The sequence below is a fragment of the Peribacillus sp. 05N428 genome (assembly GCF_056397085.1).
Genome location: NZ_JBFTMS010000012.1, coordinates 1 through 56995 on the forward strand (window position 1 = coordinate 1; position 56995 = coordinate 56995).

Annotated in this window: 62 protein-coding genes and 2 riboswitches (1 of these 64 cut by a window edge); of the genes, 25 read left to right on the plus strand and 37 right to left on the minus strand. The window is 41.5% G+C overall.

Going from position 1 to position 56995, the window contains the following annotated elements; translation table 11 throughout:
• Positions 1–175: 175 nt before the first annotated feature.
• Both AC1DIV_RS13215 and AC1DIV_RS13220 read right to left on the minus strand, forming a co-directional pair.
• Positions 176–1384, minus strand: a complete 1209-nt coding sequence (locus AC1DIV_RS13215; protein ID WP_340875194.1) for an ABC transporter permease — start codon at positions 1382–1384, stop codon at positions 176–178.
• Positions 1377–2120 carry an ABC transporter ATP-binding protein gene (locus AC1DIV_RS13220; protein ID WP_048677969.1) on the minus strand — a complete coding sequence of 248 codons (744 nt, stop codon included), beginning with the start codon at positions 2118–2120 and terminating at the stop codon, positions 1377–1379. The genes AC1DIV_RS13215 and AC1DIV_RS13220 overlap by 8 nt, the downstream gene beginning before the upstream one ends.
• Positions 2121–2779: 659 nt before the next feature.
• On the opposite strand from AC1DIV_RS13220, the gene AC1DIV_RS13225 reads away from it, so the two are divergent.
• The 3 genes from AC1DIV_RS13225 to AC1DIV_RS13235 all read left to right on the plus strand — a co-directional run bounded on the left by AC1DIV_RS13225 (position 2780) and on the right by AC1DIV_RS13235 (position 5187).
• Positions 2780–3202 (plus strand): HIT family protein, encoded by a 423-nt coding sequence (locus AC1DIV_RS13225; protein WP_323597925.1) that lies wholly within the window; start codon positions 2780–2782, stop codon positions 3200–3202.
• Between the two features lie 236 nt (positions 3203–3438).
• A complete protein-coding gene (gene serC, locus AC1DIV_RS13230) occupies positions 3439–4542 on the plus strand; it encodes a 3-phosphoserine/phosphohydroxythreonine transaminase (protein WP_048677967.1) in 1104 nt (367 codons plus the stop codon).
• Positions 4543–4668: 126 nt separating this feature from the next.
• Entirely contained in the window at positions 4669–5187 is a 519-nt protein-coding gene (locus AC1DIV_RS13235; RefSeq protein ID WP_034314684.1) for a tryptophan transporter, read from the plus strand.
• 99 nt (positions 5188–5286) lie between these two features.
• Here the strand turns inward: AC1DIV_RS13235 and yhzF are convergent, their stop codons facing one another.
• A complete protein-coding gene (yhzF, locus tag AC1DIV_RS13240) occupies positions 5287–5490 on the minus strand; it encodes a membrane protein YhzF (RefSeq protein ID WP_471806132.1) in 204 nt (67 codons plus the stop codon).
• Positions 5491–5776: 286 nt separating this feature from the next.
• Between yhzF and AC1DIV_RS13245 the strand changes: the two genes are divergently transcribed.
• Together AC1DIV_RS13245 and AC1DIV_RS13250 are read left to right on the plus strand one after the other, a co-directional pair.
• Positions 5777–6139 carry a YtxH domain-containing protein gene (locus AC1DIV_RS13245; RefSeq protein WP_048677965.1) on the plus strand — a complete coding sequence of 121 codons (363 nt, stop codon included), beginning with the start codon at positions 5777–5779 and terminating at the stop codon, positions 6137–6139.
• Between the two features lie 189 nt (positions 6140–6328).
• Positions 6329–6907, plus strand: coding sequence for an HTH-type transcriptional regulator Hpr (locus tag AC1DIV_RS13250; RefSeq protein ID WP_034314691.1), 579 nt, complete (start codon positions 6329–6331; stop codon positions 6905–6907).
• 2 nt (positions 6908–6909) lie between these two features.
• On the opposite strand, the gene AC1DIV_RS13255 is transcribed toward AC1DIV_RS13250, so the two are convergent.
• The gene (locus AC1DIV_RS13255) at positions 6910–7236 is read right to left on the minus strand and encodes a DUF1878 family protein (RefSeq protein ID WP_340875192.1); all 327 of its coding nucleotides are present in this window, start codon (positions 7234–7236) and stop codon (positions 6910–6912) included.
• Positions 7237–7622: 386 nt separating this feature from the next.
• Here AC1DIV_RS13255 and AC1DIV_RS13260 point away from each other — a divergent pair, with 386 nt between their 5' ends.
• Positions 7623–8009, plus strand: coding sequence for a DUF3267 domain-containing protein (locus tag AC1DIV_RS13260; RefSeq protein ID WP_477576571.1), 387 nt, complete (start codon positions 7623–7625; stop codon positions 8007–8009).
• 108 nt (positions 8010–8117) lie between these two features.
• On the plus strand, positions 8118–8300 hold the full coding sequence (locus tag AC1DIV_RS13265) for a hypothetical protein (RefSeq protein ID WP_034314696.1): 183 nt from the start codon (positions 8118–8120) through the stop codon (positions 8298–8300).
• Between the two features lie 111 nt (positions 8301–8411).
• Here the strand turns inward: AC1DIV_RS13265 and AC1DIV_RS13270 are convergent, their stop codons facing one another.
• Both AC1DIV_RS13270 and AC1DIV_RS13275 read right to left on the minus strand, forming a co-directional pair.
• On the minus strand, positions 8412–8495 hold the full coding sequence (locus tag AC1DIV_RS13270) for a YjcZ family sporulation protein (protein ID WP_034314699.1): 84 nt from the start codon (positions 8493–8495) through the stop codon (positions 8412–8414).
• A 185-nt stretch (positions 8496–8680) separates the two neighbouring features.
• Positions 8681–8764: a YjcZ family sporulation protein gene (locus tag AC1DIV_RS13275; RefSeq protein ID WP_034314701.1), complete on the minus strand. Its 84-nt coding sequence runs from the start codon at positions 8762–8764 to the stop codon at positions 8681–8683.
• 199 nt (positions 8765–8963) lie between these two features.
• On the opposite strand from AC1DIV_RS13275, the gene AC1DIV_RS13280 reads away from it, so the two are divergent.
• Positions 8964–9830, plus strand: coding sequence for a peptidylprolyl isomerase (locus AC1DIV_RS13280; protein WP_048677963.1), 867 nt, complete (start codon positions 8964–8966; stop codon positions 9828–9830).
• Positions 9831–9885: 55 nt separating this feature from the next.
• Here the strand turns inward: AC1DIV_RS13280 and AC1DIV_RS13285 are convergent, their stop codons facing one another.
• The 8 genes from AC1DIV_RS13285 to cysK all read right to left on the minus strand — a co-directional run bounded on the left by AC1DIV_RS13285 (position 9886) and on the right by cysK (position 18904).
• Positions 9886–10068: a sporulation YhaL family protein gene (locus AC1DIV_RS13285; RefSeq protein WP_053344914.1), complete on the minus strand. Its 183-nt coding sequence runs from the start codon at positions 10066–10068 to the stop codon at positions 9886–9888.
• Positions 10069–10167: 99 nt separating this feature from the next.
• On the minus strand, positions 10168–11106 hold the full coding sequence (yhaM, locus tag AC1DIV_RS13290) for a 3'-5' exoribonuclease YhaM (RefSeq protein WP_063591870.1): 939 nt from the start codon (positions 11104–11106) through the stop codon (positions 10168–10170).
• Between the two features lie 178 nt (positions 11107–11284).
• On the minus strand, positions 11285–11983 hold the full coding sequence (locus AC1DIV_RS13295; RefSeq protein ID WP_340875189.1) for a (2Fe-2S)-binding protein: 699 nt from the start codon (positions 11981–11983) through the stop codon (positions 11285–11287).
• Positions 11976–12800, minus strand: coding sequence for an ABC transporter ATP-binding protein (locus AC1DIV_RS13300; RefSeq protein WP_340875187.1), 825 nt, complete (start codon positions 12798–12800; stop codon positions 11976–11978). The genes AC1DIV_RS13295 and AC1DIV_RS13300 overlap by 8 nt, the downstream gene beginning before the upstream one ends.
• Positions 12801–13111: 311 nt before the next feature.
• Positions 13112–13525: a hypothetical protein gene (locus AC1DIV_RS13305; protein WP_318291125.1), complete on the minus strand. Its 414-nt coding sequence runs from the start codon at positions 13523–13525 to the stop codon at positions 13112–13114.
• 35 nt (positions 13526–13560) lie between these two features.
• Positions 13561–16581, minus strand: a complete 3021-nt coding sequence (locus tag AC1DIV_RS13310; RefSeq protein ID WP_340875184.1) for an ATP-binding protein — start codon at positions 16579–16581, stop codon at positions 13561–13563.
• Between the two features lie 20 nt (positions 16582–16601).
• Positions 16602–17804, minus strand: coding sequence for a metallophosphoesterase family protein (locus AC1DIV_RS13315; protein ID WP_340878464.1), 1203 nt, complete (start codon positions 17802–17804; stop codon positions 16602–16604).
• Positions 17805–17980: 176 nt separating this feature from the next.
• The gene (gene cysK, locus AC1DIV_RS13320) at positions 17981–18904 is read right to left on the minus strand and encodes a cysteine synthase A (protein ID WP_048677955.1); all 924 of its coding nucleotides are present in this window, start codon (positions 18902–18904) and stop codon (positions 17981–17983) included.
• Positions 18905–19213: 309 nt separating this feature from the next.
• On the opposite strand from cysK, the gene AC1DIV_RS13325 reads away from it, so the two are divergent.
• Complete coding sequence (locus tag AC1DIV_RS13325) at positions 19214–19402, plus strand: YhzD family protein (RefSeq protein WP_048677954.1); 189 nt, start codon at positions 19214–19216, stop codon at positions 19400–19402.
• A 98-nt stretch (positions 19403–19500) separates the two neighbouring features.
• Here AC1DIV_RS13325 and AC1DIV_RS13330 read toward each other — a convergent pair whose 3' ends face one another.
• Positions 19501–20298, minus strand: a complete 798-nt coding sequence (locus AC1DIV_RS13330) for an enoyl-CoA hydratase (protein ID WP_133348856.1) — start codon at positions 20296–20298, stop codon at positions 19501–19503.
• Between the two features lie 93 nt (positions 20299–20391).
• Positions 20392–22008, minus strand: a complete 1617-nt coding sequence (locus AC1DIV_RS13335; protein ID WP_340875175.1) for a long-chain fatty acid--CoA ligase — start codon at positions 22006–22008, stop codon at positions 20392–20394.
• Between the two features lie 533 nt (positions 22009–22541).
• Between AC1DIV_RS13335 and AC1DIV_RS13340 the strand changes: the two genes are divergently transcribed.
• Positions 22542–23420, plus strand: a complete 879-nt coding sequence (locus AC1DIV_RS13340; protein ID WP_340875173.1) for a dimethylarginine dimethylaminohydrolase family protein — start codon at positions 22542–22544, stop codon at positions 23418–23420.
• 197 nt (positions 23421–23617) lie between these two features.
• Here the strand turns inward: AC1DIV_RS13340 and AC1DIV_RS13345 are convergent, their stop codons facing one another.
• The 9 genes from AC1DIV_RS13345 to AC1DIV_RS13385 all read right to left on the minus strand — a co-directional run bounded on the left by AC1DIV_RS13345 (position 23618) and on the right by AC1DIV_RS13385 (position 29806).
• Positions 23618–24013 (minus strand): hypothetical protein, encoded by a 396-nt coding sequence (locus AC1DIV_RS13345; RefSeq protein ID WP_323597920.1) that lies wholly within the window; start codon positions 24011–24013, stop codon positions 23618–23620.
• A gap of 169 nt (positions 24014–24182) precedes the next feature.
• Complete coding sequence (locus AC1DIV_RS13350) at positions 24183–24827, minus strand: sulfite exporter TauE/SafE family protein (RefSeq protein WP_095392715.1); 645 nt, start codon at positions 24825–24827, stop codon at positions 24183–24185.
• Positions 24828–24848: 21 nt separating this feature from the next.
• A complete protein-coding gene (locus AC1DIV_RS13355) occupies positions 24849–25664 on the minus strand; it encodes an urease accessory protein UreD (protein WP_340875164.1) in 816 nt (271 codons plus the stop codon).
• Positions 25661–26278: an urease accessory protein UreG gene (gene ureG, locus AC1DIV_RS13360; RefSeq protein ID WP_048687385.1), complete on the minus strand. Its 618-nt coding sequence runs from the start codon at positions 26276–26278 to the stop codon at positions 25661–25663. The genes AC1DIV_RS13355 and ureG overlap by 4 nt, the downstream gene beginning before the upstream one ends.
• A gap of 48 nt (positions 26279–26326) precedes the next feature.
• On the minus strand, positions 26327–27013 hold the full coding sequence (locus tag AC1DIV_RS13365) for an urease accessory protein UreF (protein WP_340875160.1): 687 nt from the start codon (positions 27011–27013) through the stop codon (positions 26327–26329).
• Entirely contained in the window at positions 27006–27452 is a 447-nt protein-coding gene (ureE, locus tag AC1DIV_RS13370; protein WP_340875157.1) for an urease accessory protein UreE, read from the minus strand. Before ureE ends, AC1DIV_RS13365 begins: the two co-directional genes overlap by 8 nt.
• Positions 27453–27461: 9 nt before the next feature.
• A complete protein-coding gene (ureC, locus tag AC1DIV_RS13375) occupies positions 27462–29171 on the minus strand; it encodes an urease subunit alpha (protein ID WP_340875155.1) in 1710 nt (569 codons plus the stop codon).
• Between the two features lie 4 nt (positions 29172–29175).
• Positions 29176–29490: an urease subunit beta gene (locus AC1DIV_RS13380; RefSeq protein WP_340875153.1), complete on the minus strand. Its 315-nt coding sequence runs from the start codon at positions 29488–29490 to the stop codon at positions 29176–29178.
• 13 nt (positions 29491–29503) lie between these two features.
• Positions 29504–29806 carry an urease subunit gamma gene (locus AC1DIV_RS13385; RefSeq protein ID WP_340875149.1) on the minus strand — a complete coding sequence of 101 codons (303 nt, stop codon included), beginning with the start codon at positions 29804–29806 and terminating at the stop codon, positions 29504–29506.
• A gap of 330 nt (positions 29807–30136) precedes the next feature.
• Here AC1DIV_RS13385 and AC1DIV_RS13390 point away from each other — a divergent pair, with 330 nt between their 5' ends.
• A complete protein-coding gene (locus AC1DIV_RS13390) occupies positions 30137–30589 on the plus strand; it encodes a DinB family protein (protein ID WP_034314737.1) in 453 nt (150 codons plus the stop codon).
• 419 nt (positions 30590–31008) lie between these two features.
• Here the strand turns inward: AC1DIV_RS13390 and AC1DIV_RS13395 are convergent, their stop codons facing one another.
• From AC1DIV_RS13395 to AC1DIV_RS13415, 5 genes are all read right to left on the minus strand, one after another.
• Complete coding sequence (locus AC1DIV_RS13395) at positions 31009–31281, minus strand: transcriptional regulator SplA domain-containing protein (protein ID WP_222620128.1); 273 nt, start codon at positions 31279–31281, stop codon at positions 31009–31011.
• A 115-nt stretch (positions 31282–31396) separates the two neighbouring features.
• The gene (locus tag AC1DIV_RS13400) at positions 31397–32263 is read right to left on the minus strand and encodes a Cof-type HAD-IIB family hydrolase (RefSeq protein ID WP_340875145.1); all 867 of its coding nucleotides are present in this window, start codon (positions 32261–32263) and stop codon (positions 31397–31399) included.
• A 147-nt stretch (positions 32264–32410) separates the two neighbouring features.
• On the minus strand, positions 32411–32767 hold the full coding sequence (locus tag AC1DIV_RS13405) for a YlbF/YmcA family competence regulator (RefSeq protein ID WP_034314741.1): 357 nt from the start codon (positions 32765–32767) through the stop codon (positions 32411–32413).
• Positions 32768–32840: 73 nt separating this feature from the next.
• The gene (locus AC1DIV_RS13410) at positions 32841–33980 is read right to left on the minus strand and encodes a DUF445 domain-containing protein (RefSeq protein ID WP_477576560.1); all 1140 of its coding nucleotides are present in this window, start codon (positions 33978–33980) and stop codon (positions 32841–32843) included.
• 240 nt (positions 33981–34220) lie between these two features.
• A complete protein-coding gene (locus tag AC1DIV_RS13415) occupies positions 34221–34427 on the minus strand; it encodes a hypothetical protein (protein ID WP_162259522.1) in 207 nt (68 codons plus the stop codon).
• Positions 34428–34464: 37 nt separating this feature from the next.
• Between AC1DIV_RS13415 and AC1DIV_RS13420 the strand changes: the two genes are divergently transcribed.
• From AC1DIV_RS13420 to AC1DIV_RS13445, 6 genes are all read left to right on the plus strand, one after another.
• Positions 34465–35490, plus strand: coding sequence for a YheC/YheD family endospore coat-associated protein (locus AC1DIV_RS13420; protein WP_340875142.1), 1026 nt, complete (start codon positions 34465–34467; stop codon positions 35488–35490).
• A 3-nt stretch (positions 35491–35493) separates the two neighbouring features.
• Positions 35494–36564: a YheC/YheD family endospore coat-associated protein gene (locus tag AC1DIV_RS13425; RefSeq protein WP_340875139.1), complete on the plus strand. Its 1071-nt coding sequence runs from the start codon at positions 35494–35496 to the stop codon at positions 36562–36564.
• Between the two features lie 3 nt (positions 36565–36567).
• Entirely contained in the window at positions 36568–37935 is a 1368-nt protein-coding gene (locus tag AC1DIV_RS13430; protein WP_048687401.1) for a YheC/YheD family endospore coat-associated protein, read from the plus strand.
• Complete coding sequence (locus tag AC1DIV_RS13435; protein WP_289349250.1) at positions 37932–39128, plus strand: YheC/YheD family endospore coat-associated protein; 1197 nt, start codon at positions 37932–37934, stop codon at positions 39126–39128. Before AC1DIV_RS13430 ends, AC1DIV_RS13435 begins: the two co-directional genes overlap by 4 nt.
• Before the next feature lie 63 nt (positions 39129–39191).
• Entirely contained in the window at positions 39192–39395 is a 204-nt protein-coding gene (locus tag AC1DIV_RS13440) for a YheE family protein (protein WP_034314751.1), read from the plus strand.
• 85 nt (positions 39396–39480) lie between these two features.
• Positions 39481–39669, plus strand: a complete 189-nt coding sequence (locus AC1DIV_RS13445; RefSeq protein ID WP_034314753.1) for a hypothetical protein — start codon at positions 39481–39483, stop codon at positions 39667–39669.
• A 63-nt stretch (positions 39670–39732) separates the two neighbouring features.
• Here the strand turns inward: AC1DIV_RS13445 and AC1DIV_RS13450 are convergent, their stop codons facing one another.
• The gene (locus AC1DIV_RS13450; protein WP_052137500.1) at positions 39733–40557 is read right to left on the minus strand and encodes an MBL fold metallo-hydrolase; all 825 of its coding nucleotides are present in this window, start codon (positions 40555–40557) and stop codon (positions 39733–39735) included.
• A 283-nt stretch (positions 40558–40840) separates the two neighbouring features.
• A riboswitch (SAM riboswitch) is annotated at positions 40841–40945 on the plus strand.
• A 69-nt stretch (positions 40946–41014) separates the two neighbouring features.
• On the opposite strand from AC1DIV_RS13450, the gene AC1DIV_RS13455 reads away from it, so the two are divergent.
• The 4 genes from AC1DIV_RS13455 to AC1DIV_RS13470 all read left to right on the plus strand — a co-directional run bounded on the left by AC1DIV_RS13455 (position 41015) and on the right by AC1DIV_RS13470 (position 44733).
• A complete protein-coding gene (locus AC1DIV_RS13455; RefSeq protein ID WP_340875133.1) occupies positions 41015–42031 on the plus strand; it encodes a methionine ABC transporter ATP-binding protein in 1017 nt (338 codons plus the stop codon).
• Positions 42018–42686: a methionine ABC transporter permease gene (locus tag AC1DIV_RS13460; RefSeq protein ID WP_048687408.1), complete on the plus strand. Its 669-nt coding sequence runs from the start codon at positions 42018–42020 to the stop codon at positions 42684–42686. The genes AC1DIV_RS13455 and AC1DIV_RS13460 overlap by 14 nt, the downstream gene beginning before the upstream one ends.
• 56 nt (positions 42687–42742) lie before the next feature.
• Positions 42743–43564 carry a MetQ/NlpA family ABC transporter substrate-binding protein gene (locus AC1DIV_RS13465; protein WP_202186550.1) on the plus strand — a complete coding sequence of 274 codons (822 nt, stop codon included), beginning with the start codon at positions 42743–42745 and terminating at the stop codon, positions 43562–43564.
• Positions 43565–43626: 62 nt separating this feature from the next.
• On the plus strand, positions 43627–44733 hold the full coding sequence (locus AC1DIV_RS13470; protein ID WP_340875130.1) for an iron-containing alcohol dehydrogenase family protein: 1107 nt from the start codon (positions 43627–43629) through the stop codon (positions 44731–44733).
• Positions 44734–44854: 121 nt separating this feature from the next.
• On the opposite strand, the gene AC1DIV_RS13475 is transcribed toward AC1DIV_RS13470, so the two are convergent.
• Positions 44855–45892, minus strand: a complete 1038-nt coding sequence (locus tag AC1DIV_RS13475; RefSeq protein WP_340875128.1) for an NAD-dependent epimerase/dehydratase family protein — start codon at positions 45890–45892, stop codon at positions 44855–44857.
• 181 nt (positions 45893–46073) lie between these two features.
• Here AC1DIV_RS13475 and AC1DIV_RS13480 point away from each other — a divergent pair, with 181 nt between their 5' ends.
• Together AC1DIV_RS13480 and AC1DIV_RS13485 are read left to right on the plus strand one after the other, a co-directional pair.
• A complete protein-coding gene (locus AC1DIV_RS13480) occupies positions 46074–46958 on the plus strand; it encodes a PucR family transcriptional regulator (protein WP_340875127.1) in 885 nt (294 codons plus the stop codon).
• Between the two features lie 113 nt (positions 46959–47071).
• The gene (locus AC1DIV_RS13485; protein ID WP_053534052.1) at positions 47072–48217 is read left to right on the plus strand and encodes an ABC transporter ATP-binding protein; all 1146 of its coding nucleotides are present in this window, start codon (positions 47072–47074) and stop codon (positions 48215–48217) included.
• A gap of 57 nt (positions 48218–48274) precedes the next feature.
• On the opposite strand, the gene AC1DIV_RS13490 is transcribed toward AC1DIV_RS13485, so the two are convergent.
• Together AC1DIV_RS13490 and fumC are read right to left on the minus strand one after the other, a co-directional pair.
• The gene (locus tag AC1DIV_RS13490; RefSeq protein ID WP_034314767.1) at positions 48275–48517 is read right to left on the minus strand and encodes a hypothetical protein; all 243 of its coding nucleotides are present in this window, start codon (positions 48515–48517) and stop codon (positions 48275–48277) included.
• Positions 48518–48626: 109 nt separating this feature from the next.
• A complete protein-coding gene (gene fumC / locus AC1DIV_RS13495) occupies positions 48627–50009 on the minus strand; it encodes a class II fumarate hydratase (RefSeq protein ID WP_340875125.1) in 1383 nt (460 codons plus the stop codon).
• Positions 50010–50335: 326 nt separating this feature from the next.
• Positions 50336–50449: riboswitch (SAM riboswitch) on the plus strand.
• Between the two features lie 86 nt (positions 50450–50535).
• On the opposite strand from fumC, the gene AC1DIV_RS13500 reads away from it, so the two are divergent.
• Together AC1DIV_RS13500 and metC are read left to right on the plus strand one after the other, a co-directional pair.
• The gene (locus AC1DIV_RS13500) at positions 50536–51648 is read left to right on the plus strand and encodes a methionine biosynthesis PLP-dependent protein (protein WP_340875124.1); all 1113 of its coding nucleotides are present in this window, start codon (positions 50536–50538) and stop codon (positions 51646–51648) included.
• Positions 51645–52826, plus strand: a complete 1182-nt coding sequence (gene metC / locus AC1DIV_RS13505; RefSeq protein WP_053534051.1) for a cystathionine beta-lyase — start codon at positions 51645–51647, stop codon at positions 52824–52826. Before AC1DIV_RS13500 ends, metC begins: the two co-directional genes overlap by 4 nt.
• Before the next feature lie 87 nt (positions 52827–52913).
• Here the strand turns inward: metC and AC1DIV_RS13510 are convergent, their stop codons facing one another.
• The 3 genes from AC1DIV_RS13510 to AC1DIV_RS13520 form a co-directional block, all read right to left on the minus strand.
• Positions 52914–53162, minus strand: a complete 249-nt coding sequence (locus AC1DIV_RS13510; RefSeq protein ID WP_034314776.1) for a type B 50S ribosomal protein L31 — start codon at positions 53160–53162, stop codon at positions 52914–52916.
• 136 nt (positions 53163–53298) lie between these two features.
• Complete coding sequence (locus tag AC1DIV_RS13515) at positions 53299–55317, minus strand: ABC transporter ATP-binding protein (protein WP_340875121.1); 2019 nt, start codon at positions 55315–55317, stop codon at positions 53299–53301.
• Positions 55314–56995, minus strand: the 3' portion of a protein-coding gene (locus AC1DIV_RS13520) for an ABC transporter ATP-binding protein (RefSeq protein ID WP_323597900.1). Its footprint extends 70 nt past the window's final position; only the last 1682 of its 1752 coding nucleotides appear in the window; its start codon lies beyond the right edge, outside the window; the stop codon is at positions 55314–55316. The genes AC1DIV_RS13515 and AC1DIV_RS13520 overlap by 4 nt, the downstream gene beginning before the upstream one ends.

Below are 56995 nucleotides of genomic sequence, written 5' to 3' on the forward strand. Positions count from 1 at the left end.
CGCGTCGAGCCAAGATTTTATTCCACGCTTCCTCCAGCCCTTACCTCACGATAAGTACCTTGCGCTTCCTTAGTGGTTGGTCGATGTGTACCCCCACAGTGGACTTTCACCACCTAGATAGATGCCATGCCTGGCACACAAGAAAAAGCTGATTTTATGAAAAATCAGCTTCTGCTTAAAAGTTTTTTATTTTCTTTGTTGCATAAATTTTAAAACCGAATATGAAAACAAGCCCCATTGCCAAGGCGGCTAAAGCGGACATCCATTCCCCTTTCACTAGCAGGACCAAACTGAAGACAAGGTCCTCAAATAATAGGAAATAGGAAATTAGTTTTATGACTGCAGATTCTCTCATTTTTGCTGGCAATGGATACAATGAGACCCATACTTTCCACTCATGTGCCTTCCAAACCGGCAGCAGTTGCAGGGCTGTCATGAATAAGAACATGAACGTAACAATCAAATGTGCAAATATGTTAGTGAATACACTTAAAATCACGGATCCCATGATCGTTAAACGAAAACAAAGTCCCACATAATCATTGGATCGCAGAAGGGTACGAGCGTAAAGATAGGTATAAGTTGATTTATCACCATACGGAATGAGTGCTAATAGCCAGTCCATCCATTTCCTTCTCGCTACCTTCCCTTTCAAATGAGGAACATCAGTAAACATGTTCGCTATTCGATAGAAAGAATTCATCCGTTTGTTTTCCAGTTCCACCAGCCGTTCCCACTTCAGCACGAAACCTTTAGTCGCGCTTCGGTAATACATGTAAAGTGCTAACAATAATAAGAAGGTTATAAGTGCAAACAGTATATTTGCCCTTGAACAGATGAAATAAAGAATCACACCATTAAGTAAAAAGCGGATGAGAGAGTCCCAATGGCTCACAGATGTATCCTGATATTTCAATACCAGCCAGCGCATGGTCAAATTCAAAAACTTCAAAATAAGCAAAACGGCCAGGATGATCCCAAGGTCCTTACCTCCTGCACCCGTAACCTTCGAATACATCGGTATCGATGCAATCAGGACAACCAGAAGAATAAAGCCCTGCATGACCCAGCTTATTATCAATGAATTCTTGAAATAACTTCTCAACTTCGTTTCAAGCGGAAGCAGGAATACCGTATCGGGTTCTTTCAAGAAAGTATTTATCGGGCTTCTGGTTACAATGATCGATAAAACAAAGGCCATGATCAATGCAGCAGGGAAATCACTGTTTAACGTCTTCACCCAATCACTGTAATAATAAGCCAACCCACCAAGAACCAATACCATGACAAAAACAAGATGGCCATTAAAAATATAACGAAGATATTTTTGCGTTTCATTTATATAGCCTAAATATCTTTCCTTCCAGAGATTTTGACTATTCATGACCGATTTCTTCTTTCGTCAATTGGATATATAAATCGTCCAGAGTTGCCCCTGGCATGGAAAATTGTTCACGAAGCTGCTCAAGATTGCCTTTCGCCCGAATCTCTCCATTATGCAGTATGATGAAAGAATCACAATACCTCTCGGCTGTCGCCAGAATGTGTGTAGACATTAAAATTCCCGCTCCGCTCTCTTTCATCTTCCTCATCAAATCAAGCAGGGATTGAATGCCTAGTGGATCAAGACCTACGAAGGGTTCATCGACGATATATAAAGACGGCTGTACTAAAAAGGCGCACATTATCATGACCTTTTGCTTCATTCCCTTTGAAAAATGGGCCGGGAACCATTTAAGCCTTTTCTCCATATGGAATTCCTTTAACAGAACGTCCATCCTCTCTTTAAATGTGGCTTCCGCCAAACCATGTGCCATGGCTGTAAGCTTTAAATGCTCCTCAAGTGTAAGCTCATCATACAAAATGGGCGTTTCTGGAACATAAGTGAATTGTTTTCGATATGTATCCGGGTCCTGAGCTAGTGTTTTACCATGAATCGAGACGCTTCCGCCTTTCGGCTCCATGAGTCCGATGATATGTTTAATCGTCGTACTTTTCCCAGCCCCGTTAAGCCCAATTAACCCAACGAGCTCATTTGGCTGAATGTCAAAACTTATTCCTTTTAAAACGGGCGTTTTCGTGTATCCGCCCACTAGCTGCTTTATTTCCAATAAGGACATATAAACGATCCTTTCTATATAGAGGTTCTTATTTCCATTTTATCAAATTCTCCTGCTTTTATATAGTCGAGTGTTCCCGGAACTAAATTTCCATAAATAACTAATTATATTTTTGCTGCATGATGGTCATCATAAATAAGGAAGAAGGGGTTAGTCATTACGTGTGATTCACATCATATTGTAAATGAGGTGTCAGTTAAAGACGTATTATACTGAAATACCCATTAGGTTTATTACAAATGATTTACATCATATTGTAAATGAGGTGTCAGTTAAAGACGTATAAACTGAATTAAACCATAAGCTTCATAACAAAAATCGTTTCGAGCAAGGAGATGGTTCTCTTGCACGTAAAAGCAGAAAAATCATTCAATAATTATCAATTATGCTTTAAAAGTTGATGAAACTTTAAAGATATAGGAGATGGTTGCTTTGAATGGAAAATCTCTATTTAGATAATAACCATATTTTACTACAATGTAGATGAGGTGTTTGTCGCAGAGAATTTATGCTAATGCGAATTTTGAAGCAAAACCCCCTTTTTCGACAGGCAGGGTGCAACTTAATGTTGCATCCTGTTTTTATATTTTTCCTTTTCTCAAGGATTCAAGCTATGGTACGATTAACCAAATACATTAACTTTTAAAGGAGCGTTATTCATGAGTGATTGCATTTTTTGCAAAATAATCGATGGGGAAATTCCAAGTAGTAAAGTTTTCGAAAATGAACATGTTTTGGCCTTTCTCGATATCAGTCAAGTAACGAAAGGCCATACTCTGGTAATACCTAAAGTACATAAGGAAAATCTTTATGAGTTGACACCTGAGATTGCCCAGAACCTTTTTGAAGTGGTGCCGGAAATTGCCCGCGCCATGAAGCAGGAATTCCAACCGGTAGGCCTGAACCTTTTAAATAATAACGGTGAAGCTGCAGGGCAGTCCGTTTTCCATTTTCATATGCATTTAATTCCTCGGCATGGGGAAGGTGACGGCTTTGGTGCAGTTTGGAAAACCAATACCAGCGACTATACACCGGATGACCTGAAACAAATTGCTGACTCCATTGCACAGCATATAAAATGAGACCGCATTAGCCTGTGAAGAAGGTTTCTTTCTCCTGACTAAACGCTGGTTGCATCAAAAACAATGATTCCGAGTTGGTCCTCACTTTAAAGTGCAGGACCTTTTTACTTTGGCCTATCATTAAAACGAATTGTCACTTAAAATTCTAAATTTTCCTCCTATTGAATTTAGTTTTCTGGTAGGATATATGAATAGTCTCAAATACTTTATCACATAGTCGCATAGGAGGAAAAAAATTGAAACGTGCACGCAATTTTAACGCTGGGCCAGCCGCCCTTCCTTTAGAAGTTTTACAAAGAGCCCAAAACGAGTGGTTGAATATTGAGGATTCCGGTATGTCAGTCATGGAATTAAGCCATAGAAGTTCCGAATTCGAAAAAATTCATAACCATGCCATTCAATCATTAAAAGATCTTATGGAAATTCCTGAAAATTATGAAGTTCTCCTGCTGCAAGGAGGGGCAAGTCTACAATTTTCCATGATTCCCATGAACATTTTGAAAGATGGAAAAAGGGCAGATTATGTCCTCACTGGTTCTTGGTCGGAAAAAGCATTAAAAGAAGCCAAAAAGGTTGGTGAAACGGCCGTAGTCGCTTCATCCAAAGATGAAAAATATACGTTCATCCCTAAAGTGGAAGATATCAAATTGAATGACGATGCTGCCTATCTTCATATCACAAGTAATAATACGATTTACGGAACACAGTGGAAGGATTTCCCGGAAACAGGCAACATTCCTCTAGTAGCCGATATGTCGAGTGATATTCTCAGCAAAAAGATTGATATTAGTAAATTCGGCATCATCTATGCTGGAGCACAAAAGAATCTAGGTCCGTCGGGAATCACAGTCGTTATCATCCGTAAAGATTTAATAACGGATAATGACAAAATCCCATCCATGATGAACTATTCAATCCATTCGAAAAATAATTCTTTATACAACACTCCTCCGACATTGGCCATTTACTTATTGTCCCTTGTGTTGGATTGGGCAAAAGATCAGGGCGGAGTAGAAAAGATTGCTGAAATCAACGAAGAAAAAGCAAAAGTCATTTACGATGCCATCGACGGCAGTGATGGTTTTTATAAAGGCCATGCCCTACCGGACAGCCGTTCATTAATGAACGTAACGTTCACGCTTCCGTCTGAAGAAGCTGAAGTGCAATTCCTTAAAGAAGTGAAGGAAGCCGGATTCGTAGGACTGAACGGTCACCGTTCCATCGGCGGCTGCAGAGCATCCATCTATAATGCGGTCCCTCTATCCCATTGCCAGGACCTTGCTGATTTCATGAAGAAATTCCAGGAATCGTATAAAGCGAAGGAAGCTCAAACTCTTTAATTCAAACAAATATAACTTCTAAAAAAATAGGTCTTATGATATACTATTTTAAACTTCTTGCAACAGGCAATAGTGCATTGTTGAAGAAAAGCTGTTAGTTGAGATGAGAATAGGAGAGATGAGTAAATGAAAACGAAAACCCTTGTGTCACTGTCCCTATTAATCGGGATTGGGGCTGCCCTGCATTTTATCGTACCTGGATTCTTCCTTGGAATGAAACCGGATATGATGCTGTTGATGATGTTTTTGGCGATAACCCTGTTTCCCGCTAAGAAGAATGTATTCATTGTCGCCCTGGCAGCAGGAGCCATCTCTGCCATGACAACTACATTTCCAGCAGGACAGATCCCAAATATCATAGACAAATTGGCAACAGCCTTTCTGTTTTACCTTTTATTCATCAGTCTAAAGAAGTTTTCAACATCCGTTGTCACCGTTAGTATCTTGACTGCCGTTGGAACATTGATTTCCGGCGCTGTCTTCCTTGGTTCGGCTTATTATATCGTTTCCCTTCCAGGGCCTTTCGTTGCACTTTTCGGCGCTGTTGTGCTTCCTGCCGTATTGTTAAATACAGTTGCGATGGTCATCATTTATCCAATTGTGAACGGCATCGTAAGAAAATCAAATATACCCATTAATGCTTAAGCAGCAGGATCATCATACCTAAAAAAGCACCGGAATGTCCGGTGCTTTTTTTTCCAATCATATGAATCTGGAATTCTAGTCAGAATCACCCTCCAATGATCAATGAATCAACATCCACATAAACCAAATGAAAAGCAGTAAAACCCCGGGGAGACCCATAGCGAAGGCTCTAGCCTGGAGCACCCTCCTAGGCGGATAGATGCCAGGAGTTTTTGCTTGCCTTAGAAAATAACCCATCCCGCACAGGCATACCAGGCCTAATAAAAAAATGATTTTCATTATTAACCCACCAGTGCCATCCATGTTCCGACAGCTTGTTTTTATTATCTATATGCCGCTCTTCCCTTTATATGAAGCATTATTATTAAAGCTTCAAGTTATTTTTAAATATTATATATTGGCTCTCTAAGTTTAAAAAAATATTTTTGTGATATAAAGATAAAATGGTCGATTCTCTTCCATAAGGATGAAAATTATGGTATTTTGATATCAATAGTATTTCTCTCCCTATTTATCATAATTTCCAATTGATGCAGCAGGGATTCAGACCATGGAAAGCGAAAACATATTATAAAATGAGGTGATCCTAATGAAAGCAAAATCATTACTAATTGGCTTTTTGACCGGAACAGTAGTAGCTGGTGCGGCAACCTTACTTTCGACACCAAGTTCAGGTAAAGACCTACGGACCCGCATCAAGACGAATACCGACGAAATTAAGACTACAATTGATGAATTAAAGGTAAAAATGCAGAATATTAAAGATGACACGATGGAAGCTTCACAAATCAGTAAAGAAACGGTAAAAACATTCATTTCGGATGTTCAGGTCGTCATCGAGAACTGGAAGCGGGAAATCGAACCCAATAAGAATGAATTATTGAAGAACGTTCAGGAAATTGAAAATTCATTGAAAGAATTGGAAGCGGCCGCCCCTACTTCTAAAAATTAATAGCTGACATCGTCACATAAGCTTGATTCTCCATTTTTCCCAATAAATTACATGGTTTATTGGAGAAGAATGGAGAATTCATTAAAAAACTAAAATTTTCTAAAAATTTTGCAAATATTTATCTTTATTAATTTTTATTTTATTGTCATAATAAATATATAGAATCTTATAAGTAGGTGAGCCCATAATATGCAGAATAAAAATTATTCTATGAAAGAAGCAATGATTTTTAGTCAACGAATTGCACAATTAAGCAAAGCATTATGGAAATCGATTGAAAAAGATTGGCAGCAATGGATCAAGCCCTATGATTTAAACATCAATGAGCACCATATTCTATGGATTGCCTACCATCTTAATGGCTCTTCCATTTCAGATGTTGCGAAATTTGGGGTCATGCATGTTTCTACCGCATTTAACTTTTCAAAAAAATTAGAGGAACGCGGATACTTAACATTTTCAAAAAAGGAAAATGACAAAAGGAATACGTATATAGAGATCACAGCGGAAGGTGAAAAAATTCTACTTGATTTAATGGAGACATACGACCCAAGTAAGAACTCCGCTTTCTCGGGTGCACTTCCATTGCGTGAGCTTTATGGCAAGTTTCCGGATATGATTGAAATGATGGCCATCATCCGAAATATATACGGTGAAGACTTCATGCAAATCTTTGAACGATCCTTCGATAACATCGATCAGGAGTTTACGGACGTGGAGGGTAAAATCACAAAAAAAAAGATAGAGAAAGAAACTGAGCCAGTTTAATCTCATACTCTATCCATTTCCTTCATGAATGATACATATAAACCTTGTGAGATGCATGCATCAATGCATTCCTTTGTAGTTATTTTTGGATTAACCTTTCTTTCAAATTGATTAAAAAGCGGTCGAAAGTTCATATACCCTTCCGCTTTTTCTATTTCATAGCGTTTGCTCAAGATATCACATGCTTCCAATAATTCTTCCGCTTCCTTCTTCGTGAAATTTTTTTCCACAAATAGATAGTCCAACTTGGCCTCCGGATTGCATATAAGGTTTAATAAAAGCCGTTGATGAAAACGGAGTATTTCCATTTCTTCATTTATATTTTTCATACATCACTAATCCCCATTCAATTTAACATAAAAGACTTATAACCAATTTTTGATTTTCCACACTCGGTAATCCGCCTGATCCCCATTTCAAAACCTGCCTTAAACGCCCATAGCATGCTTACTCACCAAAGTGATTTTATCTTAAACATAATCCAAGAATTCCATTGCTTTTTCCACCCATTCATCGTAATGTATGTAAGTATATTCAACAGCTTTGGAGGGCTGATTTCGAAATGAATTCGTGGAAAACAATTGACGTGGCAAAACAATATGGGAATTGCCGTCTGCTCTTTTTTTCAGTTTTTACTATATTGATGTCTTTTGTTCTGATCTATACATTATTAAGTGTCTTTTCAACCCATGTTATTTTGTATGGCGATCAAACAATGGTATTTTTTAGCCTATTGCTCTTATTATATCCTGTTCACAAACTATTACACTATTTACCTTTACGATTATTATGTAAAAAAGTGAAAACTTCATGGTCCTTGAAGTGGAACCTGGTGTTAACATGCAGAGTCAATGTGCATGATCCGATTCGAAAGCATCTTTATCTCTTGACCCTTATGTTGCCTTTCGTCATTATGTCAGTCACATTGATTAGTTGTGCCCTTAGTTTTCCGCATTACATCCATTATTTCACTATTTTATTATCCCTGCACACCGGCTTATGCGTATCGGATTTTATTTATATAAAAAACCTTGTTGGTTCCCCAAGGCATTCTTTTATCGAGGAACATCTCGAAGGATACGATATACTTATTCAAAAGTGATTTCTTATTCATTCATAATGATGACTGCTAAGATTTTTAGGTATCTTTTTTCATTATAATTTGGTATCGTATTTATACATGATGTTTTGCAAGGAGGGATTTTAGGTTTTGATCTCGTTCTGGTTTATTATTTTTGCTATTTTGATCCTTTATAATATTAATAGAATGACAAACTCTTTATGCATTCAAAAGGAAATTGCTGAAGACCGGCAGCCTAAAGTATTCAGGACCATTAATGTATTAATTACTATTATGTTATTATCCTCCTATATTGAAATTTTGTATACGTAGAGATGAGCAACAAATGATGTCCATCATTTGTTACATACATTGGTGATACCCGGAGCATTATCCACATAAAGAAAAAGGGCGAAGCAAAAGCTTCGCCTTTTGTTTATGAGTTTATAACCAAGAAGCTCCAATGATGACTAACAGGATGAAAAGAACGACAATTAGAGCAAAGCCTCCACCTATTCCTCCAGACATTGATCTTCCTCCTTTCCATTCTTAAGTAATAATAATTTAATGCACACTCTTCTATCCGCCAAAAGGAATCCATTCCTTTCATAGCTTGAAAATCACTTAAATCTTTTTTGTTGAGCGGCTACCCTATCCTATTCAACTCCATGGCAAAAGGAGTGGGCTCTTTCCATTAGTAATTTTGCAGCCGATTAGCAATAGGCTGCTCCTACAATTATTAATAAAATGAATAACACCACTAACAAAGCGAAGCCTCCGTTAAATCCATTACCCATTATGCTACCCCCTTTTGTTGTCCTCGATTTATCATATGTAATGGATTAATATCCGGGTAGGCGTACACCCATTTTTCAAAAAATCTTATTCAAGCACCAATATAATATTTTTTGTAAAGTAACCAGAATATGTTATAGTTAATTTTGTGGAAATACGAAAAAATAGCAAACCAGAAACTTATAACTAGGAGTTGTTTTTATGAAGAAGTGGGCATTATCGATTGCTGTTACTGCAGGGCTGATCGGACTTACAGCATGCAACAGCGACAAGGAAGCAGTCGTGGAAACTAAAGCGGGGGATATAACCAAAGAAGAATTTTACAATGTAATGAAAGATCGTTATGGTGAAACCGTTCTTCAAGAACTTGTTTATGAAAAAGTTCTTTCTGAAAAATATACAGTAACGGATAAAGAAGTTAAAGCTAAAACGGACGAACTTAAAGCGCAAATGGGTGAAAATTTCGAAACGGCCCTGGCCTCTTCCGGATATAAGAGCGAAGCTGATCTTAAACGTGCACTTAAAATTGGCATGCTTCAAGAAAAAGCAGCCGTTGCCGATATAAAAGTTAAAGAAGCTGATGTGAAAAAAGCTTATGAAGACTATAAACCACAAATCAAAGCGAGACATATTCTCGTGGAAGACGAAAAAACGGCCAATGAAGTTAAAGCTAAATTGGACAAAGGTGAAGACTTTGCCAAACTTGCCAAAGAATATTCAACGGACACAGGCACAGCTGAAAAAGGCGGGGAGCTAGGCTGGTTCGGACAAGGTGAAATGGTACCTGCATTTGAAGAGCAAGCTTACAAAATGAAGAAAGATGAAATCAGCAAGCCGATTAAATCCGATTATGGCTACCACATCATCCAACTTCTTGATACAAAAGAAAAAGAATCATACGAAGATATGAAAAAAGATCTTGAATATGATTTGAAAGTCGCTCAAATTGACCAAACTAAAGTTCAGGACATTCTGAATTCTGAAGTCAAAAAAGCGGACGTGAAGATTAAAGACAAAGATTTAAAAGATGCCATCACTTCTGGTGACGCAGCCAATGCTGAAAAATAATTGAATAGTAAAAAGCGACAGGACTTTACCTGTCGCTTTTTTTTCATCATTCGGGCTATGCTCCCTGATTTATATCCTTTTTACGCCTCTCACGCTCTTCTTCCATGCGTTCAATGTATTTCTGACCTTCCTTTTCAATCCAAGCATCATCTATGAGGCGTTCCTGCCTAGCTGTCCAAATTGACATGACTGCACTGACAATTATTCCAATAAACACGAACCAGATCCAAATTGGCATGTCCATTCCCTCCCAAAAAATCTACTATTCATTTACTAGAGAATATGCACGAACAAAAAAAATATGCCTCTTTCTCCATCGAGAAAGAAGCATATTTCATTAAAATGTCGGTTTATAGAATGAACGATTATCGAGCGCGAAGACTCTTTCCGTAAATTCACCCGGCTTCACTTTTTCCAAGGCGCGGTCCATCATATTTATCTTGGCATCCATATTATCAATATAATGCAGCACTTCCGCTTCCCTAACCATTGGCGGCTTGGGACTGCCCCACTCAGCTTTACCATGGTGGCTTAATATCAAGTGCTTGAGAATCATGATTTCTTCCGCTTCAATGCCCAATTCCTCTGCAGCTTTACCGACTTCATTCACCATGATGGTGATATGCCCCAACAAGTTCCCTTCCACTGTATAAACAGTCGAAACAGGTCCAGATAACTCATGCACCTTTCCAAGGTCATGCAGAATGACCCCTGCATACAAAAGATCCTTATTGAGGGAAGGATATAGGGTTGAAATGGCCTTAGCCAGCCCTAGCATCGATACAACGTGATAGGCCAGTCCCGACATATACTCATGATGGTTCTTGGTGGCAGCAGGGAACGTCAGGAATTCATTCTGATATTTTTTAATGAGATGCCTAGTCACCCTTTGGATATTCGGATTCCTCATTTCAAAAATGTATTGAGTGATGGTTTCCATCATTTCTTCCTGACTTAAAGGAGCCGTTTGAATTAAATCGGCTTTCGTGACACCATCAGTATCTGAAGTAATTCTAATATTACGGATTTTCAATTGGCTGCGTCCTCGATAATTCTGGACTTCCCCCTGAACTTTCACTGTTGCTTCCGCACAGTATGTTTTCTCATCAGCCTCGGAAACATCCCATAGCTTTGCCTCTATCTCCCCGGTTTTATCGCACAATATCAATGTTAAAAACGGCTTTCCATTACTTGCCACCGCTTTTGTACTCGTTTTAATGTACATATATATATCTACTACTTCACCAATTCCGTAGTGTATGATCCCATTTCCCATGCGACTGCCTCCGTTCAATTAAATATCAACATTATAACATACCAATCTTGTTAGTGCGTTTAGTTTTCGTTAATAAGTGATAGACATTGGACAGGAAAAGCTAAAGCTTTGCCGTCTCTTATCACTCCACAAGAAAACCAGGCTTAATCCCAAGCCTGGCTCTCCAATCAAATCTATTTCAACAGTTTTTGTTCGGACAATACGCGCACTTCTCCTGGCCATCAATTCGGTAATATAAACAGCATGTCACCCGTTTATAAGGGTTCATGGACTCCGGAACACTTTTTTCCCCAATGAATCGTTTAAAGGGGGAACGCGTTTCAATATTCAGCCATACTTCATCGTCAAGAAGCATTTCAATGTCCTTTTCAACTCGCGTCTTTATATCAGTTTGCTTCAATAACTCACTATACATCCATACCGTATAGCTCCAAATATTTTCCCAAAGTACTAGTTTCGATATTTTAGCAGTTCCGGAAAAGAAGCGAATGGCATCAGCACCAAAGCTGTTCAATATGGAATGGAGGGCAGAAGGGCTTTCCTTTTCCGTGACATTGCTCCAACTGTTGGTTTTCAGCAAAAAATTCGGGAGCCAATGCTCATCTTCCGGATCATCCAAAACACCAAAGTCCTGAAGTGTGCCTTCCCAGATAAGCCGATGTTTACTTAACATGTACAATTGTGCCGTGACAAAAAAAGCATAGCGTCTGAACCACATTGAAATGGCTATCCTTGACGTTTCCGCCCCAGTCCGGGCTTGTGCATACTGAATAAGCTCATCAGCATGATTGAAGGTCTTGGAAACTTTGGCTTCATCTCGAAAGGATATCCGGTATCCCTGAAGTTCTTTTTCAATGGATGGTGTAAGGTTATGCATTGGCCAGCGCTTTTATCTGAGTTTGTGCGTAGCGCCCTTTACCAAACGGGACGCACATGGGACTGCCGAAAATTGGATCAAAGGATATTTGACATTCCATGCTGAATACCTGCTGTACCAATTCAGGCGTGATGATATCCTCTGGCCGTCCTTGAGCATGTATCGCCCCATTTTTAAGTGCCACCAGATTATCCGCATAACGGCAAGCTAAATTCAAATCATGAAGCACCATCACGATCGTTCGGTTCTCAAACTCATTCAAGTCGAACAATAAGTCCAAAATCTCGATTTGATGGGTCATATCAAGATATGTAGTCGGTTCATCCAACAATATGACATCCGTATCCTGAGCAAGCGTCATGGCTATCCATGCCCGTTGCTTCTGCCCTCCCGATAATTCATCGACTGCCTGATCCTTTAAATCGGTCAGATTCGTTGCTTCAATCGCCTTTTGAACTTTTTCTTCATCCACGGAACTCCACTGTTTCAACCAACTTTGATAAGGATATCTTCCTTGTTTAACAAGTTGATAGACGGTAAGCCCTTCAGGAGCAACCGGGGATTGCGGAAGAATCGCCATCTTTCTCGCTACATCCTTCGATGACATGGTTGAAATCGCTTTGCCTTCGAGCATGACCGAGCCGGATTGAGGTTTTAACAATCGGGCTACAGACCTTAGAAGTGTTGATTTTCCACATCCATTAGCACCGATGAATACGGTGATCTCCCCTTTGGGTATTTCTATATTCATATCATTTATTATTAATTTATCACCATAACCGAGCGATAAAGACTGAGTGTTAATAGCTGGTCGCATTAAAATACTCCCCTTTTAGTCTAATAATACCAGTTTAATGAAAATGATTCTCACTGTCAATCTTAAAAAGGAATATAAACCAAAAACTCCATGTCCCGTTCCTCTTAAATGAATCATTAAAGTGATTGCTCCTTTAAAGATATGAAGCTTCCTTTGGAAACATTAATCTAAAAAAAAGCACATTATACTTTCATTTATCACTGCCTGCAGCTTCCGAACGATAGTCCATTCTCCCCCTTTGCGAATTACTATCGGAATTTCCAAACTCCATTTAGCGGAAAATAAAAAAAGCCCTCCATATGGAGAGCCTGTTAACCGACAAGCAGGCGATTTGTACAATGTTCCAAGGATTCATCCCTAATGAAGGTAAATAAATCCTGATCGATAAAAGGAATTAATCCTTCTGCAATATTCCATGCATTGACCTCTATTTGATAAAGGATTTCTGATTTTCCTGTACGGTGCAGCTCCTCACTAAGCACAGCAAGATCAGGGTCTAATGCGTGCCCCATCTCATGTGTGAGAATCACCCATGTATATTCCTCAAGCCTTGCAAGCGAGCCTAGGGAGCGTTCACACTGAATTTCAATATCTCTCTCATATAAAGTGATGCTATGACCTATGGCAGAATATTTTCCCCCAACACATCGTTTGCCAGGAAACTCCTTTTCGATGATTAACTCCAAAGAAGAATCATGGCGGCTTACAAACTCATTCCTATTCAATGACTTCACTCTCTTTATCTATAGTTTAAGACCCATTATATTTCGGGGATGATCAAATCATTCATATTTTGGCGCAATACGGGGCTGGATAGACGAATCACTTGATTTTCACTAAAGTACTCCATTATATATCGGTGGCATGTAAAAAATAAGATTTGCCGCTTTTCCGAAACTTTTTTCAATAACTCAAGCATCCGTTTTGTCCTCTCCGCATCAAAATTGACGAAACTATCATCAATGATGAGAGGGAATGAATCATTTTCAAAAGTATGATCAGCAAGTGCGAGCCTTAAGGAAACATAAATTTGCTCAGCTGTCCCGCGGCTGACCTCTTCAACCCTGAAACTCAAACCATCACTGCGCTGTACCAGAATCCCTTCTCCCGACTGATCAAGGATGATTTTCCGGTAGCTTCCATTCGTTAAAAAGGAAAAATGCCGCTCGGCATCAGCGATCACCTTCGGCAGGCGCTCCCTTTTATATCGGTCCAATGTTTTATTCAATAAGCTTTTGGCTATTGCCAATTTCGCCCATTCCTTCGCCTCTTCGTTAAAAGCAGCTTTTTCTTCATGAAAACGATGAAGTAAATCATCATAAATCCCTGAAACTTCAAGCTGTTTTATCTTATGCTTCGTATCCGCCCGCTTCTCTAATGAAAGGGATTTCGCCTTTACGGAATCCTTCCGTTTCTGTTCTAAATTCTCAAATGTATAAGTATTGGTCCCCTGTTTTAAATAAGATTGGATTTGATCAGGCAGCATTCTGGATTGCCCAATTTGAATGGTAATCAAATCAAGCTGCTTTTGTAAGGTGATTTTCTTTTCGGACAATGCAGCAACATGCCTGAATTCTTCCTCGTCCTTAACCTTCGCTAACTTAAAAAGCATTTCCATTTCTGCATCAAGATAGCCATTTTCCATCGTCAGCTGCTCGATTTCGTTCGTCAAACGGCTTCTTTCCTGCATCCATTGCGTTAACTGAACGGAGAATTCAACCGCTTTATTCAACTCCCGTTTCAATTGGCCAATCGCTTCCCTCCATGTGGAAGGTTCAAAATCAAGGCTATTTGCAAAATGAAATAAAGCCTTTGATTTACCCTCAAATTCTGCCCGGAGAAAATCATGCCTCTTGATTGTTTCATATTTCCTATCAACGGCTTCCTTCCATTTCTCAAGAAGTTCAAATACAGATTCAAGATTGATTTCCATTCCGGGATAAGACAGACCCCAACCGCTTAAGATGTTCCTCAATTCTTTATCCAACCGGTCCCTGCTAGCTTCCCAATCGGCATACTCCTGAATCGTCGATTCAAACGCTTCCTCCCTTTCTTCATATTTGAAACTTTCACTTTCAAAGCGCCTTTGGAGACGTTGGTCCAGTTCAAGCAGCCGCCCCATCGATTCTCCTTCACTCCCTTTATTGGTTTCACTCCCAATTGCAGCCCTTTTCCTTTTCATCTCATCCAATTGCCTGATATACCCGGACGATATATCATCACCTTTAAAGAGATACCTGGAAACCGCAAACAGAACAGCTACGGCTAGAAGTATCACACCCAACAAAATCTGTTCACTGAAATAACTCCCGATTGCACCTAAACATAGGAGCATTATTAAACTGCCATTCATGATATGTGAACGTTTGCGATTATCCGCTTCCTTCTTCCTCTGTAATCCCAATTGCTTTTCAAGTTCAAGTATTTGTTCATCAAGAATAAGGGATTGTGCTGCTTCAAATTCGATGTTATTCTGCTTGTTGTATAAGGACTCCAGCTCGATTCTTTTTTCATCTGGCAGTAACTGGGCCTTTATCTCCTTCAAGCGGGCTTCTGTCGTTTCCAGACTTCCCTTTTGCAGTTCATATTTCTCATCGAGCTGTTTTTTATCATTTTGGAGCTGATGCTTTTCCCTTTCGGCCCTTTTCACCTTTTCCTTCATGAATGTACTGATATCCAGTTTTCTTATTTCCTCATCAGAAACATCCAAGAATAATTCCTGCTTCACCTTTTCGATATTCTTTTCTTCCAACAGCCTTTCGTGTTCCGCTTTTTTCATATCCAGCTCGAGCTTCTCCAGCAATGTTCCTTGATCGATTGCATGTTCAATTTGCTCTTTATGCTCCTTGATGAATGGATTGATTTCGATTTCCGTGAGTTTTCCCTCAAGTTTGTCCTTTTTCTCAGTCAATGCCGCAAGTTGGGCTTTCATGGGCATTCCAACTGCCTGTAGCTGTTCAAGTCTTTTTAAGCCATCAACAGGAAAACTCACTTCCGGAATTTTACTTATTTCAGCCTCTAGCTCCCCCTGTTCTTCAACCAAGGGTTTAATTCGCAAAAATGTATCCACGTTAACAAGGTTTTCTTCAATCTCTTGAATATCTTCCGTGACTTTAGAGAGCTCCTCCTTAAGTTTTGCTTCTTCCTGAAGTAATGCCGTATATGACTGCTGTTCTTCTTCTGATGCTTTCACCTTTTTCTGCAATTCCTTAAGTTCTTTCAATTTCACATTCAGCAATGGTTTTTGGCCTGATGGCTTGAACCTTGAATCGAGCTCTTTTTGCAATTTCGTTTCGGCTTCAAGAAGTTTATCATTCCCGATCAGCCCGGCTGAAAGCAGATATTTACTCATCGTACCTTCACTTAGTGAATGTAATCCCTGCAGGCCTTGAAGGTCGAAAGAAAAAATGGCTTGGTAATAGTTTTTATCAACGCCATGAAGAATCTCATTCAATTCTTCCTCGCCGCCGACCCTTCCATCCTCGAAGGTCAATTTCACATCGCCAGTAGCTTTTCCCTTCACACGTTCAATAACGATTTCCCCGTCTTTTTTTGTTATAAGGCTGAGCCTTCCCCCATATTTGGCATGCATTTTGGGCTCGTAACGCGGTTCGTTTTGAACCTTTGTCGGAAAACCAAATAGCATACTATGAATGAAGGACATGATGGTTGACTTGCCCGATTCATTTTCCCCAAAGAAAATCTGCAGCTGTCCCAATTCAGGAAAACGCTGATTTTCCAGTTTGCCGTAACCATAAACATGGAGGTCTTTAATAATCAAATCCGTTCCTCCTCCTACACTCATTTATTCGCTTCAAAAATGTGCAAAAGCCATCTTTCCGCTTCATCCAACAGTTCGATCTGCTCTTCCGGCTCTATTGAATCGAGAAACCTTCTTGCTCCCGGATGAATGTAAAGCGGGGCAAGAGCAGCCTCCGTATCATCAAATTCAGAAGCAAGCCTGGATACCTCAGCCAGAAATGGCGATATACTTTCATTTGACCTATTCATAGGAATGGACTGGATGAGTTTGATTTTATACACCCAGACAAATGATTCCTCTTGGTCCTCCTCCTGCAAAATCCGGGTCAATTCTTCAAGATATTCCCCGGAAGCTCCTGCTGCATCACCTGCATCCAGCTTCAACTCCAAAAGAAAGCTTCTCCCATCGAAACCCTTCCGTTCAATTACTTCCTTGCATTGCTTGAACAGTGCATCAAATCCACCTTCTGCGGATCGTTCAATTGTTTCGCTTTCCCATATCACCTCAGAGGTTTCAATAAAAGAATGGCGCTTCATGTCCCCATCGAATTCTATAAGCATGCACCCTTTAACGCCTGACTCCTTTCTGTTCCTGCCTTGAATATTTCCTGGGTATATCACAAGCGGATCTTCCGAAACAACCTGATGTTTATGAATATGGCCTAATGCCCAGTAATCGAAATCTTTGGCAGCAAGTTCCTTCAATGAAAAAGGGGCGTACGGGCTATGTTCGGAATTGCCTTCCAAATTCCCATGAAGCAAACCTATATGATAATCGGCCCCTTCAGCTTTTATGTAGGTTTCGATCATTCTCTCCCTTACTTGACGGCGTGGATAACTGAATCCATAAAGATGGACAGTCGTCCCATCGATTTTTTCAAACCGTTTCACTCCGGTTTGCCCTGAAAATACGTGGACATTATCCGGCAGCTCCACAGTAATCCATGAGCCGCTGAGGTGATCATGGTTACCATGAATGATATAGGCAGGGATTTGATGCTGCTGGAGCTTTTCCATTTCGGTCCGAAAGCGGACCTGTGTCCGGAGACTCCGATTTTCCCCATCAAATAGATCCCCCGATAACACGATAAAGTCAACCTGACGGGAAATTGCTTCATTAATGATAGTTTGAAAAGCTTTAAACGGGCTTTCCCTTAATTCCTTTAATATAGATGACGGCATATCCTTCAACCCTGAAAAGGGACTATCCAGATGGAGATCCGCCGCATGAATGAACTTCACACCGCTCAAAAGTATCACCTCGATTTCTTTCAACATTTCACATTCAATTTTAACATGAACAGAACATACTTTCCCATACATTATTTTTATTACGTCATCATGCAGTATGGGCAAATTCAACAGGAAAAAGACCGAATGGCGAACATTGTTTCATTCACGGCATTCGGTCTTTTTCATCAATTAAAGATATCCATACTTAAATAGCGTTCACCATTATCCGGTGCAATGCATAATACTCGTTTTCCACTTCCAAGACGCCGGGCTTCCTGCAGGGCAGTCCAGACAGAGGCACCTCCTGAAGGCCCAATCAATATCCCTTCCTTCGAAGCCATATCCTTCATGGTGGAAATCGCATCTTCATCAGCCGCTTGAACGATTTCATCAAATACCTCTGTATTTAAGATGGCAGGGATAAAACCAGGGCTCGTACCCACTAACTTGTGGGGACCAGGCTTTCCTCCCGAAAGGACTGGGGAACCCTTAGGCTCGACAACGACAACCCTTAAATCCGGCAGATGTTCTTTCAAGGCTTCACCTGTACCGGTTATCGTTCCTCCCGTTCCAGCAGTAGCGACAAAAACATCCAGGTCTCCATCCATCTGATCCAGAATCTCGACTGCTGTCGTCACTCTGTGAATATCAGGATTGGCTTGGTTTTCGAATTGCTGCGGAATAAAGCTATTAGGAATCTCTGCGGCGAGCTCCTCGGCTTTACGAATGGCTCCCGGCATCCGCTCTGATGCAGGGGTGAGGACAACTTCCGCTCCGTATGCCTTTAAGATATTGATTCTTTCTTTCGACATATTATCCGGCATGACCATAATCGCCCGATATCCCTTAGCCGCGGCATTCATGGCAAGCCCAATACCTGTATTCCCTGATGTTGGTTCTATGATCGTAGCCCCGGCTTGAATGATACCATCCAATTCTGCCTGCCTGATTAAGTTGAAGGCAGCCCGATCTTTTACACTGCGGCTCGGATTGAAATACTCAAGTTTCACGAATACCTCAGCGTCACCCTCCGCTGTTAAATGATTAATCCTAACAACAGGTGTATCTCCTATCAATTCAGTGATATTATTAACGATTTTTACCGTCATTCAAAAAAACCCCCTTCGATCCATCCACTTCCAACATGCACTTTTACTCAAGTTTATTATATCATTTATGATTTTTCATTTTAAAGAAAGAATTCCTCTAGTATAAATAGGTTTTGTTTTCATTCTTTCCAAGCTTAAAGGAAAAAAACGATGAAGTTAGTTCGATATAGTTACTTTTTCAAGATATTCAGCTATGTATCAATATTCCTTGTCTTAATAGATTCACTCACATAACAATAGTCAAAATTGACAGATAATGATAAAATTTTTATAACAGTTGATAACATTTTTGATAAGGGAGTTTTGAAAATGAGCAGAATATACAAATTAACCGTTTTTGAACCGTCAGGGGAAAAACTATTGGATGAATCATTTACAGCCGAGAATGATGAACAAGCAAAAGAATTGGGACAAAATCTATTGAAGGAAAAAAACTATCAAGATCAAACACATCGCTGTACATCGCCTTCAGGCGCTTTATTGCTTTTTCATCGCTGATTGAAAATGGAAGCGCAATCACTGAGAATATGATCGAGTTTTCCATACTTTCCTTATATAAAAAAAGGCCGTCACTGGAAAGTGACGGCCTTTCTTATTCATTTTCCAATGAAGTTCGGTTTCCTTTTTTCCACGAACGCTTTTATTCCCTCTTGGTGGTCCGCTGTTTGGCGCATTTTCATCTGAGCAGCTTTTTCAATCTCTAGCATCTTAATTAATAGTGGGCGATTTTTTTCACTAAGGATCTTTTTCGTTTTAATCATGGCCTGCACCGGGCTTTGCAGCCAAGATTGCACTTTTTTCTCTACCGCATGTTCCAAGGTTCCGTCTGCCACTTCATGAATGAGGCCCTTTTCTTTTGCTTCAAGCGCTGTAAGCACTTTACCTTCCCAGATCAATTCTTTTGCACCCACTTCACCAAGACGGCGTTCAAGGAAGAAGTGTCCGCCGCCATCAGGGATTAATCCAATCCCGATGAAATTCATCGCAACCTTACTTTCCGAATCGGCAATAAGGTGATCCGTTGCAAGAGCTATACTCAACCCTAGCCCTGCAGCTGCACCATGAATGGCACTGATGGTCAATTTAGGCATGAAGTATAGGGTGGTCACCAATTCACTGATTCCATCCATCAGCTCATCGAAAGCGCTTTCTTTTCCAGGCGAGAGCATCATCTTAATGTCACCACCAGCGGAAAACGCTTTCCCATTCCCTTTTAAAATGACGACGTCCACTTCATCATTCTCGCTTACTTCCTTCAGGGCATTAATGAAATCATGCAGCATTTTCGGATTTAGAGAATTCATTGCCTCCGGACGGTTCATTGCAACAGTGGCCGTCCTGTCCGAATATGTGACTAAAACAGTGCCTGCAGGTGATGTCGATTCAATACTCAATTTATTTCCTCCTCTTTCGTTCTATGAATCTATTATATATTCATCAACCATTATGAGAATAGGGTGAAAAGTTATAATTAAACAAATATTACATTATTTATTGATATATTTATCCTGAAGCTGATCACGCAATGCCCTTTTCAAAAACTTCCCAACGCCGGTTTTCGGGATTTCATCCAAAAAGACCACTTCATCCGGCAGCCACCATTTTGCAAACTGCGGTTTTAAAAATCCGATGATGTCTTCCTGGGACACTTGCCCCTTGTATGCCTCCTTCAGGACAACACAGGCGATCGGCCGTTCCTGCCACTTTTCGTGAGGCACTGCGATTACCGCCGCCTCAAAGATTCCTTCATGGGCCATTAAGGCATTCTCTATATCAACGGAAGAAATCCATTCACCGCCGCTTTTAATCAAATCTTTAGTCCGGTCGACGATTTTCACGAATCCTTCTTCATCAATCGTGACTACATCCCCCGTATAAAGCCAGCCATCTTTAAACGTATCCCCTGACCGCTCATCCTTAAAATACTCATTGGCAATCCAAGGACCCCTAATCAGCAATTCTCCCATTTCTTTTCCATCAGGCTTCACTTCGCCATCCTTACCGATCACTTTAATTTCTATCATTGGCGAAACAAGGCCCTGCTTGGCCTTCAACTCATAAAGTTCTTCTTCAGGGAGGTCTTCCTGATAGCTTTTGGGTTTCGATATAAATACGAGCGGGCTTGTTTCAGTCATTCCATATGCATGCAGGAATGGTATCCCATACTTTTGTTCAAAGGTTTTAATCATGCTTTTCGGAGCAGCCGACCCTCCGCATAAAACGGCACGAATGCTGCTCGTATCATGGCTGCCTTCTTCCAGCTCCTTCAATAAGCCCAGCCATATCGTCGGAACCCCTGCTGCGATAGTAACCTTCTCCGTCTCTATAAGCTCCGCCAAAATCTTTGGGGTGAAATAGGGTCCTGGCAAAACCATCTTCGTTCCAAACCAAACACTGGCAAAAGGCATGCCCCAGGCATTCACGTGAAACATCGGCACGACAGGAAGGGCCACATCACGCTCGCTTATTGCTGTAGAATCGGCAAGCCCCAGTGCAATCGCATGCAGTAAAATTCCGCGATGAGAATAAACCACACCTTTGGGGTTCCCGGTCGTGGCGGACGTATAACATATGCCGGCAGGTGCATTTTCATCCAAGGTTTGGATGAATGGCTGTTTCGGATTTCCTTCGGCTAATAATTTTTCATAATGATAAACAGGTGAAAGGGTCGTTTCAGGCAGCTCATCTTTATCCGTCATAATGATAAACCCTTCCACTGTCGTTAACTCATCTTTAATTGCTTCCAAAAGGGGGATGACATCCGGATCTATCAATAATAATCGATCCCCCGCACTATTGACGATATAAGAAACATGTTGAGGGGACAAACGCATATTGATTGTATGTAAGACAGCACCATGACAAGGGATCGCAAAATAAGCTTCTAAATGCCGATGATGGTTCCAGGCAAGCGTTCCAATACGGTCACCTGTTTGAATACCGAATTTTTCAAGATTACTGGTCAGCCTTCTTGTACGCTCAGCAATCTCAGCATAAGTAAATGTGTGAATGCCACCATCCGTACGCGAAACTACCTCTTTCTTCGGAAAATATTTTTCAGCTCTCTCAATGATTTGAGTCATGATCAATGGAGTATCCATCATTACAATCTCCCCCTTATATTAAAAGCATGCTCATTATATATTCGACTAGAAAAAAAATAATCCTTTTTCCCTAGGTACCTTTTATGATTATTTTGAATCTTGCTTTATTTGATGATATTTTGAAATCAGTTTGACGACAAAAAGCGGATTCTGAAAAGGAGCGGATTTCTGAAATCAACTGGAATGTAATTTAAGAAAAAACGTAGGCTCATTCCGAAAAAATTTTAGATTAGGTTATTCTTCACGTTTTTTTCTGTAATCCTTAATGGATGGAAGAAATTTGCGACACTCCTGCCGAATTACTGGCTAGCCGAGACCCCACAAACGCTTGCGTCGAGGAGGCTTGGCAGACAGTCGGCGGAAAGGGAGCGGATTTCTGAAATCAAACAGAAACATTTATTAAGAGCAGATTGTGAAAAGTTTTTTTAAACCATCTAAATCCAGTGGTGCAGTTCCATGACAATTTTTTATGTTTCTTTCTAGAAAAAAGAGGAAATAGTAAAGATACAATTATATTTAGAGGGAGCTCATTTATGGTAAATAAAATAAACGAAGAACTAGAAGCTTATTGTGCGAGTGAATATTCAAAGCTATCACGGGTAATCGTCTGTGAACCTCATTATATGGAAATCCGGGAGATCATTAACGAAACACAAAAAGAGTTTCAAGAAGAAAATATCGATCAAGCGCTTGCCTTGGAGCAGCACGCACAATTTACAAAAGCTCTAGAACATGAAGGGATAGAAGTCATAAAACTTCCGCCTCAATTTACATATCCGGAACAAGTCTTTACGAGAGATATCGGTTTCACTCTTGGCGAAACCGTTTACGTAGCTGAGTTGGCAACAGGTATCAGGCAGGGTGAAGAACAAATATTGAAATCCTGGCTCGAAACGAATGGTATTTCATATTTCAACCTCCTCAAAAATCATATTGAGGGCGGGGATGTCCTTATTGACGGAAAAACCATCTATATTGGAATCAGTGAAAGAACGGATGAAACATCCGTCAAGCATCTTCAAACCTTATTACCGGAATACGAGGTCATAGCGGTTCCTTTCATTGAAACATTCCTTCATTTAGACTGTGTTTTCAATATCATATCACCGACAGAGGCGCTTATTTTTCCAGAGTCCTTTACAAAAAAAGAGATGGATATATTAGCTTCACGTTATGACATGATTGAAGTGACGAAAGAAGAACAATTCACTTTAGGAACCAACGTGCTTTCGATTGGGAATAAAAAATTATTCAGTCTACCCTGTAATAAACAGGTAAATAGTCAGCTTCGTGAACGCGGATATGAAGTCATTGAAGTCGATATAAGCGAAATCATCAAGTCCGGTGGCTCTTTCCGTTGTTGCACCATGCCACTATTGAGGACAACAAAAAAGAAGACTGATTCAGCCTGAGCAGAATGAAAGAAACCGGACTAATATGGAAGTCCGGTTTCTTTCTCCTTTTTGTTGTCAAATATTAATTTTCAATGGAATTTGCGACCACCCCTTAAAAGGCTGGCTGCATTATATAACTCTGATGATAGTCGGGCACATGAGAGTTCAAAAATGCTTGTCTGGAAGTCTTTGAAAGTAAGGATCTCTTCTATACATCAATTAAGCAGTCTTAATATAATTTCAGAATCCTTTCTATTTAACTGTACATACTGGCTATGTTCATCCTTTGTCAATTCTACAATATTTTCATCCGTATTAACCCAGGCATAATATACGGAAATTTCACCTTCGTTTTTCTGATCATTAAAATAAAAGATGAAGTCCGCCTTAGGATGATCCTTCTCCAGCGCGAATTCTTCCCAATCGGCATTCTTTATTATTTCTTTGGTTTTTTCTGTTTTCCCCAATTCTATCTTTTCTTTATATGCTTCGAATTTGTAGTGTTTACCTTCATATTTTTGAACGGAAATATGTTCTTGCTTTGTTGTGCAACCTGAAGCCAGCGTTATTGATAATAAGCAAAGGCCAACCAGGAGCGGTTTCCTTTTCATGACATGTCATCTCCTTATACCCCAATGGATTAATTATCCAATATTTTTCATTATACTAGCCCACGCAAAAGAGTAATAGGATGTTTGTCGAATTACCAACAGTAAAAAACCCTCAAGTTTATAACATGAGGGTTTTTGAACCTTTATCCCTTGGGCATATGTGCTGCATTCAACCAAACCATACAGAAAATAATTCCTCGTTGATGCCTAGATTGTACATATAATAGATTCCGAAAAGCGTGCTTATCACACCTGTCAATCGGATGAGTAAGTGATTGACTTTTTTGGAGGAAGAGCTTGTGACAAAGGGGATGCTTAAAATCGTAGTGAACAGAAGCATGCCTATACAAGTACCTACACCAAATATGATAATGTAGATTGCCCCCTGCCACGCTGCATCTATCGTACTTAAAGTAAGAAGGACCATTGCAGCACTGCCTGCAAGTCCGTGGACAATTCCCACTAACATCGATTTCAGATATGTAGCCCGGCCTGTATGGTCATGCTGCTTCGTTTGCTTCCAAGAAAAAATCGTCGTGATACCTAAATATACCAGCATGATTCCCACAAGAAATTCCAATGACATTGCCCAAGCTTCCGGAATTTCGTTTTTCAAAAGGATTAGGATTACACCGAACACCAAAAGAGTAAGTGTATGCCCTATTCCCCAAAATACGCCTGCAAGTGAAGATTTCCATATTTTCTTGCTTTGGCTCGCAATCGTAGAAACGGCAATGATATGATCGGGTTCCAGAGCATGCTTAATGCCTAATACAAATCCAATCGCTAAAACAAGCAATAAACTCATTTCCATAAAACATCGCCTTTCCCTTTACTAATATTTACGATAAAAAATTGGATCCTTCCGAAGGATCCTCCTTCGGAAGAGATCCTCACAAACTGAAAATGCCTTTTCTATCTGTTGAGTTTGATTTGCCAATACCCGCAACATCAAACCACGTATTGGCAGCCGGGAAAAACCTATTCTAACATTGCTTCCTAATGGAGAAAGCATTTCATCGAGTTCGGTAATGAATTCCCCATCCACCTCTTGATTTATCAATAATAGCGAGCCAAAATGACTATATCCTTCCAATAAAAGTACAGTGTCCATCTCGTCTGAAGGATTCAGAAACAAGTGGTCCATCAACAGCCTTTTACCATCCTGAAACACGTTCATTTTGGAGCGGATCCAATCATATGTGAATGCCCCTCTACTCTCTGACCATCCTGGTGTAAATATATCAGTCATCAACAATCCCGCTCCGCTTTCCATATGTATCGTCGTATCCTGAATATATCGAGCAGATTCATAGGCAATTACAGGGTCCTGCACATAGGTAAGGAAACTTTCCTTTTTTAAAACTAACTCGGTTTTCTGCACTGCCGGCTCATCCCTCGTTTTGTATATCTTTGTCGCAGACTGCGTCGTCAATGTTATTGTAGCCCCTTCTTCCAAACAAAAAAGCTGATGGTACTTGTCACCACCTACATAGCCGCCTCCAACATGAATGAGAAAATAGGTAGGTGAAAGTTCATCAAAAAACACAGGACGGGACAATTTGAATGCCCCGTCATAATAAGTATCACTCACTATCGTTCGAGCATTTTTCAGTTCCGCCTTTAAGCGAATGCTGCCTGTCCAACTCACTGCTCAAGACCTACTAGAAACGCCTCTGACTTTATCCAGTTCACGACATCAGTCAAACCCTTTTCGTCTTTTAAGTTAGTAAAAAAGAAAGGTTTATCCCCTCGGGTCGTTAATGTATCCCTCTCCATCACTTCCAGGCTTGCTCCTACATAAGGGGCCAAGTCCGTTTTATTAATGATGAATAAATCCGATTTAATCATTCCCTGGCCACCTTTCCGGGGGATTTTCTCCCCTTGTGCGACATCAATGATATAGATAGAAAAGTCGACGAGTTCAGGGCTGAAGGTCGCCGCTAAATTATCACCGCCGCTCTCCACAAAAATCAAATCCAGTTCCGGATGGAGTTCCATCAACTCATCAATGGCTGCAAAATTCATCGAGGCGTCCTCACGTATCGCTGTATGAGGACAGCCGCCGGTTTCCACACCAATGATCCGATTTTCAGGAAGTACACCATTTTTCATTAAAAACAGCGCATCTTCTTTTGTATATATATCATTCGTTACAACTGCCATGCTGAAGTCATTTTCCATTACCCGTGTCAACTTCTCGACAAGCATTGTTTTTCCGGCACCAACTGGGCCGCCTACACCTATTTTGACTACTTGTTTCATCTATTATCGATTTACCTCTATGAGGCAAACCTGTCACCTCTTTTCTGGTTAACTCATAAATAGTCTTACATGTAAATTCTCATGCCTCATTTGGGCGATTTCCAATCCCGGCAGTGTCCGTCCGAGTTCATCCTCCGGAAGTGCTTTAATGAATGCAACGGCTGTCTGGATGACCTCATGTGACCACAATAACAAGGATTGTCCAGTTGTCTGCCCCAAAGGGATTCCTCTTACTGCATTTTGGATAAGCGAGGACACGGCTGCATACAAACAGGCATAAATGGCCATTTCTACGGTAAGGTTCAGTTCGGTACACACAAGCGCAAATACAATGGCCGGATGACCATAGCATTGCTTTCCTTGGATTTTCTTCAAGTATGCCAATAACGCTTCGGATGGGTATAAGTTCGAGCATAGTTTAGCCATCTGCTGTCCAATTCTTTTCGAGGCTTCCCTGGATTCCCGAGCGGAACATGCGGCGTAAAGCAACTCATCCAGATCCCATATACCTTCAGCCCTATGACTACTTACGAATTCATATGCAAGCCGGCACCCCAGTCCATCTGTATAGGTTAAAGATTTAGAAATGTATACCTTCAAAAACGCCTTTAAAGAAGTTGCATCATGGACCTTCCCTTCTTGAATGTAGGTCTCCATTCCGAATGAATGGGAGAACGACCCAGAAGGAAAATTGGAATCACAAAGCTGGATCAACGGAAACAAACGTTCAATCATGTGAATGGCCGATATGACGGAATGCCTGCTTCACCTTTCTCTTTTCACGACGAAACGGTATATCAAGTTCCATTAAAAGCTCTTCCACCAGGTAATCGTATTGAACAAGCATTTCATCTCCTACAAATTGGGCAGGTAAGTGGCGATTTCCCAATTGATGCGCTACATCGCCCATCTGCCCTAGAGTTGTAGGCAAGATCGTCAAAATATCGTCATCTATCGTATGGATAACGATCATATTATTTTCATCCATATAAAGGATGTCGCCATCCATCAAATCCTTGTTTTCTTTAAGGCGTATCCCAATTTCATTTCCATGATCCGTTTTAACCCTTAGTATCCGTTTTCTTAATGCATCGCTTTCCAGATAAACCTTTTCCATATGTTTCGCTTTTTTTTCAATAAACTCTATATTTCCCAATACTTTTTCAACTATCATGTCATCACCTCAGAATAAAAAGTATCGTTGCGCCATCGGCAGGATTTCCGCTGGCTCGCACGTAATTAAATCACCATCCACCGTCACTTCATATGTTTGCGGATCAACTTCTATGACGGGGGTCTCCCCGTTTAATCTCATATCTTTTTTTGTAATATTACGAATATTCGAGACAGTCTTCACTATTTTTTTCAACCCCAGGTCATCATGAATTCCCGCTTCATATGACGCTTTTGATAGGAACGTAATCGAAGTACTCGCAACGGCCTGTCCAAAACTTGCAAACATCGGGCGGTATAGCACGGGTTGAGGTGTCGGAATAGAAGCATTCGGGTCGCCCATCATACTGTGCGCGATCATGCCTCCTTTTAGAATCATGTCCGGTTTAACCCCGAAAAAGGCAGGATCCCATAGCACCAAGTCTGCGAATTTCCCTTCTTCCACAGATCCGACGACATCAGAAATCCCATGTGTAATTGCTGGATTTATCGTATATTTGGCAATATAACGCTTAACGCGGAAATTGTCCCCTTCCCCTGTATCCTCCAGCATTTTGCCACGCTGCTTTTTCATCTTATCGGCCGTCTGCCATGTTCGCAGAATAACTTCTCCTACACGCCCCATCGCTTGGGAATCGGAGCTGATCATGCTAAAGACGCCCAGGTCATGAAGAATGTCTTCAGCTGCGATAGTCTCTTTTCTTATCCTGGAATCGGCAAAAGCGATATCTTCAGGTACGGATGGATCCAAATGGTGGCATACCATTAGCATATCCAAATGCTCTTCCAACGTATTGATGGTATATGGACGGGTAGGGTTCGTCGAGGACGGGAGAATATTCGGATAACTAGCCGCCTTGATGATATCAGGGGCATGCCCCCCACCCGCTCCTTCGGTATGATATGTATGAATGACACGGCCGTCGATCGCTCTGATTGTATCCTCGACGAAACCACCTTCATTAAGCGTATCGGAATGAATCGCCACTTGAACATCGTATTCGTCAGCCACCATTAAACTTGTATCGATCGCTGCTGCCGTCGTGCCCCAATCTTCATGTAACTTCAGCCCGATCGCACCAGCCTCTATTTGCTCAGCAAGCGGTTCTTTGGAGGAGGAATTACCTTTACCCAAAAAACCGAGATTCATAGGGAAATGATCTGCTGCTTCGAGCATTTTATGTATATTCCAAGCTCCCGGAGTACACGTCGTGGCGTTCGTTCCCGTTGCAGGTCCGGTTCCCCCACCGATCATTGTCGTGATCCCGCTTGACAGTGAAGTCTCGATTTGCTGCGGGGCAATGAAATGGATGTGGGCATCAATACCACCAGCTGTAACGATTTTTCCTTCAGCTGCAATTATTTCAGTAGCTGCTCCTATCACCACTGTCACCCCATCCATCAATAGGGGATTTCCCGCTTTTCCTATAGTTGCAATATTTCCATCCTTCACGCCAATGTCCGCTTTATAGATGCCTGTATAATCGATGATTATCGCGTTGGTGAAAACAAGATCCATCACCTCATCTCTTGAAGCGGTTGGATGCTGCCCCATACCATCACGCACCACTTTACCCCCGCCAAATTTCACTTCATCCCCGTACTTTGTAAAATCCTTTTCTACTTCTATGAAAAGCTCGGTATCTGCCAATCTAATTAAATCCCCTGTTGTCGGACCAAACATATCGGCATATTGCTTACGTGACATTTCATGGCTCATATTTTCACTCCTTATCAAGCGGACCATTCGTTTTATTGCTTAATCCATAAACTTCCCTCTTGCCGCTGAATGGGACCAGTTCGATTTCCTTCGCATCGCCCGGCTCAAAACGGACAGCTGTACCAGCAGGAATGTTCAGCCTTTTCCCAAAAGCATTCTCACGAATGAACTCCAGTCCAAGATTCACTTCATAAAAGTGAAAGTGTGAGCCAATCTGTATCGGGCGGTCTCCCCTGTTGATGACTGTTAGGACCGTTGAAATCTTTCCCTCGTTACATACGATCGGTTCTTTTTTCAAGATATATTCACCTGGTATCATGGCCTCTTCCTCCTTACTGAATCGGATTATGAACAGTCACAAGCTTTGTACCATCCGGAAACGTTGCCTCAACTTGAATATCGTGAATAATGTCAGGAATCCCATCCATAACATCTTCAATTGAAAGAATCGTCCTGCCAAATTGCATCAGTTCCGATACTGATTTACCATCCCTGGCCCCTTCAACTATTTCGTAGGTAATCAAGGCAATGGATTCCGGATAGTTCAATTTCAAGCCGCGATCTTTTCGCCTTCTTGCCAAATCCGCCGCCACTACAACCATTAACTTTTCCTGTTCCCTTGCCGTTAAACGCATACCCTCTCTCCTTTTGCCAATCTATGCCGTTAAAATACCTACCCCTTAAGTTCGGCTGCAACTCTTTCAATGCGCCGTTTCAGTCAATTACCATTATCCGACCCAACATTCCGGCCCTTAACTTTACATAGTTATGTAAGTTTATCTAACATTATTTTAATTATAATAAATTATCTGACAATTACAACCCTTAAAATGAATTTAATTGTAAATTGATAAGCCTTCCCCTTTTGAAAAGACTTAGCTAAAATTTGATAATACTGAATTATCCTTGCTATAATTTCATGGGATAACGTTTAGAAAAAAACAAGATTGAAAGGGGAATGTAAAATGAATTATGTTAAAAATCAACTGACAGCCATGCGCAGCAATCTTTTAAAAGAAATTGAGGGAATCAATCCAGAGTTCATGGATGTACAGCCTGAAGGTTTTAATAATACAATCCATTGGCACATTGGACATGTACTTTCTGCAGCGGAAAAATTTTTATTGAACTCCAGCAGCAATTTGCCAGAGAATTACGGGCAGCTATTCGGATATGGTTCAAAACCTGCCGACTGGACCGGAGATGTACCTACCGTTGAAGTATTAAAGCAACAGTTGCATGAACAACTTGATCGACTTCTTGAAATTCCGGAAGAACGATTGACCGAAAAAACAGCACAGCCTTTCAACGGAATGGAAACAGTGGGAGAATTCATTAATTTTGTAGTCTTGCACGAAACCAATCATATAGGCCAAATTCACGCAATGAAATTATTCATAGAATCCAATAATAACTAAGAGTAAGTAACTGTCACCCTGTTTTTCTTGAAATGGGAGTGGCAGTTCTTTTATTTAGGACGAAAAATTACAGTTTTGGTGCGTTTGCACGTACGTTTGGAGCATATGCTCGTGAGTTTTTTAGCTTTTACTCATAAAATTCTAGCGTTACTCGGTAATTCGGAGCTTTAATTCGTGAATTCGGAGCATTACTCGTGAGTTTTAAGCTTTTACTCGTGAGTTTGCAGTAAATACTCGTGAATTTGGTGCAAATACTCGTGAATTTTAAGCTTTTACTCGTGAGTTTGCAGCAAATACTCGTGAATTCGAGCGTTACTCGTGAGTTTGCAGCAAATACTTGTGAATAAAATTAAAAAAGGCCCCCGCTTTTTATAGCGAGGGCTTTCGTCTGTTCACCCGTAAAGCTGAGTAAACGCCTCTCAAGTCATCTGGTCCTGGTTATCCATATAATCACTGTATGCTTTTTCCGCTGAGGCTTCCGAAGTGAACAAAGCATCATCATCCTCGATCGTATGAAATGTATCGTTCAGGAACAAGGCAACTGCATTGGGATCTTTGGGGTGCGGAACAATTTCCGCTGCCCTGATATTCGAAACTGTAGGGACATGGGGATTATTATAAATCACAAACACCTCGTCACCGACCTGCACTTCTTTTGCATTGATTACACCCATTGAATTCTTCCTTTCCATTACTGATTTTCCTTTAGTTTATGGAAAGAAACTTATAATTATTTATGAAAGATGACAGACCTCGCAAGTGGCGTTATCTGAATGGGGCCCCTTCAACATGAAGGAGCCCCGCCATTCACTTAAGCATATTCATTTTTTGTAAAAATTCGATCGGATGCTGTTTCCGGAAAAATTCCCTAAGCATATAGGCAACACCATCTTGATCATTGGAGCGCGTCACCCATTTTGCCACTTTCCGTACTTCCTCATCCGCATTGCCCATGGCAACTCCCAGACCAGAACCGGCAATCATATCCATATCATCCAATCCATCGCCAATCGAGACGATCTCCGTTCTTTTCACCTTTAAATGGTCCGCTAAATACAATACACCACTCCATTTAGATACACCCTTCGGAACGATTGTCAGTTTATGTCCTGGGTGTAAGACTGCATCCACCTCAGGGAACATTTCCTTTATCAATTTCAACATATCATTTCGAGCATTTTTTTCTGGAAATATAATGTCCATCTTCGTCGGGGCCATCGGCTGATCAATAAGCTCTTCACTGATATCATCCACATAATTTTGAGCATAAATATTTTGGTCATTCAAATACATAACCGATTTACCAAGCAAATTCTCCGGGAGGTTCACCCGATTGCCCAGCGAGTATTTTTCATGAATGAGCAATATTTGGCACGTGGTCTTTTCAAGCATTTGCACTAGCTCTGCAGTCAGTTCTTCTGATATTCTTTTTACCATTATCGGCTTTTCCACGGAAGCTCCGACAAAGGCTCCTTGCTGAGCAACGATCATCGGATTTATTTTTAGGGCTTTGGCCACTTTTTTTGCTGAGTGATAGTTTCTTGACGTCACAAGTGCAACATGGACACCTTTTTGGTGAACATAATCTATTGCTTCTTTAGTCGATTTATTTAAACGGCCATTCGACTGGAGCAATGTCCCGTCGATATTGACCGCAAGTAGTCGATATACCATGCTGATCTCTCCCATCTGTTGTATCCTCTTTCAAAATTTATGACTAAAATTTCGAGAATAGAACAAATAGTGGTTCACGCCCCTTGCACTTGTGCTTTCAGGGAACAAAAAAACCCCCAACCATTAAAGAAGGGAGTCTCCAACTGCTTATTGCTGTTGCTCAGGCAAGCCATATAAATCTTCAAGCGGCTTCATGATAATTTTATTGAGGTCTGCGATGACCATGCTCATCCGTTGTTCAGCTTCCATCAATTGTGAAATGGTTGGGTTTTGTTGGACAAGCTGTACCGTCTTTTGTGCTTGCTCAACCTCTTCCGGTGCAATCTCCTGTCCCATCATTTGCTTTTGCTGCAATGACATCTGCAGATTACGGAAGTTTTCAAACATTCCTTTTGTTGCTTCATCCGAATTCACAAGATCATATAAGCGTTGCAAATCGGCGTATTCATTGCTTGCCCTAATCGCCTTTTCCATTTCATACGCTGCATCATATACGTTACTCATTTATTTCCCCTCCCGGTAATCATTGTATTCCTACACCTTTTCCACTATAACAAATCCGATTGAGAATTACACGTCATCCTATTAAAACAGTTACGAAACCTTGAAATAAACCGATGATTCCACCAAGCAAGGCCCCAAGGTATGTGATCATCGACAATTCCTTCTTAGTGATGGAAACGACCATTTCCTCAAGACGGGACACAGAAAAGGACGAAACCTGTTCTTCCACGATATCGTCCAAATGAAGTTTTTGGAATAGCGGCTGGAAATGATTGATTACGTACTCGGCACCTTTTTCCACAAAAATCGGAACGCCCTTTTCCACAATGGTGTCCGAGAAATTGACAGTCAATTCTCGAACCGGCTTATTCAGGATCGAAGCGACAGGCAGTATTTCAACCGTTTTTTCGGTAATCCATTGTTTTATCGTTTCTCTCCCGATCATTCCCTCGATTTTCTCTATATCCCATTTCTCGAGATTTCCCCACTCTTTCACCAACATCACTGACAATATATCAATCGTTCTCGATTGTTCAAAAAATTTAATGATTTCCGGCTGAATCTTGTCAATTAACTTTTCGTTTCCAATGAACATCTGAATTAAATTGATCAGCTTGCCCCGTTCCTTGAAAAAATCATCCAACATGTCTTCAAGACGGCGTTTGCCTTCCGCACTGTCAAAATATTCTTTTCCCTTTTTCACGATGAAACGTGACAAATCAGGAATCGAGTCGAGGGCTTTTTGCTGAAGGTGCGGAGGGACGATATCTTTCAAGCTCTTGCTCATGTTCTCTTCCGACCATATTTCATATTTACCAAGAATGAATGTTTGTAATCGCTGTTCTAACGTAAATGAAGAATTCTTCATTCCCAATTGATCAAGTAATTGAGCAGTACTTTTTTGTGTGGACAATGCTTTCTTTACTTCTGCCTGGACGAAAATTTTCATATTCTGTATAGAGGCATCATTGATGACTTTACTTTGAATGCTCTCTGGTGTGATTAAATGATCGACCACCAATTTGCCTAATTGTTTAGCTAACTCATCCTGCCGCTTAGGAATCAACCCTGGTGTCAACGGCAGCTGCTTCCCATAAATATGGATTGGCTTATACGGTCTGAATAGCATTCTGATAGCCAATAAATTAGTGAAGCCACCTATTACTGCACCAACGATGACCATAAACAGTATCTTTAGCCAAAACTCACCCATGAAATTTCTCCTTTTATTGCTTGAAATAAAGGCTTTATGACACCTTCTAATTAAAAAATCATAGAATGTGTTATCCACATTTGCCCATCATTTAATTATTAAAGGATATCAAACTTAGTGCAAACGGGGAATTATTATGAACCTTAACCATCAGAAAGTTTACATTACGGTAAATCCCGCAGAGACTAGAAAGAAGGCGCTATTATTTATCGAAGAAAAATTATTTGAGGAATGGGACCTTCAATTTGGAGAACCCGTAACGATAATGGCTGGATGCCGTTCCGTCCCGGTACTTGTCCAGCCATTCCCGTCATCCCAGCCTACATTGAAACTTTCATATGATATGAACCAAATTTTATCCTTACCCGTTTTTTCCGATCCAATCTCCGTCTCATACCATGCGGATGAAAGGTCAATTAAGATAGGCCCATTCTTCGCTTCACTCATGAACCAGACTCCCTTGCAAGACGGGACATTCGGCGAGATGGAAAAATTTTATCAGGAAATGAAATCATATTGTAATCAGCAGGGCATCCCCTTCTATTTAGTTAAACTGCAGTCTCTTCAAGATGGGGTTGTGGAAGGCTACCTGCCAGGGCAAGGTGGCTGGAAAGCCTTGCCCCTCCCCATCCCTGATGTATTTTATAACCGGATACATTCGCGTAAACTTGAGCAATCGTCTTCTTTCAAGCTGTTTAAAACTGAACTGGAGGAACGGTCGATTCCGATGTTCAACGGAAGGTTCCTCTCCAAACATGATGTACACGAACTACTGATCTTAGAAGATGAGCTTTTGCCAAATTTACCAGAGACGATACTGTTTAACGAAAAGGAAACTTTCTTGACATTTATAGAAAAGCATTCGGTAATCTACTTTAAACCCGCATCAGGCAGCCAAGGCAGGAATATTTGCAGATTAACGCAAGTAGCTGGAAAATGGAAAATCGAGCAATCCGGACATCTCCAGAATGTACATTTTGCTGATACGGATGAAAAGTTGTTTGAAACCTTAAAAAAATTTTCCAGAAAACGATCCTTCATTCTTCAAAAAGGGATTTCCCTATTCGAAACCGATCAGAGAAAAGTTGATTTCCGCATACTACTTCACCGGAACGAACAGCTTGAATGGAAAGTTACATCAATGGTTGCCCGGATTGGGGATCCTGGTACTATTGTTTCCAATCTTGCACAAGGCGGATTGATGAAAAATGGGCCGGATTTTCTAAAAGAAGCATTTGAACTTCAGGACGCCAGCCGCATATATCAAAAGCTCGTACGCCTGGCTAAAAACACTGCACAGGCCTTAGTCGAAAACCTTGACGATTCATTCGGTGAGCTAGGGATCGATTTAGCACTGGACACCGATACCCATCCATGGATCATCGAAGTGAATTCAAAACCTTCGAAAAAATTTCAAGGCAACTATGAAACCTTTCGTCCATCAGTAAAATCAATCATAGATTTCATGCTTGCCCTTAACCCGAAAACCATCCATAAAAGGAGTTGCTAGCACGTGTTAATAGGATTAATGGCCGCGTCGGATACTCATGAAAACAACTACTTCACCGAAATAGCCAAAACCGCTAAATCATTTAATATGAAAGTTTGCAAATTCTCACCGGTAAATATTGATATGGATCTAAAAAAAGTGAGGGGCGAGCGTTTTGATGCCGAGAGCGAAACTTGGATCGCCACATCTTTTGATTTACCTGATTTTGTATATGATCGCTGTTTTCACGGTTTAGTTCGTGAGTCAACGGAAACTCGACACAAAATCGAGTGGTTAAAAGATAACTCGAATTTCTTAGGACTGGGACTTCCTGGTAAGTGGGAAGTGTACCAAATCCTCAAAAACCATCCACACCTACAGGCATTTTTTCCAGAAACCGTACAAGTGACGACACCTGAAGATATTATAGGACATTTGGAACGCCTGGATAAAATCATCATCAAACCTGAATTCGGTGCAGGCGGTACAGGAATCTATCTCCTTTCAAAAACCGAAGACGGGACTTTGGTTTCCATGACGAAAAAGGGCACCAAATATGACCGCCCATTCTCCTCCAAATCTCAGCTTAACAAATGGCTGCAGCATTTATTAAATCGATACCGTTATCTTTGCCAGCCATATTTAGAACTTTGCACCCAAAATAATGAGCCATTCGATTTACGGATTTTACTTCAAAAAAACGAGAAGAATCAATGGATGGAACGGGGACGCGGAATTCGTACGGGACAAAAAGACGGAATTACTTCAAATCTTGCCACAGGCGGGGAAGCCATTTCATTGGATAACTTCAACAAAAGAAACCCGGAAACGATTTCGATTGCTGTCGAACAAAAGATTCATCATATCCTTCGCACCCTGCCCGTTGAAACCGAAGCTGTCTTTGAAAGATTATTCGAGTTGGGAATTGATCTAGGCATCGATAAAAAAGGCCAAATATGGATAATGGACATTAACTCGAAGCCTGGTAGGAAAATCATTCAGGCACTACAGCCGGAGACCATGAAAGATATTCATCGAGCACCGTTTCAGTATAGCCAGTATTTAGCCGAACAGCTTCAGAAAGCAGGTGAATAGGAAGTGAGAAAGACTTATCCTGCCGAAATTGCCGCTATCCCTGGCAATGTTCTCTACTACCCTTCAGAGCTTGGAGATTTGGCAGAGATTGAATTAATTTATTTCGGACGGCATTCATGTCCTGCCATCGTCAAACAAAACCCGGCAGTCAATCAAACAATCGTGCTATCGAAAAGTCTTGCGGAATCTCTACTATTCGATCATACCGATATTCCCCTTCATTTATTCATATACGGCAAGAGCATCCATATCGGACCGCTTGTCGGAATCTTTTCCTCAGGCTTCACGGGCATTTCAAACAAACCTTTAGGGGAGAGATCTGAATTTTTCGCAAAGCTCCTTTCGCTTAGCAAGACCACAGGCTGTATTCCCTTTGTTTTTGGAGAGAATGTAATCAATTGGGATGAGGAGACAATCAAAGGCTATGTATTTGATAAAGATGACTGGAACATTTATGAATTTCCTTTTCCTAATGTCATCTATGACCGGCTACCAAATCGGTTGACGGAAAACCGTGATGGACCTAAAGAAGTGAAGCAGAAATTCCAAAAAATATATACCATACCATGGTATAACCCCGGATTTTTCAACAAATGGGATGTAAATGAAAGGTTATGCGCAGATGAGCGGGCACTGCCTTATTTGCCGGAAACGTATCCATTTCAATCCATATCCGTGGTGGAAACCCTTCTTTCCCATTACCGGCAAGTTTATATAAAGCCCATTCACGGCAGCCTCGGTCTAGGGATTCACCAAATTCTTTATGATAAGCATGAGAATGTTTACTATTGCCGCTATACAAACGAAGCAAAAGAAAATAAACTGCAACGGTTTTCGACATTGGAATCCATCGTTAAACACATTTTTCACGACCGCCCGCTCGAGAATCTGATCGTGCAGCAGGGCATCCCATTAATTCGATCTGAAAAACGTCCAGTGGATTTCCGGGTTCATACGAACAAGGACAGTAATGGAAAATGGCAGGTGACCGCGATTGCCGCAAAAATCGCCGGCGCCGGCAGCGTCACGACCCATATTAAAAGCGGGGGTGTCATCAAAACGGTTGCCGAACTGTTTGGAGATGACGATGAGGCGACAGAAGTCGAACGAAAGCTATCGGAAGCCGCACTGATTTTAAGTGACAGTATAGAAAAGAACTTGGACGGCATCATCGCAGAAATAGGATTTGATTTTGGATTGGATAAAAAAGGGCAGGTTTGGATGTTTGAAGCCAATTCCAAGCCTGGACGTTCCATCTTCTCCCATCCAAAACTCAAGGATTTCGAATTGCTGACCAGAAAGCTAAGCCTTGATTATGCCATTTATCTTACGGAACAGACGATTACAAAATCAATCAGAGTGCCGCAATGAACATTTTTTATGATATCCCCACTGAAAATTGGCACCACACTCATGAGAATGCGGAACTTTTCGCCGGCTCTGCCGAAGAAGAAATCAGCTATAAAAAGAACCATTCGAATCAACCTCTAATTCCAATCACAATATTTCCGGGTAACCGGATGCTTACCGTCGGAATTTTAACTGTTTCCAATCCCAAAAAGGAATCAGGTTTGGGTGGAAACCTGACCCTTTTTCGGGACTTATCATTATATTTATTGCAACATGGAATATTGGCGTATGTATTCACAGGAAATGCCCTTCATTCCGAGTCGATGAAAGGGTATCTTTTTTCCTCCATTTCAAACAAGTGGATTGAATGTAAGGTGCCCTTCCCTGACATCGTCTATAACCGTATCCCCTGGAGGAGCTATGAGGCGTCAGAGGAATTCCAACATCTTATCACACATTTTAAAGATTACCGAATGACTCTATTCAACCCCTGTTTTATAGATAAATATGTGATGTTCGAAGCATTAACTGAAGATGGATCCCTCACCAACCACCTTCCGCCCACCATGGTCTTACGAAACAGCGGTTGCCTTGATTCTTTCCTGGAGACATACAGGCATATATACCTTAAGCCATGCAAAGGAAGCCAAGGGAAGGGCATTTATACCATTATCAAAAATGATGATGATACCCTATTGTTCAATAGCTTAAAGCATAGTGAGTCCTTCCCTGATTTTGCTTCCTTCTGGGATACAAAAAAAAGGGATTTATTAAAAAGGAGCTATCTTGCTCAACAGGCGATCATACCAAAAAAACTCTTTGGACATCGTTATGATTACCGGATTCTCGTCCATTATGAAAAAGGTTTTTATAAAGTGACCGGCAAAGCGGTAAGGATGTCGCAAACTCAGGAAATCACCACCCACACTCCCCGAGGCGGAAAGCTTTTTCCTTATCAGGACATTAAATCAAAAAACCTGGATCTAAAATTAGCGAATATCGCCCAAAAATGCGGAGAGATACTTTCAAAAAAGATCGGGTTTCTCGGAGAGTTTTCCATTGATATAGGGGAAGACGAATCGGGCTCGCTTTTCATATACGAAGTGAACTCAAAGCCGATGCAATTCGATGAAGAAGAAATTGAAACAAACAGGCTTTTGCATTTAAAAAATCTTTTCATTGAATTAACTTTTCCCAACCTGAAAAGAAAATAACACCTCCAGCTGCCGTTTTCCATTATAATCGAATGAGAAACAGTATATATGGAGGTAATACATATGATCACTCATTTTCAATGGGAACCATTGCATAAGAATCTGCCAGGATGGAAAATTTCCTTTTATTTCAACAAGCAGGCAGTCAAAGCCTTGTATCATAAAGATGGATCCATCGAGTGGACAGCCAATCCGCCTTCCGAAACAGATGAAACTAAACTCAAAAGCATGATACATGATTTAATGATCTTCCATGTATATGAATGAAACCCCTTTACATTTATGAAATCGCTTAACAGAATAAAAAAAACTCCTTTGCCTAAACTAAAGAAAAGGCTAGGAGGGATTTCTTTTGGATAAAGAAAAAATGACATTTTTGAAGGATACCGAATATGATGGCAAGGACTCCGTTTACCTGGATATCGACCGTATCATCAATGAAGGAATGGCGGGCGGAAATGTGTATGAAGTCGCTAACCTTCAGAACATCGAAGAAGCACATGATTTTTATGATGAAACAGATCCCAATGTCAATAAATGAATAATGTGGGCTCTCTTATGGAGAGCTCTCTTTTATATCAGTCAGACCGTTAAACGGTAGCATTCAAATAGTCCCATTCTCCCTCGCACTTAAAATATTTTTGTTTAATATCGATGTAATGATATGCTCTGAATCCCATTCATGCCCAGATATCTCGATAAGGGGATAGCGATTCGGTAAAACGACCTGCTGGATTTCATGAACGGTCAGCCCTTGAGAATGCAAGCGTAAAATTTCCCCTTGGAGGTTTTCCAGATAATCCAGTTTTTTTCGAAACATCTCCTTCCCATCAGGAACATGCCCAGCATGACAGCAAAACACTTCCCCGAAGTCATATTGAAGCAATCTTTTTATGGAATCGATGATCACCGGGACAGACTCTTCCCGTAAGACAAGCTTTGTTTTTGGGGTTACGAAAAGGTCTCCTGAAAAAAGCACGCCATTATTGTGATTCAAATACACCATATGGTCCTTTGCATGACCTGGGGTAAAAATCGGCTCCCACGTTTGGGTACGGGAATGAATGGCCTTCCCTAGCGGCTCAGCTTTAAAGGCGTCTCTCTTTCCCCAGAAAATTTTGCGATATTCAGGATATTCAGCATCCTTTGCACAAACCTCAACCGACATCGGGTGAATGAAAAGAGGGACCTTTTTATGTTCCTTTATCCAGGCAGCGCCCCCCGTATGGTCTTCATGATAGTGCGTCAGGGCCACTGAGTCGAAGTCTGCGGATTCATAGAATGGAATAAGCTCTTCCAATAAAATCTGCGCGCCAGTATCTATCAATAGGCCATCCGTTAAAAAGACATACACACTCATCCCCCCCTTGTTCCCGCCAGGAGTCCCATGCACGCAAACCACATCATTTATCGTCTTGATCTCTATCATTCGGTTTCCTCCCCATCATTGTACAAAAATAGTTTTACCTTCCTTTTTTTAACTTTACTATAATAAATGTAGTACCACTTTACCTTTTTGACAAGGAAATATTGGAATAAATAGCCTCGATGAAAATGCTGGATTATTGCATAATAGCCCATTTTCCATGAATCGTTTTAACGGACCGTACCAGATTTATTGACAAAAAAATAAAAGAAACGATTGACATTGCCGGATTTTACAAATAATATAGATTATATTATAAAACTTGAAATATTCTAAAATAATAATTTACTTATCAAGAGTGACGGAGGGATCAGGCCCTGTGATGTCCGGCAACCGCCCTTAGGGAACGGTGCCAATTCCTGCAGAATGATTGCATTCTGAAAGATAAGCCGAGATATGATTTCGCTGCCTCTTTCTGAATGATAGAGGCAGCTTTTTTAATGTTTAAGGGGGAAAGCTCATGATTGAAATCCGTTCAATCCGAAAGGAATACGTCTCGAAGAAAAACCGAGTTATCGGAGTGGATAACGTATCTTTGACCATTCAAACTGGTGAAATATATGGCATTGTCGGCTACAGCGGAGCTGGAAAAAGCTCATTACTCCGCTGCTTGAATTTGCTTGAACGTCCGACAGGTGGAAATATCATTATCGACGGCATTGATTTAACCTCTTTATCTAGCAAAGAGCTTCGTAAACAACGCCAAAAAATCGGAATGATATTCCAGCACTTTTCCCTGGTCAGTTCAAAAACCGTTTATGAAAATGTCGCTTTCGCCTTAAGGGCCGCGCATCGATCCAAGGACGCGACTAAGTTACGTGTATTGGAATTGTTGGAAATCGTAGGGCTCAGCGATAAGAAAGATGTCTATCCTGCACAGCTTAGCGGTGGACAGAAGCAACGGGTCGGCATAGCTCGCGCGTTAGCAAATGAACCCACTGTACTATTATGTGATGAAGCGACTTCAGCCCTTGATCCAACAACTACAAAAGCGATTTTACAGTTATTGAAAAAGATAAGCAGTGAGCTTGGTATCACCATCGTGTTGATTACACATGAAATGGAAGTGGTCAAAGAACTATGCCACCGAGTCGCCGTGATGCAGGATGGCCGGGTAATTGAAGAAGGACCCGTTTATGAAATATTTTCACAGCCCAAACAGGAATTAACGAAGCAATTCATTAGCAGTGTACTGGATTTCGAACTCCCTTCGCACTTGATTGATGAAAGTGAAGGGACGATTATTAAGATCCAATTCGAAGGGCAAACCGCCGGTGAGTCGATTCTTTCGGATACTCTCCAATCCCATGCAGTAAAGGGGAATATTTTACACGGTAAAATTGAGTATATCCAGGATGTTCCTTTAGGCATTTTAATCATCGAGTTAATTGGCGATGCCGTCCAAATTCATGAGGCATTGGAATATATAAAAAATCGTTCCAGTTCTGTGGAGGTGTTAAAACATGTCACTGCTTAATCCCATCGTCAATATTTTACCTGATCTTAATAAAGCCTTTCTTGAAACGATTTATATGGTCGGCGTTTCTCTTGCAGTAGCCCTGCTGATCGGTTTACCGCTAGGAGTATTGCTATTTACAACAACCAGGAATTTATTTTTTGAAAATGGCATCGTGAATCGATCTCTCGGTTTCGCAGTCAATATTGTCCGTTCAATCCCGTTCATCATTCTCTTGGTCGCCCTCCTTCCTTTAACGGACCTACTTACGGGATCGACGATAGGGCCAAGAGCAGCTTCTGTTTCCCTGTCCGTATCCGCAATCCCTTTTTTTGCAAGGATTGTTGAAACGGCATTACGTGAAATAGACAGAGGAGTGATTGAAGCTGCAATTGCCGTAGGTGCCACTCCATGGATGATCATTAAGGATGTACTTCTTCCAGAGGCAAAACCGGGAATCATTCAAGGACTGACATTAACGACCATTTCGCTAATCGGTTACTCAGCAATGGCAGGGACAATCGGCGGTGGCGGAATTGGCGACCTGGCAATCCGGTACGGATATTACCGATATGACAACACAGTCATGATCACGACGATCGTCGTGCTGATCTGCCTTGTGCAACTCATTCAAATGGTTGGTGACAAAGTTTCATACATAGTTAACAAGCGATAGGATCAATCATTTTTTTAAATGACTCAATACATTTCATTACTCAGGAGGAATTTCAAATGAAGAAAATAGCTTCGTTATTATCAGTCTGTGCACTTGCACTCGGCTTGGCAGCATGCGGGAGCGATGATGCATCCCCAAATACTGAAGACAAAAAAGAATTGAAGATCGGGGCGACTACCGGGCCGTACGCCGATATGGTTAAGGAGGCCATCAAACCAGGTCTGGAAGATCTCGGATACAAAATAGAAATCGTCGAATTCACCGACTATATCCAGCCGAATAAGTCGCTTGGCAACAACTCGATCGACGCCAACCTTTTCCAGCATAAAGTGTACATGGATAACTTCGCTAAAGAAAATGATTTAAAGCTTTCCGACCTTATCATAGTTCCAACAGCGCCAATGGGCATATATTCTAATAAGTATAATTCATTGAAAGAAGTGAAAGACGGTACATCCCTTGCAGTGCCCAATGATCCGGTTAACCTGGCACGTGCACTAAAAGTGCTGGTGGATGAAGGGTTGATTGAAGTCGATCCAAATGTCGACCCTTTAAAAGTATCTGAAAAGGATGTAACGAAAAATCCAAAAAACATCCAGCTAAAACCATTGGAATCCGCTCAGTTACCCCGCGCAACAGACAGCGTTGACCTATCGGCGGTCCCTGGCAACTTTGCTCTTGCAGCGAAAATGGACCTCAAGGATGCCCTAGTTTTAGAAAAAATGCCGGATATGTATCGAAACGTTGTTGCAGTGAATACAAAAGATGTAGACGCTCAATTTGCCAAGGATATTAAATCAGTAGTGGAATCCGACCAGTTTGAAAAAGTGATCGATGACAAATTTGCCGGATTCGGAAAACCAGACTGGATGGATTGATCAAATAATCAAGGCCTGCTTCCCCTTTACCGGGAACAGGCCTTTCATTAAGGAGAGCAAATATGAATACCTTACTGGAGGTCCGCAGCGGCCCCGCTTATTACGCCTGTAAAGCAAATGTCCTTGAAAACCTGGAAGTGAAACTGAGTAAAGGGAACATTCGTAAAGTGCTCGTTATTCATGGACGAAAATCTTGGGAAGTTACTGAACCCTTTTTTCCTTCCTTAGAACATATTGAGACGATCTTTTTCACATACGGCGGGGAATGCAGTGACCCGGAAATTGAACGCGTCAAGAAGGCTGCTCTTGAACATGGTGCAGATGCATTAATTGGCATTGGCGGCGGTAAGTTGCTCGACCTCGCCAAATCGGCCGGAAACTCGCTTCAAAAGGAAATCATCCTCATTCCAACCTTGGCTTCCACCTGCGCTGCCTGGACACCGTTGAGTGTTATTTATGATGATAATGGTTCATATGTCCGTTATGATATTCATGAAAAAAGCACTTGGATGTTATTGATCGAACCAGGAATTCTTCTTAATTCGCCGATTAACTATTTACGTGCTGGAATCGGCGATACATTGGCGAAATGGTACGAGGGCAATGCACTGGCCGAAAAGCTTGCCACCAAGTCCGTTTGTATTGAATTGGCCCATCTGGCCGCAAGGCAATGCCAGGAAGTTTTATTGACATATGGCGAGGAAGCCTTAGCTGATTTGGAAAAAGGGAAATGGACAGATGCGCTGCAGCGTGTAATTGAAACGAACATCATCACCAGTGGTCTTGTTGGCGGGTTTGGCGGCCAGTACTTGCGCGTTGCCGGTGCCCACTCCATTCATAATGGCATGACTTCCATCACGCAAGCGCATCATTTACTTCACGGGGAAAAAGTTGCATATGGCATTTTAGTCCAGCTTGTGCTAGAAGGGAAATTCTCGGAAATCAAACAATTGCTGCCCATCTACCAGGTGCTTAAATTGCCGATGACATTGCTTGATATTGGCCTGACTGTTGAACATAAGGCCGAACTTCAACAGATTGCAGCCCACTCTGTCAAAGAAGGTGAAGACATCCATCTTCTCTTCCCTGATATCAACAAGGAAAAAGTGGCAGCCGCCATGGAAAACCTTGAAATCCTTACAAACCATGCAAACCCATCCACGGACTAAAAAAGCAATGGGGTTTTTACCCCATCGCTTTTTTTTGATTCCTCATTGTTTGTTTAAAATCATCCTTTTCACCAAGCATACATAATGTGCCGATAATACTTCAGTATAATAAAAGAAGGTATTACCTTACTGTCTGTTTCCATAATCCAAGAAGATCACTTTCATGTTGTCTGTGCATGCCTGCTTTTCTATCGGCAGATTCCGGACGGCCCTTTTCCCAATTCCATATATCTTCGAGAGTTTCTGATAGGGGACGGAATGTTAGTCCATTATTGATGGCTTGATCGTTGTCGACAGCCAAAAACCCATTCAAAGGTTCCTTACCTCCTGGTAAAGGGAATTCTTCCGGTATCCATAAAGGCATTTCTCCCCACGGCTCTACTTTATTGTCTTTTAAAAATTTTTCAGATACCCATGTAAAGGCAGCATCACTTCTTGTTACCTTTTTGCAGCCTTCAAGTATTTGCCCCATAGTCAGTGTGTAGTCTGGTCCAACGGCATTATACGTACCTGTCATGCCCTTTTCCATCATTTGGATGATCCAATGAGCCAAGTCCCTTGCATCGATAATTTGGATTGGACGTCCAGGGCGTCCAGGCGCTAAAACTTCTCCCCCTTCCGCTATTCTTTTAAGCCAGTACGGCAATCGGTCAGTGTAATCATATGGACCTACTATTTGCCCGGCACGAATTGACAAGACTTTCCCCGGCAGTTCTTTTTCAGCTGCTTTTTCGCTTAATGATTTTAACGGTCCATAATATTCACCGTATATCGGCCCAGCCGTTCCGCGGGTTATTTCTTCTGCTTTATCTTCATTTAGTGCATGAACCTCTCCATTTTCATCAATACCTGGTTCGGTTGGATCACTATAAACCGAGATGCTTGAAATATATGTATAATGTTTAACTTGATTAAGCAACCTGCAAGATTTCGATACAGTTCGAGGGATAAAGCCTGATGTATCAATTACTGCATCCCACTGTCTTCCTTTAAGCATTTCAAGATCCCCGTCGCGGTCCCCTTTTAACTGTTCTATTTCGGGGAAAACATAAGGGTCATTTCCACGATTAAAAAGTGTGACATCATGCCCCTTCTCTATTGCAGCTTTTGCTAAATATCGGCCTAAAAACCGTGTACCACCCAATATTAAAATGTTCATAAGATCTCCTCCTCTTTAACGATATTCCATAAAGCATACGCAATACCCTTTCCTGAAATTAATAATACTTGCAACTTTTCTTTGGTTTTCCCTTCTCGGAAAAACTAAAGATATCCTAATCTTTTGAACTTTATTCTTTTTCGCTATAATGATAGGGAAAGGGAGAAAGAAGGTGGAACCGATGCTTGAAAATCTTAAACAAAAATTCCCGAACGCTCTTACCAATAGAAAGGATACTGATGATATTTCTAATTATGTTTGGTTCGAAGACTTCAGAAGTATACTTGGCATTCCCCGTTCAGAAATCACAGCAGAAGAAATCCGTTTATTGGAACTGCTTTTTGTTCCTTCCATAAACCCAAATGACCTCAATGCACATCCAGGCTCATCATGGAAAATTTTTTTATCCGAACCGAATGCACCATTGCCTTTAACGAGCTGGGAGAATGTTCGATTCCTTCATTTCAAGTTGACTCATGCTGATTTTTCCAACTCCGATTTTGAAGGGGCCTTCCTCGCTTTCGTTCCATCTGACGCAGCTATTATTTGGGAAAATGAAACGTCAGGCGTCTTAATTGAACCGGACAAGGATGAACCATTATCAAATAAAGAACTGATCGCCATTACTTCCACACTTGAAAGTGACTTTTATGTAAAGACCCGTATGTTCACCGGGCGCTTTCACCCTGTAGATCAAGACCTTCGCCATCACTGGACTCAGGAGAAAAAGTGTTTTGAAGTGGCACAGGTGCATCTGCCGGATATAAAAGTGACTGATTTGGCAGACATCATCCCATACTCATTAATAAATGATCCATCCTTTAAGAATGCAAATTGGTTTATCAATGAAATTCTTGGCAAGACCAAGCAGGATACTGAGCTTATCAAAACGGTTAAAACGTATATCGAATGTAACTCCAATGCCACATTTGCCGCCAAACAGCTTTATATACATCGGAACAGCTTACAATACCGAATCGATAAATTCTCTGAAAAAACTGGTCTCGATATTAGAAACTTCCGTCATGCCCTTACTGCATACTTGATACTTTTACTGAATGATTAATTTCCAATGTAAGCACTTTTTTGTGCAATATGCCCATACTTTTTTCAAAACCTATAGCTTAGACTATAGCTAATTGGTACAAGTAATCTAAGAGTTTAAAAGGGGGATTTTTCATGGCAGAGTTAGTGTTAGATCATATATTCAAGATTTATGATAAAAAGGTGACGGCTGTTAAAGACTTCAACCTTCGTGTTGCCGATAAGGAATTCATCGTTTTTGTGGGACCTTCAGGTTGCGGTAAATCAACGACATTAAGGATGATTGCCGGACTGGAAGACATTTCCCAAGGGGATTTATACATAGACGGCAAGCGAGTCAATGATGTCCCCCCTAAAGATCGCGATATTGCGATGGTTTTCCAGAACTATGCCTTATATCCTCATATGTCTGTATTTGACAATATGGCATTCGGATTAAAGCTCAGGAAAACGCCAAAAGCTGAAATCAAGCAAAGAGTAAATGAAGCGGCAAGGATTCTCGGACTTGAAGAGCTGCTAAACAGGAAACCTAAAGCGCTTTCAGGTGGTCAGCGCCAGCGTGTTGCACTTGGCCGTGCAATTGTAAGGGACGCAAAAGTTTTCTTGATGGATGAGCCATTATCCAATCTCGACGCAAAACTGCGGGTTCAAATGCGCGCGGAAATAGCTAAACTGCATAAACGGCTCGACACCACAACGATATATGTCACACATGACCAAACAGAGGCAATGACCATGGCGACACGTCTTGTTGTAATGAAAGATGGTATCATCCAACAGGTCGGTGCTCCAAAGGATGTTTATGAGAAACCAATAAACGTGTTTGTCGGCGGCTTTATCGGATCGCCTGCCATGAACTTCTTTACCGGAACATTAAAAGAAGGCACAATCAAAATAGGCGAACAAACGCTTGAAATACCTGAATTTAAGATGAAAATGCTACGTGATCAAGGATATGTCGGAAAAGAAGTAATCCTTGGCATCCGTCCGGAAGATTTCCATAATGAAGGAGCTTATTTCACGGAGTCCCCTAACACTACATTCACGACCCAAATTGATGTAGCCGAACTCATGGGCGCGGAGATCATGCTCTACTCCACTTTAGAGGGGCAGGACTTCGTTGCAAGGGTCGATGCCAATAACATTATCCAGGCAGGCGAAAAGATCGAACTTGCGCTCGACATGAATAAAGCGCACTTTTTTGATAAAGGGACAGAACATCGCATTTTAGTTGAAGAAGATGAACAGATGCAGGAAAGCATGAAGTTATCTGCCAATTAAACATGAAAAGACCCATTCATTATGGGTCTTTTTACGTTTATTAAAATAAAGGGCGATTCATTCCTGGACCAATACCACTTCATCATGTCCGCATTCAGGGCATTTCATGAGATGGGGGCATTGCCCTTTTTGAAGGGATTGAGGGTATCCGTCGTTTTCTTTAAGTATGTCGATATCCATATAAGCACTGTAATCATCAGCATAATCCATGAATTTCCCTTTATCCTCAAGTTCACTGCCGCATTCCGGGCAATCTACATGAATTTTTCTTAGACCGTTGCAAAGCGGGCATATAGACATTGTTTTTCCTCCTGTTCCAGATACTTATGATTTCAGTATTTGTCGATTCCAGTATTTTAACACATGGAAACACCCTCCCTAATGCTAGAGGGAGGGTACTTCCATCCAATTATTTATTAACCATGTTAGCAGGATCGACCCATGCTTTGAATTCATCTTCCGTAAGGAACTCCAGTTTCAATGCCGCTTCTTTTAACGTGGAGTTGTCCTTGAAGGCAGTTTTGGCAATCTTGGCTGCTTTTTCATAACCGATATGCGGGTTCAATGCTGTTACCAGCATAAGGGAACGCTCTACATTTTCTTTAATCTTATCTTCATTTGCAGTGATGCCAACCGCACAATTATCGTTGAAGGAATGAATGCCTTCCGTCAATAATTTGACCGTTTGCAGGAAGTTATAGATGATGACTGGTTTGAACACATTCAATTCAAAGTTACCTTGGCTTGCTGCAAAGCCAATTGTAGCATCGTTACCCACGATTTGTGTCGCAATCATGGTAAGCGCTTCACTTTGGGTCGGATTGACTTTACCTGGCATGATGGAGCTGCCCGGCTCGTTTTCCGGAATGGCAATTTCTCCGATTCCGCTTCTCGGTCCGCTTGCAAGCCATCTGACATCGTTCGCAATTTTCATTAAATCCGCCGCCAATGCTTTCAAAGCACCGTGTGCGTAGACGATTTCGTTATGGCTAGTCAATGCATGGAACTTATTATCAGATGTGACAAAAGGATATCCTGTATCCGCTGCAATTTGTTTGGCAGAAAGTCCCGGGAATTCTTTCTTTGTATTGATTCCGGTTCCTACAGCCGTTCCGCCTAAAGCAAGGTTCAATAGTTTTTGGCTGCTTTCCTCAATCATCGCCAAATCTTTATCGAGCATCGCTTTCCAACCGGAAATTTCTTGTCCTAATGTTAAGGGTGTAGCATCTTGAAGATGTGTCCGGCCGATTTTCACGACATCCCAAAATTCTTTTTCTTTTGTATCGAATGTATCACGAAGTGCTTTGATGGCAGGAACCAATTTTTCAGCGACTTCCATAAAGGCTGCAATATGCATGGCAGTCGGGAAAGTATCATTTGAGCTTTGTGCCTTGTTAACATCATCATTCGGGTGAAGGATTTCCGATTCACCATTTTCTTTTAACCATTCATTCCCTTTGTTCGCGACCACTTCATTCACATTCATATTACTTTGCGTACCGCTTCCCGTTTGCCAAACTACAAGCGGGAAATGTTCATCAAGCGTACCTTCAAGGATTTCGCCGCAAATCTTGACGATGGCGTTCTTTTTAACTTCGGAAAGATCACCAAGATCAAAGTTCACCTTTGCAGCAGCTTGTTTAACGTATGCAAATGCACGAACCAATTCAATCGGCATTTTTTCGTTACCGATTTTGAAATTGTTACGGCTTCTCTCAGTTTGTGCTCCCCAATATTTATCAGCAGGAACTTTCACTTCACCCATCGTATCTCGTTCGATTCTGTATTCCATGTGTTCTCCTCCTAAGTTTGCACTATTCATTGAAGAATTTTTGCATATGAAATGAATAATGTCGGATTATTCTTTCTCTCCATACATTGTACAAACTTTATTATTTTAAAGCAAAAATATCCCGCTGACCCTTTCCATATTTCTGAAAAATCCTAGGCCATTCATATTTAGATGAAAATTTGGATATTCTTTTTTGACACATAAAGTGTAGGCACCGCTAGGCTTCAATTGACCTGGCCATGAACACCAACACATCATCACTCCCAAAATGTCCTTGACAGTATTTTGTATATATAGTAAATTCAAAAGAAATTGAATAATCTAAACTCTTATCGAGAGAGGTAGAGGGAATGGCCCGATGACACCTCAGCAACCTTCATTTGTTTCAAACCAATGAAAAGGTGCTAATTCCACAAGTTTATGAACTTGGAAGATAAGAAGAATGACTCGTCACTACTTAATCAAAGTCTTCTTCTTAAAGAAGACTTTTTTTTATTTTATTTAACTCAAAGGAGCAGTGAAAACCATGTATAAACCTGAAACATATCTTGCTCAATTAGGAAATCGCAGTGAAACGGCGACAGGAACAGTCAATCCGCCGGTATACTTTTCAACAGCTTTTCGCCACGAAGGAATCGGTCAATCGACGGGATTCGACTACACAAGGACAGGTAACCCTACCCGCCAGCTATTGGAGCGATCCATCGCCGATCTGGAAAAAGGAGACCAAGGCTATGCCTGCAGTTCAGGAATGGCCGCCATCTCCACTATACTCGCCCTTTTTAAATCTGGTGATGCGTGGATTGTCAGTGAAGATCTTTATGGCGGTACATATCGGCTGTTAGAACAAGGTTTTAAAAAATGGGGATTGCAGTGTGACTATGTAAACACTTGTTGTTTGGAGGATATCGAAAAAGCCATCACTCCTCACACGAAAGCCATCTTCATCGAAACTCCCACTAACCCTCTTATGCAGCAAACGGATATTAGCGCCGTTGCCGCATTGGCTAAACGATATAATTTATTGCTAATCGTTGATAACACTTTTTACACGCCTCTTATTCAACAACCCATCTTGCTTGGAGCGGATATTGTGATCCACAGTGCAACCAAGTATCTCGGTGGTCATAATGATGTGCTCGCCGGACTGATCGTTGCTAGCGGCGCTGAGTTATGTGATGCACTGGCCTTCCATCATAATGGCACTGGAGCTGTCTTGAGCCCATTTGATTCTTGGCTGTTGATGCGCGGAATGAAAACCCTGGCATTGCGGATGGAGCGTCATGAAAAGAATGCCAAGATACTTGTAGATTACTTATCGGAGCATGATTGTGTTACGGACGTATTGTATCCAGGCCGAGGCGGCATGATTTCTTTCCGCATCATTGATGAAGCGGCGGTCAACCCATTTTTACAATCGCTCTCATTAATTTCCTTTGCAGAAAGCCTTGGAGGGGTCGAAAGCTTCATCACCTATCCTGCCACACAAACACATGCCGATATACCGCTTGAAGTCAGAATGGCAAACGGGGTTTGTAATCGATTGCTCCGCTTCTCCGTTGGCATCGAAGATAGCGACGATTTGATTGGTGACTTGCAGCAAGCATTCGCACATGTAAAAAGGGAGGCACTACGATGACAGATCATGATTTTAGCTTTGAAACGAAATTACTTCATAATCAACATAAATTCGATCCGGTAACGGGCGGTGTGAGCGTCCCCATTCAGCATGCATCGACTTTCCATCAATCCGATATCGATCAATTCGGCAAATATGACTACAGCAGAAGCGGGAACCCAACTCGCGAGGCACTTGAAGATATCATTGCCGATCTAGAGGAAGGCACTCACGGCTTTGCCTTTTCATCAGGTATGGCTGCCATTTCAACAGCCTTCCTCCTATTGTCTGCCGGAGACCATATCGTCATTTCCGAAGATGTGTATGGCGGAACGTTCAGGATGGTCACAAGCGTATTGAACCGTTTCAATATTGAGCATACCTTCGTTGACATGACGGACCTTGAAAGTGTCAAAGCGGCGGTTCAGCCAAATACCAGGGCCATATACATTGAAACGCCTTCAAATCCGTTACTTAAAGTGACCGATATTCAAGCTGTATGTGATATCGCAAAAAAAGCTGGTGCCTTAAGTTTTGTTGATAATACATTCTTGACGCCCGCATTGCAAAAACCGCTGAATCTGGGCGCTGATGTTGTCCTTCATAGCGCGACGAAGTTTTTATCCGGCCATAGTGATGTGGTAGCTGGGCTTGCGGTCGTGAAAGATCCGGAATTGGCGGCAAGACTCGGTTCGCTTCAAAACTCCTTTGGAGCGGTCCTTGGTGTCCAGGATGCGTGGCTCGTAATGAGAGGCTTGAAAACCTTGTCAGTTAGAATGGAACATTCACAAAAAGGGGCAGAAAAGATTGCAGCCTACTTAAAGGAGCAGCCCTTGGTGAAAAAAGTGTATTATCCCGGCCTAGCCGATCATCCACAGCACGCCATCCAGAAAGGCCAGTCACTCGGAGCGGGGGCGGTCCTTTCATTTGAATTGGAAAGTGAGGAAATCTTCCGTTCCTTCGTGAACACTGTCGAGCTCCCTGTTTTTGCCGTAAGCCTGGGAGCGGTAGAATCCATATTATCCTACCCGGCCAAAATGTCCCATGCGGCCATGCCTGCTGATGAAAGGGAAAAGCGAGGCATCACGAATAGCTTGCTCCGCCTCTCTGTCGGACTGGAAAATCCGGACGATTTAATCAAGGACTTCGAAGCTGCCCTCGTCAATATTGCCAAAGGGGAAGCAATTGCTGCAAAATGATTAAAGTAATGGGTGCCTCATATTTTATGGGCACCTTTTTTATTCCATCAATAAAAGAAGACCATCGATTTCCCGATGGCCTGACTCTCATTTCTTCATATTATATTTATCCAGGAAGCGATCCACCCGTCCGCCTTTTTCAGCAAACTTCTGCTTTCCTGTATAATAAGGGTGCGTATCCGAGCTGATTTCCACTTTTAATAAGGGATATGTTTGGCCGTCTTCCCAAACGATCGTTTCATTGGACGTCTTAGTGGAGCCTGTCAAAAATTTATACCCACTGTTGGTATCCATGAATACCACTTGTTGATAATCGGGATGAATTTCTTGTTTCACTATTATCACCTCATCGTCAGTATAGGTATATCTTAAACGTAATGATTACTATTATCAATCATTATGCTTGAAGGTACCAAAAGTCGGTACCTTCATTATATTTTAATCTAGATGATCCACCCTTATTCAATTGTGTTCAGCCAGCCATGCCTTTATGCGGACCTGCCTGCAGTTCATACATTTGATAGTACTTCCCTTTCAGTTCCATTAATTCCTCATGTGTACCTTGCTCAGCAATCCGCCCTTTTTCCAGTACAAGAATTTGGTCGGCATTTTTTATCGTGGAAAGCCTATGTGCAATGATGAAGGTCGTTCTCCCTTTTTTCAGCACTTCCATTCCCTCCTGGATAATTGCCTCGGTTTCGGTGTCGATGCTTGCTGTCGCTTCATCCAAGATCAATATGGCCGGATTGAATGCGAGGGCACGGGCAAAAGAGATTAGCTGACGCTGTCCGGAAGACAGCGTTCCGCCTTTTTCGATCACGGGTTCGTCAAGCCCTAAAGGAAGATGCTTCAGCACTTTGTCCCCCCCGACATCTCTTAATGCTTTTTCAACCATTTCCCTTGTGATGCCTTTATGATTGAGACTGATATTGGAGGCGATGGTGCCAGTAAATAAATAGGGGTCCTGAAGGACGATCCCCATATGCTCCCTAAGCGTCTGATGGGGGATATCCAATATATTTCTGCCATCGATTTTGATCTTTCCTTCACTGCTGTCATAAAAGCGGAACAATAAATTCATTATGGAGCTTTTTCCTGAACCGGTGTGGCCAACTAAAGCGACCGTTTCCCCCTGTTTAGCGGAGAAGGAAATGTCCCTTAACACATATTCTTTATCCTTATAACCAAAAGAAACATTTTCGAATTGTACGTTTCCTTTGTATCTGGATATGTTTTCATCGCTGACTGCCAATCCCTTCTCATCCAATAAGCTGAACGTCCTCTCCCCTGCAACAAGCGCCTGTTCAAGATTAGCGAACTGATTAACGATTCCGTGAAGCGGATGTAGCAGGCGGCTGATCAAATCAACAATTGCATACATCATCCCTAAGGAAATGGCCGAACCCGCTGTAAGGGAAATACCGCCAAAATACCAGACGAAGGCCATCAGCGCCAAAACCTTAATGACGCCAATCAAGTTTCCACCCGTCAACGAGTTCAAATGGAGCATTTTATTTTGATAGGAAAAATGCTCCCGGTTCAGATTTTCAAAAGATTGCTTCGTCTCCTTTTCACGTCCAAATGCCTGAATGATGCTCATACCAGAAATGGATTCATTGATCATTCCATTAATATCGCTGACCCGTTCCCGAATGATGTGATTATATTTCGAGGCGAATTTACGGTATACCATCGTCCAGATAACGATGATCGGAATAAGTAGAAGGCCAATGGTACCGACTCGTGGATCCAGAATAAACAAAGCAATTAGAACGCCGAAAATATTAATGGTACTCGAGAAGAAGTTGGCGAGCACGGTTACATATAATTCCCGGATAGCTTCCGTATCATTAGTGACCCTGGCTACAACTTTACCCGCTGGCATATTATCGAAATAACGTATCGGCAAACGGGAAATATGCCTAAATATATCATTTCGCATCTTCTGTATGATTCGGTTCGCCGCTTTCTGTAAATAAAAACTCTGGCCATATTGAAAAATGGAGGAAAGGATGACAAGGCTGAAATAAAAAGCCACAAGCTTAATGATCCGCGGGATTTCCGGTTGATAAAATCCCATCACTTCCTGACTCGTCAATTTCACTGCTTGCGCACGTTGCTCTTTCCCGTCTTTTTTGATGATCAATGATTGGTTCTCCAAGGTTCTGCGCCCATCGATAGGGACTGCTTCATCTACGAAGACAAATTGATTGCCAACCTGCAGAACATGGACTTCCCTGCCTTTCTTCTCACCTTTTGAAAAGTAATCAGCCCGTTTATACCAATTTCCATCATACTTAACTGCATCTTTTCCTTTACCTGCTTCATGCCAGGAAGATTCGATGCCAAGTATATGTGAATCGATGATTTTCTTGGCAACGAAAGGACCCGTTAAATCGGCCGCTACCGAAAGAGCAAGCATGATCAGGGCGCCAATGATCAATTTTTTATAAAGGGCAGCATAATTAAAAAGTTTCTTTACGACCTTCATGCCTTCACCTCCGTTCCTTCGTCAACCTGCTGTCGTTCATATTGCTCCCTATACCAGCCATCATTCAGCAGTAAATCCGCATGAGTCCCCTCTTCGATGATCTTTCCGCTGTCCAATACGATAATCCTGTCCGCGTGCTGAACGGCTGATAAGCGGTGGGTTGTGATGATGGTCGTTTTCCCTGCCCGTTCATTTTGGATATTTTCGATGATCGTCGTTTCCGTTTTTGCATCGACAGCGGATAAGGAATCATCCAATATAAGAATTTCCGGATTTTTGATCAATGCCCTGGCAATCGAGATCCTCTGCTTTTGCCCACCGGACAGAGCGACACCCTTCTCACCGACGAGTGTCTCTAGACGGTTTGGCAGCATCATTAAGTCCTTCTCAAAATCCGCAAGCCGGATGGCTTCAGCCAGTTCATCTTCCGTTGCATCCATTTTACCGAATAAGATATTTTCCCTAACAGTCTTCGAGAATAAAAAATGGTCCTGTGGAACATATCCGATCCATTCACGGATATCTTCAAGGCTCAGTTGCTCCAGCGGCTTGCCTGCAAAAGCGATTTCACCTGTTCCTAAAGGATATTCTCGCAGCAATTGCTTCACGAATGTCGTTTTTCCACTACCTGTTTTCCCCACTATCCCCAATGTTTGACCGCGCTCAAGCTGAACGGAAATATCGGATAGATTCACAACCGTTGAGGAAGGGTATGTAAAATGCACTGAATTGAATTGGATATTCCCCGGGTTCGTAATACTCTCCAGCCTCATTGAATTCTTCACATCCGCTTCATACGAAAGGGTATCCTGAACACGGTCTAGCGAAGCATTTCCCCTTTGCATGACATTGATCAGTTCACCCACCGCGATCATCGGCCAGATTAACATGCCTAGGTACACATTGAACGAAACAAGTCCGCCAAGCGTTATGGCCTGTTGAAACACAAGATAAGCCCCATAGCCCAACCCGATTAAATAACTGATGCCAATGATAATGCTGATCGTCGGATCAAAGAGGGCGTCGATCCTTGCCACGGCTAGGTTTTTGCGATATACATCCTCGGTCATTTCCTCAAATCGCTTTTCATCTTCCCGTTCCTGGACATAGGCACGGATAACACGGACACCGGAAATGGATTCCAGGACCTTGTCATTTAAAGTGCCAAAGGCTGCTTGTGCATCCGTAAAACGTTTGTAAATTTTCTTCACGTAAATTTGCATCAGCACTGCCATGATCGGAAGCGGCAGCACCGCCGCAATCGTTAACTGCCAGCTGATCGTGGCTCCCATCATGACCACTACCGTGATGGTGAACAGCACCGCGTCAACGAGGGTCAATATCCCGAAACCAGCTGTGAGGGATATGGCCTTTAAATCATTGGTTGCCCTTGCCATTAAATCTCCTGTACGGTTTTTTTCATAAAAACTCGGCGTCATTTTCAGCAAATGTCCCATAAACCCTGACCTTAGTTTCCGTTCGACCAAGTTTCCGCCGCCGAATAACAGATAACTCCATAAGTAACCAAATAGGTAACTGCCGATCAGTACCATGAGCAAATAAATAACGTATTTCATGACCCCTTCCTGCGTCATGCTGCCATTGTTCATATCATCGATGGCATTCCCGACAAGTTTTGGCGGGATAACCTCCAAGATATTCACTAGACATAGAAATA

Excerpts from the sequence above, each read along its gene's own strand:
- AC1DIV_RS13235 (WP_034314684.1), top strand. The coding sequence starts at position 4,669 with ATGAAAACGAAAACCCTTGTGTCACTGTCCCTATTAATCGGGATTGGG.
- AC1DIV_RS13215 (WP_340875194.1), bottom strand. The coding sequence starts at position 1,384 with ATGAATAGTCAAAATCTCTGGAAGGAAAGATATTTAGGCTATATAAAT.
- AC1DIV_RS13225 (WP_323597925.1), top strand. The coding sequence starts at position 2,780 with ATGAGTGATTGCATTTTTTGCAAAATAATCGATGGGGAAATTCCAAGT.
- AC1DIV_RS13285 (WP_053344914.1), bottom strand. The coding sequence starts at position 10,068 with ATGCCAATTTGGATCTGGTTCGTGTTTATTGGAATAATTGTCAGTGCA.
- AC1DIV_RS13380 (WP_340875153.1), bottom strand. The coding sequence starts at position 29,490 with ATGATACCAGGTGAATATATCTTGAAAAAAGAACCGATCGTATGTAAC.
- AC1DIV_RS13515 (WP_340875121.1), bottom strand. The coding sequence starts at position 55,317 with ATGAAGGTCGTAAAGAAACTTTTTAATTATGCTGCCCTTTATAAAAAA.
- AC1DIV_RS13340 (WP_340875173.1), top strand. The coding sequence starts at position 22,542 with ATGGTAAATAAAATAAACGAAGAACTAGAAGCTTATTGTGCGAGTGAA.
- metC (WP_053534051.1), top strand. The coding sequence starts at position 51,645 with ATGACAGATCATGATTTTAGCTTTGAAACGAAATTACTTCATAATCAA.
- AC1DIV_RS13245 (WP_048677965.1), top strand. The coding sequence starts at position 5,777 with ATGAAAGCAAAATCATTACTAATTGGCTTTTTGACCGGAACAGTAGTA.
- AC1DIV_RS13255 (WP_340875192.1), bottom strand. The coding sequence starts at position 7,236 with ATGAAAAATATAAATGAAGAAATGGAAATACTCCGTTTTCATCAACGG.
- cysK (WP_048677955.1), bottom strand. The coding sequence starts at position 18,904 with ATGACGGTAAAAATCGTTAATAATATCACTGAATTGATAGGAGATACA.
- AC1DIV_RS13395 (WP_222620128.1), bottom strand. The coding sequence starts at position 31,281 with ATGGAAAGGAAGAATTCAATGGGTGTAATCAATGCAAAAGAAGTGCAG.
- AC1DIV_RS13220 (WP_048677969.1), bottom strand. The coding sequence starts at position 2,120 with ATGTCCTTATTGGAAATAAAGCAGCTAGTGGGCGGATACACGAAAACG.
- AC1DIV_RS13385 (WP_340875149.1), bottom strand. The coding sequence starts at position 29,806 with ATGCGTTTAACGGCAAGGGAACAGGAAAAGTTAATGGTTGTAGTGGCG.
- AC1DIV_RS13450 (WP_052137500.1), bottom strand. The coding sequence starts at position 40,557 with ATGATAGAGATCAAGACGATAAATGATGTGGTTTGCGTGCATGGGACT.
- AC1DIV_RS13345 (WP_323597920.1), bottom strand. The coding sequence starts at position 24,013 with ATGAAAAGGAAACCGCTCCTGGTTGGCCTTTGCTTATTATCAATAACG.
- yhaM (WP_063591870.1), bottom strand. The coding sequence starts at position 11,106 with ATGGGAAATGGGATCATACACTACGGAATTGGTGAAGTAGTAGATATA.
- AC1DIV_RS13485 (WP_053534052.1), top strand. The coding sequence starts at position 47,072 with ATGGCAGAGTTAGTGTTAGATCATATATTCAAGATTTATGATAAAAAG.
- AC1DIV_RS13335 (WP_340875175.1), bottom strand. The coding sequence starts at position 22,008 with ATGATGGATACTCCATTGATCATGACTCAAATCATTGAGAGAGCTGAA.
- AC1DIV_RS13460 (WP_048687408.1), top strand. The coding sequence starts at position 42,018 with ATGTCACTGCTTAATCCCATCGTCAATATTTTACCTGATCTTAATAAA.
- ureE (WP_340875157.1), bottom strand. The coding sequence starts at position 27,452 with ATGATAGTTGAAAAAGTATTGGGAAATATAGAGTTTATTGAAAAAAAA.
- AC1DIV_RS13280 (WP_048677963.1), top strand. The coding sequence starts at position 8,964 with ATGAAGAAGTGGGCATTATCGATTGCTGTTACTGCAGGGCTGATCGGA.
- AC1DIV_RS13500 (WP_340875124.1), top strand. The coding sequence starts at position 50,536 with ATGTATAAACCTGAAACATATCTTGCTCAATTAGGAAATCGCAGTGAA.
- AC1DIV_RS13420 (WP_340875142.1), top strand. The coding sequence starts at position 34,465 with ATGGAAAAATTTTATCAGGAAATGAAATCATATTGTAATCAGCAGGGC.
- AC1DIV_RS13325 (WP_048677954.1), top strand. The coding sequence starts at position 19,214 with ATGAGCAGAATATACAAATTAACCGTTTTTGAACCGTCAGGGGAAAAA.
- ureC (WP_340875155.1), bottom strand. The coding sequence starts at position 29,171 with ATGAGCCATGAAATGTCACGTAAGCAATATGCCGATATGTTTGGTCCG.
- AC1DIV_RS13295 (WP_340875189.1), bottom strand. The coding sequence starts at position 11,983 with ATGCATAACCTTACACCATCCATTGAAAAAGAACTTCAGGGATACCGG.
- AC1DIV_RS13405 (WP_034314741.1), bottom strand. The coding sequence starts at position 32,767 with ATGAGTAACGTATATGATGCAGCGTATGAAATGGAAAAGGCGATTAGG.
- AC1DIV_RS13410 (WP_477576560.1), bottom strand. The coding sequence starts at position 33,980 with ATGGGTGAGTTTTGGCTAAAGATACTGTTTATGGTCATCGTTGGTGCA.
- ureG (WP_048687385.1), bottom strand. The coding sequence starts at position 26,278 with ATGAAACAAGTAGTCAAAATAGGTGTAGGCGGCCCAGTTGGTGCCGGA.
- AC1DIV_RS13260 (WP_477576571.1), top strand. The coding sequence starts at position 7,623 with ATGGTATTTTTTAGCCTATTGCTCTTATTATATCCTGTTCACAAACTA.
- AC1DIV_RS13475 (WP_340875128.1), bottom strand. The coding sequence starts at position 45,892 with ATGAACATTTTAATATTGGGTGGTACACGGTTTTTAGGCCGATATTTA.
- yhzF (WP_471806132.1), bottom strand. The coding sequence starts at position 5,490 with ATGGATGGCACTGGTGGGTTAATAATGAAAATCATTTTTTTATTAGGC.
- AC1DIV_RS13480 (WP_340875127.1), top strand. The coding sequence starts at position 46,074 with ATGCTTGAAAATCTTAAACAAAAATTCCCGAACGCTCTTACCAATAGA.
- AC1DIV_RS13365 (WP_340875160.1), bottom strand. The coding sequence starts at position 27,013 with ATGATTGAACGTTTGTTTCCGTTGATCCAGCTTTGTGATTCCAATTTT.
- AC1DIV_RS13435 (WP_289349250.1), top strand. The coding sequence starts at position 37,932 with ATGAACATTTTTTATGATATCCCCACTGAAAATTGGCACCACACTCAT.
- AC1DIV_RS13440 (WP_034314751.1), top strand. The coding sequence starts at position 39,192 with ATGATCACTCATTTTCAATGGGAACCATTGCATAAGAATCTGCCAGGA.
- AC1DIV_RS13300 (WP_340875187.1), bottom strand. The coding sequence starts at position 12,800 with ATGCGACCAGCTATTAACACTCAGTCTTTATCGCTCGGTTATGGTGAT.
- AC1DIV_RS13400 (WP_340875145.1), bottom strand. The coding sequence starts at position 32,263 with ATGGTATATCGACTACTTGCGGTCAATATCGACGGGACATTGCTCCAG.
- AC1DIV_RS13270 (WP_034314699.1), bottom strand. The coding sequence starts at position 8,495 with ATGTCTGGAGGAATAGGTGGAGGCTTTGCTCTAATTGTCGTTCTTTTC.
- AC1DIV_RS13415 (WP_162259522.1), bottom strand. The coding sequence starts at position 34,427 with ATGAGTGAAGCGAAGAATGGGCCTATCTTAATTGACCTTTCATCCGCA.
- AC1DIV_RS13390 (WP_034314737.1), top strand. The coding sequence starts at position 30,137 with ATGAATTATGTTAAAAATCAACTGACAGCCATGCGCAGCAATCTTTTA.
- AC1DIV_RS13455 (WP_340875133.1), top strand. The coding sequence starts at position 41,015 with ATGATTGAAATCCGTTCAATCCGAAAGGAATACGTCTCGAAGAAAAAC.
- AC1DIV_RS13465 (WP_202186550.1), top strand. The coding sequence starts at position 42,743 with ATGAAGAAAATAGCTTCGTTATTATCAGTCTGTGCACTTGCACTCGGC.
- AC1DIV_RS13470 (WP_340875130.1), top strand. The coding sequence starts at position 43,627 with ATGAATACCTTACTGGAGGTCCGCAGCGGCCCCGCTTATTACGCCTGT.
- AC1DIV_RS13350 (WP_095392715.1), bottom strand. The coding sequence starts at position 24,827 with ATGGAAATGAGTTTATTGCTTGTTTTAGCGATTGGATTTGTATTAGGC.
- AC1DIV_RS13490 (WP_034314767.1), bottom strand. The coding sequence starts at position 48,517 with ATGTCTATATGCCCGCTTTGCAACGGTCTAAGAAAAATTCATGTAGAT.
- fumC (WP_340875125.1), bottom strand. The coding sequence starts at position 50,009 with ATGGAATACAGAATCGAACGAGATACGATGGGTGAAGTGAAAGTTCCT.
- AC1DIV_RS13250 (WP_034314691.1), top strand. The coding sequence starts at position 6,329 with ATGCAGAATAAAAATTATTCTATGAAAGAAGCAATGATTTTTAGTCAA.
- AC1DIV_RS13275 (WP_034314701.1), bottom strand. The coding sequence starts at position 8,764 with ATGGGTAATGGATTTAACGGAGGCTTCGCTTTGTTAGTGGTGTTATTC.